At 70.8% G+C, this 41,533-nt stretch carries 43 protein-coding genes, 1 tRNA gene and 1 pseudogene; 21 read left to right on the top strand and 24 right to left on the bottom strand.

The annotated features are described in order from the left end of the window. Positions 1-183: 183 nt before the first annotated feature. Positions 184-531 carry an ATP-binding protein gene (locus tag EAO70_RS26850; protein WP_187284053.1) on the top strand — a complete coding sequence of 116 codons (348 nt, stop codon included), beginning with the start codon at positions 184-186 and terminating at the stop codon, positions 529-531. Here the strand turns inward: EAO70_RS26850 and EAO70_RS26845 are convergent. The 5 genes from EAO70_RS26845 to EAO70_RS26825 all read right to left on the bottom strand — a co-directional run bounded on the left by EAO70_RS26845 (position 525) and on the right by EAO70_RS26825 (position 4,427). Further along, complete coding sequence (locus tag EAO70_RS26845) at positions 525-980, bottom strand: STAS domain-containing protein (protein WP_261993072.1); 456 nt, start codon at positions 978-980, stop codon at positions 525-527. The genes EAO70_RS26850 and EAO70_RS26845 overlap by 7 nt on opposite strands. Before the next feature lie 121 nt (positions 981-1,101). After that, the gene (locus EAO70_RS26840; RefSeq protein WP_148005485.1) at positions 1,102-1,467 is read right to left on the bottom strand and encodes a MazG-like family protein; all 366 of its coding nucleotides are present in this window, start codon (positions 1,465-1,467) and stop codon (positions 1,102-1,104) included. 58 nt (positions 1,468-1,525) lie between these two features. Beyond that, positions 1,526-2,998 (bottom strand): DEAD/DEAH box helicase, encoded by a 1,473-nt coding sequence (locus tag EAO70_RS26835; RefSeq protein WP_148005484.1) that lies wholly within the window; start codon positions 2,996-2,998, stop codon positions 1,526-1,528. 230 nt (positions 2,999-3,228) lie between these two features. Continuing rightward, the gene (locus EAO70_RS26830; protein ID WP_015031667.1) at positions 3,229-3,432 is read right to left on the bottom strand and encodes a cold-shock protein; all 204 of its coding nucleotides are present in this window, start codon (positions 3,430-3,432) and stop codon (positions 3,229-3,231) included. A gap of 212 nt (positions 3,433-3,644) precedes the next feature. Next, positions 3,645-4,427: a DUF817 domain-containing protein gene (locus EAO70_RS26825; protein WP_148005483.1), complete on the bottom strand. Its 783-nt coding sequence runs from the start codon at positions 4,425-4,427 to the stop codon at positions 3,645-3,647. A 298-nt stretch (positions 4,428-4,725) separates the two neighbouring features. Here EAO70_RS26825 and EAO70_RS26820 point away from each other — a divergent pair, with 298 nt between their 5' ends. Continuing rightward, positions 4,726-5,559, top strand: a complete 834-nt coding sequence (locus tag EAO70_RS26820) for an L-threonylcarbamoyladenylate synthase (RefSeq protein ID WP_148005482.1) — start codon at positions 4,726-4,728, stop codon at positions 5,557-5,559. A gap of 158 nt (positions 5,560-5,717) precedes the next feature. On the opposite strand, the gene EAO70_RS26815 is transcribed toward EAO70_RS26820, so the two are convergent. From EAO70_RS26815 to EAO70_RS26765, 11 genes are all read right to left on the bottom strand, one after another. Further along, positions 5,718-5,939 (bottom strand): hypothetical protein, encoded by a 222-nt coding sequence (locus EAO70_RS26815; RefSeq protein WP_148005481.1) that lies wholly within the window; start codon positions 5,937-5,939, stop codon positions 5,718-5,720. 339 nt (positions 5,940-6,278) lie between these two features. Beyond that, positions 6,279-6,620, bottom strand: a complete 342-nt coding sequence (locus EAO70_RS26810) for a MerR family transcriptional regulator (protein ID WP_148005480.1) — start codon at positions 6,618-6,620, stop codon at positions 6,279-6,281. Positions 6,621-7,504: 884 nt separating this feature from the next. Next, positions 7,505-7,708, bottom strand: coding sequence for a cold-shock protein (locus EAO70_RS26805; protein ID WP_033202321.1), 204 nt, complete (start codon positions 7,706-7,708; stop codon positions 7,505-7,507). Between the two features lie 782 nt (positions 7,709-8,490). Continuing rightward, positions 8,491-8,895: a CBS domain-containing protein gene (locus EAO70_RS26800; RefSeq protein ID WP_148005491.1), complete on the bottom strand. Its 405-nt coding sequence runs from the start codon at positions 8,893-8,895 to the stop codon at positions 8,491-8,493. A gap of 46 nt (positions 8,896-8,941) precedes the next feature. Next, entirely contained in the window at positions 8,942-10,462 is a 1,521-nt protein-coding gene (locus EAO70_RS26795; protein WP_148005479.1) for a DEAD/DEAH box helicase, read from the bottom strand. Between the two features lie 309 nt (positions 10,463-10,771). After that, entirely contained in the window at positions 10,772-10,975 is a 204-nt protein-coding gene (locus EAO70_RS26790) for a cold-shock protein (protein ID WP_148005478.1), read from the bottom strand. 600 nt (positions 10,976-11,575) lie between these two features. Continuing rightward, on the bottom strand, positions 11,576-11,848 hold the full coding sequence (locus EAO70_RS26785) for a hypothetical protein (protein ID WP_148005477.1): 273 nt from the start codon (positions 11,846-11,848) through the stop codon (positions 11,576-11,578). A 37-nt stretch (positions 11,849-11,885) separates the two neighbouring features. Then, positions 11,886-12,152, bottom strand: coding sequence for a hypothetical protein (locus tag EAO70_RS26780; protein WP_148005476.1), 267 nt, complete (start codon positions 12,150-12,152; stop codon positions 11,886-11,888). 103 nt (positions 12,153-12,255) lie between these two features. Then, positions 12,256-12,465, bottom strand: a complete 210-nt coding sequence (locus tag EAO70_RS26775) for a hypothetical protein (RefSeq protein ID WP_148005475.1) — start codon at positions 12,463-12,465, stop codon at positions 12,256-12,258. A gap of 4 nt (positions 12,466-12,469) precedes the next feature. Then, the gene (locus tag EAO70_RS26770) at positions 12,470-13,024 is read right to left on the bottom strand and encodes a DUF5994 family protein (protein WP_148005474.1); all 555 of its coding nucleotides are present in this window, start codon (positions 13,022-13,024) and stop codon (positions 12,470-12,472) included. Positions 13,025-13,343: 319 nt separating this feature from the next. Next, positions 13,344-13,414 (bottom strand) — tRNA-Gly (locus EAO70_RS26765). Positions 13,415-13,838: 424 nt separating this feature from the next. On the opposite strand from EAO70_RS26765, the gene dcd reads away from it, so the two are divergent. Both dcd and EAO70_RS26755 read left to right on the top strand, forming a co-directional pair. Continuing rightward, positions 13,839-14,414 carry a dCTP deaminase gene (dcd, locus tag EAO70_RS26760; protein WP_148005473.1) on the top strand — a complete coding sequence of 192 codons (576 nt, stop codon included), beginning with the start codon at positions 13,839-13,841 and terminating at the stop codon, positions 14,412-14,414. 13 nt (positions 14,415-14,427) lie between these two features. Continuing rightward, on the top strand, positions 14,428-14,925 hold the full coding sequence (locus EAO70_RS26755; protein ID WP_015034639.1) for a phosphoribosyltransferase: 498 nt from the start codon (positions 14,428-14,430) through the stop codon (positions 14,923-14,925). 86 nt (positions 14,926-15,011) lie between these two features. Here the strand turns inward: EAO70_RS26755 and EAO70_RS26750 are convergent, their stop codons facing one another. Next, positions 15,012-15,908, bottom strand: coding sequence for a Yip1 family protein (locus tag EAO70_RS26750; protein ID WP_148005472.1), 897 nt, complete (start codon positions 15,906-15,908; stop codon positions 15,012-15,014). A 175-nt stretch (positions 15,909-16,083) separates the two neighbouring features. Between EAO70_RS26750 and EAO70_RS26745 the strand changes: the two genes are divergently transcribed. Further along, a complete protein-coding gene (locus EAO70_RS26745; RefSeq protein WP_148005471.1) occupies positions 16,084-16,788 on the top strand; it encodes a hypothetical protein in 705 nt (234 codons plus the stop codon). 60 nt (positions 16,789-16,848) lie between these two features. Here EAO70_RS26745 and EAO70_RS26740 read toward each other — a convergent pair whose 3' ends face one another. Both EAO70_RS26740 and EAO70_RS26735 read right to left on the bottom strand, forming a co-directional pair. Then, positions 16,849-19,104: a (Fe-S)-binding protein gene (locus tag EAO70_RS26740; protein WP_148005470.1), complete on the bottom strand. Its 2,256-nt coding sequence runs from the start codon at positions 19,102-19,104 to the stop codon at positions 16,849-16,851. A gap of 107 nt (positions 19,105-19,211) precedes the next feature. After that, positions 19,212-19,700 (bottom strand): sugar transferase, encoded by a 489-nt coding sequence (locus tag EAO70_RS26735; RefSeq protein ID WP_148005469.1) that lies wholly within the window; start codon positions 19,698-19,700, stop codon positions 19,212-19,214. A gap of 254 nt (positions 19,701-19,954) precedes the next feature. Here EAO70_RS26735 and dnaK point away from each other — a divergent pair, with 254 nt between their 5' ends. The 4 genes from dnaK to EAO70_RS26715 are packed head-to-tail and all read left to right on the top strand — an operon-like array spanning position 19,955 to position 24,142. Beyond that, positions 19,955-21,799 (top strand): molecular chaperone DnaK, encoded by a 1,845-nt coding sequence (gene dnaK / locus EAO70_RS26730; RefSeq protein WP_148005468.1) that lies wholly within the window; start codon positions 19,955-19,957, stop codon positions 21,797-21,799. Then, entirely contained in the window at positions 21,799-22,452 is a 654-nt protein-coding gene (grpE, locus tag EAO70_RS26725; RefSeq protein ID WP_148005467.1) for a nucleotide exchange factor GrpE, read from the top strand. Before dnaK ends, grpE begins: the two co-directional genes overlap by 1 nt. Positions 22,453-22,509: 57 nt before the next feature. Beyond that, positions 22,510-23,694 carry a molecular chaperone DnaJ gene (dnaJ, locus tag EAO70_RS26720; RefSeq protein WP_148005466.1) on the top strand — a complete coding sequence of 395 codons (1,185 nt, stop codon included), beginning with the start codon at positions 22,510-22,512 and terminating at the stop codon, positions 23,692-23,694. 4 nt (positions 23,695-23,698) lie between these two features. Next, on the top strand, positions 23,699-24,142 hold the full coding sequence (locus tag EAO70_RS26715) for a heat shock protein transcriptional repressor HspR (protein ID WP_015034631.1): 444 nt from the start codon (positions 23,699-23,701) through the stop codon (positions 24,140-24,142). A gap of 86 nt (positions 24,143-24,228) precedes the next feature. Here EAO70_RS26715 and EAO70_RS26710 read toward each other — a convergent pair whose 3' ends face one another. Both EAO70_RS26710 and EAO70_RS26705 read right to left on the bottom strand, forming a co-directional pair. Then, positions 24,229-24,702: a hypothetical protein gene (locus EAO70_RS26710; protein ID WP_148005465.1), complete on the bottom strand. Its 474-nt coding sequence runs from the start codon at positions 24,700-24,702 to the stop codon at positions 24,229-24,231. Positions 24,703-24,730: 28 nt separating this feature from the next. Beyond that, on the bottom strand, positions 24,731-25,750 hold the full coding sequence (locus EAO70_RS26705) for a helix-turn-helix transcriptional regulator (RefSeq protein ID WP_187284052.1): 1,020 nt from the start codon (positions 25,748-25,750) through the stop codon (positions 24,731-24,733). 107 nt (positions 25,751-25,857) lie between these two features. On the opposite strand from EAO70_RS26705, the gene EAO70_RS26700 reads away from it, so the two are divergent. Both EAO70_RS26700 and EAO70_RS26695 read left to right on the top strand, forming a co-directional pair. Then, positions 25,858-26,121: a hypothetical protein gene (locus tag EAO70_RS26700; RefSeq protein WP_148005464.1), complete on the top strand. Its 264-nt coding sequence runs from the start codon at positions 25,858-25,860 to the stop codon at positions 26,119-26,121. Then, positions 26,118-26,438 (top strand): hypothetical protein, encoded by a 321-nt coding sequence (locus EAO70_RS26695; protein WP_030323603.1) that lies wholly within the window; start codon positions 26,118-26,120, stop codon positions 26,436-26,438. Before EAO70_RS26700 ends, EAO70_RS26695 begins: the two co-directional genes overlap by 4 nt. Positions 26,439-26,609: 171 nt before the next feature. On the opposite strand, the gene EAO70_RS26690 is transcribed toward EAO70_RS26695, so the two are convergent. Further along, positions 26,610-27,014 carry a pyridoxamine 5'-phosphate oxidase family protein gene (locus EAO70_RS26690; protein ID WP_148005463.1) on the bottom strand — a complete coding sequence of 135 codons (405 nt, stop codon included), beginning with the start codon at positions 27,012-27,014 and terminating at the stop codon, positions 26,610-26,612. A 121-nt stretch (positions 27,015-27,135) separates the two neighbouring features. On the opposite strand from EAO70_RS26690, the gene clpB reads away from it, so the two are divergent. Beyond that, complete coding sequence (gene clpB / locus EAO70_RS26685) at positions 27,136-29,727, top strand: ATP-dependent chaperone ClpB (protein WP_148005462.1); 2,592 nt, start codon at positions 27,136-27,138, stop codon at positions 29,725-29,727. 197 nt (positions 29,728-29,924) lie between these two features. Further along, positions 29,925-30,458 (top strand): YbjN domain-containing protein, encoded by a 534-nt coding sequence (locus EAO70_RS26680; RefSeq protein WP_187284051.1) that lies wholly within the window; start codon positions 29,925-29,927, stop codon positions 30,456-30,458. 101 nt (positions 30,459-30,559) lie between these two features. Here EAO70_RS26680 and EAO70_RS26675 read toward each other — a convergent pair whose 3' ends face one another. Together EAO70_RS26675 and EAO70_RS26670 are read right to left on the bottom strand one after the other, a co-directional pair. Next, on the bottom strand, positions 30,560-31,999 hold the full coding sequence (locus EAO70_RS26675) for a hypothetical protein (protein ID WP_261993070.1): 1,440 nt from the start codon (positions 31,997-31,999) through the stop codon (positions 30,560-30,562). Positions 32,000-32,335: 336 nt separating this feature from the next. Then, the gene (locus EAO70_RS26670; RefSeq protein ID WP_187284050.1) at positions 32,336-33,508 is read right to left on the bottom strand and encodes a pyridoxal phosphate-dependent aminotransferase; all 1,173 of its coding nucleotides are present in this window, start codon (positions 33,506-33,508) and stop codon (positions 32,336-32,338) included. 100 nt (positions 33,509-33,608) lie between these two features. On the opposite strand from EAO70_RS26670, the gene EAO70_RS26665 reads away from it, so the two are divergent. From EAO70_RS26665 to EAO70_RS26630, 8 genes and pseudogenes are all read left to right on the top strand, one after another. Then, the gene (locus tag EAO70_RS26665) at positions 33,609-33,878 is read left to right on the top strand and encodes a hypothetical protein (RefSeq protein WP_148005458.1); all 270 of its coding nucleotides are present in this window, start codon (positions 33,609-33,611) and stop codon (positions 33,876-33,878) included. A 302-nt stretch (positions 33,879-34,180) separates the two neighbouring features. Further along, positions 34,181-34,699 carry a DUF2617 family protein gene (locus tag EAO70_RS26660; RefSeq protein WP_148005457.1) on the top strand — a complete coding sequence of 173 codons (519 nt, stop codon included), beginning with the start codon at positions 34,181-34,183 and terminating at the stop codon, positions 34,697-34,699. A 75-nt stretch (positions 34,700-34,774) separates the two neighbouring features. Further along, entirely contained in the window at positions 34,775-36,448 is a 1,674-nt protein-coding gene (locus EAO70_RS26655) for a polyamine aminopropyltransferase (protein ID WP_148005456.1), read from the top strand. 130 nt (positions 36,449-36,578) lie between these two features. Further along, a pseudogene (locus EAO70_RS40465) lies at positions 36,579-37,675 on the top strand (SRPBCC family protein). Between the two features lie 24 nt (positions 37,676-37,699). Further along, complete coding sequence (locus EAO70_RS26645) at positions 37,700-38,485, top strand: aldose 1-epimerase (RefSeq protein ID WP_148005489.1); 786 nt, start codon at positions 37,700-37,702, stop codon at positions 38,483-38,485. A gap of 22 nt (positions 38,486-38,507) precedes the next feature. Continuing rightward, positions 38,508-39,047: an orotate phosphoribosyltransferase gene (pyrE, locus tag EAO70_RS26640; protein WP_148005455.1), complete on the top strand. Its 540-nt coding sequence runs from the start codon at positions 38,508-38,510 to the stop codon at positions 39,045-39,047. A gap of 222 nt (positions 39,048-39,269) precedes the next feature. After that, positions 39,270-40,292: a class II fructose-bisphosphate aldolase gene (gene fbaA, locus EAO70_RS26635; protein WP_148005454.1), complete on the top strand. Its 1,023-nt coding sequence runs from the start codon at positions 39,270-39,272 to the stop codon at positions 40,290-40,292. Between the two features lie 78 nt (positions 40,293-40,370). Beyond that, positions 40,371-41,531 carry a MalY/PatB family protein gene (locus tag EAO70_RS26630; RefSeq protein ID WP_148005453.1) on the top strand — a complete coding sequence of 387 codons (1,161 nt, stop codon included), beginning with the start codon at positions 40,371-40,373 and terminating at the stop codon, positions 41,529-41,531. Positions 41,532-41,533 lie beyond the last annotated feature (2 nt).

Raw genomic sequence — 41,533 nt, 5'->3', positions numbered from 1 at the left:
GGATCAGTGAAGCGGCAGCCGCACCTCGATCGTCTTGCCGCCGCCCGGCGGCAGGGACAGCCGTATCCCGCGGGCGAGGACCGAGTGGGAGTGCCAGTGGCCACAGGACGTCGAACGGGACCCTCCACGCCGCACGCGGGACGGCTCGTTCTCCCGCGGGACGCGTCCGAGGCGCGCGCCCGGGTGGCGGAGGCGCTGGCGGGAGCGACGGCCCTGAGAGGCGCGCCGCCGACCGCCACCGCGCTGGGCGACGCGCTGCTCGTGACGTCGGAGCTGTTCACGAACGCCGTGCGGCACGGGGGCGGCCTGACCGGGTTCCGGGTGGCGATCGACCGGGACGCGGTGACGGTCACCGTCGAGGACGCGAGCCACGAGCTGCCGCACGTACGTCGGGGACGGACGGAGCGAGTCTCCGGATCGACCGGGGGAGGCTTCGGATGGCCCCTGATCAGGCTGCTCGCCCGCGGGATACGGCTGTCCCTGCCGCCGGGCGGCGGCAAGACGATCGAGGTGCGGCTGCCGCTTCACTGATCCCGCCCCGCCCGCGGCGGGAGGAAGAGCCCTTCCGTGCCGGTGAGCCGGAGAAGGCGGGCCATCCGCGGGCTGGTGGGTCCGAGAAGGAGCGGCGTTCCCGGTGTGAGGGCCGGGTGCCCGCCGGGGCTCCGGCGCCGCGCGACACGTGCGGCACGGGCGAGCCACGCGGACCGGGCGGTCAGCAGGGCGCGCAGGCCGGCGCAGTCGCAGAAGGTGACGCCGCCGAGATCGAGCCGGACCCCCTCGGGATGCAGGGCCAGAGCGGCGCGGAGGCTCCGGTAGAGGCGCGGGGCCCCGGCGCTGTCGATCTCGCCGCCGACGGCCACGGTGCCGTCCGGGGTGATCTCCACGGTCATCCGCGCGTCCGCGCCGGTCGTGGGCGGCAGGAGGCCGGTCCCGCCGGCGGGCGTTCGCGGATCGGTGGTGCGGTCCGGCAGAGGATGCATGGTCGACTCCCACGAGCCGGCCGAGCCTCGGCCGGAACTCGCTCTTCGCCCCAATCCTCCCCTTTCGCTCCTCACCCGTCAACGATCATGGCCCCCGGCCCCACCTCCCCGGAGGTGGCCCTCATCGCCCAGTGACCACGGGTTCGCTCCCGGGCGGGTCGGGGAGGAACCGGGCGGACTTGCGGGCGAGGACCGAGGCGAAGAACTCCGGTGCGTCGTCGGGGCGCATCCGGGCGAGGGACACCATGCCGGTGATCACGGCGTCGACCACCTCCTCCTGCACCTGCTCCCAGTCGTGGCTGCGGCCCTTGCGCGGGTTCACCGCGCGGACCCCGATGACGGCCTGCGCGGCCTCACCGACCTCCTCCGCGAGCTTGAGGACCTGGAGCGTCCACTGCTCCTCCGCCGAGATGCCCCGCTCGGTGTCGAGTGCGGTGAAGCACGCGGCGAGCGAACGGATCGTGTTCCACGGGTCGTCGTCCCTCACGGGGTCTCCTCTGCTGTGCCGCCGGCGGGCGCGGTCCCGGGCCGGCCCCGGCGGGAGCCTACTTGCCCCGGCGGATGCGCGCGGCCTGCCTCGCCTCCGCCGTCTTGCGGGCCTCGGCGGCCTTGCGGGACTCGTTCTTGGCACGTCCCGGACGGCCCGGGACGGTGCCCATGCCGCGGAAGGCAGCCCCGCCGCGCTTGACGCCCTCCTGGCTGGGCGCGGCTCCGTCGACGGGGATGCCCGAGGGCGTACGGGCGCCGGTGATGCGGCTCAGGGCGGCCTCGCCCGAGCGGACCTGGGTGATCTGGGGGCGGATGCCCGCGTCCGCCATCAGCCGGGCCACCTCGCGCCGCTCCTCGGAGGTCACCAGGGTGACGACCATCCCGGACTCCCCGGCGCGCGCGGTGCGACCGCCGCGGTGCAGGTAGTCCTTGTGGTCGGCGGGCGGATCGACGTTGACGACGAGGTCGAGCGCGTCGACGTGGATGCCGCGGGCGGCCACGTTCGTGGCGACGAGGACCGGGACCTCGCCGGACCGGAAGCGGTCCAGTGTGCGGGTCCGCAGCGGCTGGGACTTCCCGCCGTGCAGGGCGGCGGCGCGCACGCCGCTGCCGAGGAGGTGCCTGGTGAACCGGTCGACCGCCGCCTTCGTCGCCAGGAACATGATGACCCGCCCGTCGCGGGCCGCGATCTCGGTGGCGGTGGCGAACTTGTCCGGGCCGTGGACCTGGAGGACGTGGTGGTCCATGGTGGCGACGGCCGCCGCCGAGGGGTCGACGGAGTGGACGACCGGGTCGGTGAGGTAGCGCTCGACGAGGAGGTCGACGTTACGGTCGAGGGTGGCGGAGAACAGCAGCCGCTGGCCCCGCGGGGGCACCAGGTCGAGGAGCGCGGTGACCTGGTCGGTGAACCCCATGTCGGCCATCTGGTCGGCCTCGTCGAGGACGGTGGCGCCGACCCGCTCGAGCCGGCAGTCCTTCCGCTCGACCAGGTCCATGAGGCGGCCCGGCGTGGCGATCACGACCTCGGCCCCGTCGCGCAGCGCCGTGGCCTGCCGGCCGATCGACATGCCGCCGACGACGGTGGCCAGTCGCAGCCCCAGCGCCTGGGCGAACGGGTCGAGGGCGTCCGTCACCTGCTGGGCCAGTTCACGGGTGGGGACCAGGACGAGCCCGAGCGGCTTGCGGGCCTCGGCGCGCCGTCCGGCCAGGCGGACCAGCAGCGGGATACCGAAGGCGAGGGTCTTGCCGGATCCGGTGCGCGCGCGGCCCAGGACGTCGCGGCCCGCGAGGGCGTCGGGCAGGGTCGCGGACTGGATCGGGAACGGCGTGTCGACGCCGAGCCGGGTGAGGACGTCGTGGACGGCGGCCGGCAGGTCGAGCGCGGCGAAGGTCTCGGCGGGCGGCAGGGCCGGGGTGCCGGCCGGCAGGGCCGCCCAGGGGTCCTCGGCGGGGGCGCCGCGTCCGGCCCGGCCGGTCCGCCGGGCGCTGTCGGTGTCGGGCCTGTCGTACGTGTCGTGCTTGTCGTTCATGGGTCTCCTCGAAACGGTGCGCTTCGAGGAATTCGCGTGGGGTTGCGGGCCCGATGAATTACAGGAACGTACCGAATGCCACGGGCATGCGGTTCCGGCCGTACCGAGGGGTCGAAATCGGCGGCCGGCCGGTGAATGGCCCGGGAAATGTGGGAAAAGTCTGGAAAATGCGACGAGCCGGGGCCCTCACCACAAGGGTGAGGACACCGGCTGCGTCGGACGTGTCAACGTCAGGCGGGGAGGATGTTCTCCGCCTGGGGGCCCTTCTGGCCCTGCGTGACGTCGAAGGTCACCTTCTGGCCTTCCTGGAGCTCACGGAAGCCCGAGGTGGCGATGTTGGAGTAGTGGGCGAACACGTCCGGGCCGCCACCCTCCTGCTCGATGAAGCCGAAGCCCTTTTCCGAGTTGAACCACTTCACGGTGCCGTTGGCCATGTCATTTCTCCTTCGGGGCGTAGCCCAGGGGTCCGCACTGTGCGGAACCCGGAGTCGCCGTGATGATTGCCCCGTTCGGAAAACTGCACCGAAAACAAAGAAAGTGCCTGACGATGTCGAATCGTCGAAGGCACTTGTAAGCTTCTTTGGGAACCACAACTGCAACTGTCGTCGACTGTACCACGGCCCCCGCACCGGTGCACGGAATTGCTTCAATTCTCGTGTCGCGTGTCCTGTCGCACCGCCCGGGACGACATCGCGAGGACGAACGTGACGGTCATCAGCAGCGCCCAGGCGCCGAACTTGGCGAGGGACACCGGCTGCCAGCCGTCCAGTTGGTGCGGGTAGCTCCAGGCGCCGACGTAGGTGGCCGCGTTCTCCGCGACCCAGAGGAAGAAGCCGATCAGGACGAACGACAGCGCCAGCGGCATGCGGTGGTCCCGGTCCCCGACCCGGAACCGCACCCAGGTGCCCGCCGTCGCCACGAGGAGCAGTCCGGCCAGCGCCCAGCGGGCGTCGGGCAGCCAGTGGTGGCTGAAGAAGTTCGCGTACACGGCGGCGGCGAGCGCGGCCGTCACCCGCGGCCGGTAGCCGGTCAGCCGCAGGTCGAACAGGCGCCGGGCCCGGCAGACGTAGCTTCCGAGCGCCGCGTAGAGGAATCCGCCGTACAGCGGCACCCCGCCGATCTTCGTCAGCGCCTCCTCCGGGTAGCTCCACGAACCCATCCGCACCTTGACCAGCTCGAAGAGCAGCCCGGTCGCGTGGCAGGCGGCGATCACCGCGATGTCCCGTCCGGTGTCCCAGCCGACCTTCCAGGCGACGGCGGTGAGGGCGATCCCGTACAGGAGCAGGAGGTCGTACCGGGCGATCGGCAGCTCGGGCAGGACGGAGGACACGGCGATCCCCCCGACGAGCGCCACGGCGAAGGCGCAGCACCGCGCCTCCAGCAGCGCGAACCGCAGCAGCTGGCGTATTCCGGCCGTGAACGTGTCCATGCGGGGAGGGACGCCGGGCGGCGGCGGACGGTTTCGCCCGGCGTCCCTCCCTTGCCTGTGTGGGGGTGGGGGGGCTCCCGGCGAAAGGGAGGCTCGGTGCCGCGGGCGCTTCGCACGGTCCACAAGGGCGCCGGACGCCCCCGACAGTACTTGCAGACGCGTACTAATGCAAGAGCGGCATTAAAGCGCACGCCGCTCAATTCCACCCTCAGGTGTGCACGGGTGGCCGCTCCTCGGGTGACCGGCGGGGGTACGGCTCGTTGCCGGAGCATCGACGAACACTTACGGGAGGTGTGCGGTGGGCGGACAGCGGACGCGTACGGCTCGGGAACTGGTCCTGGGCCGGGCGGAGGACGTACGGAGGGCGGTCGAGGCACTCGGCGAGGGCGCCGCCGTGGCACACGGCTTCGGCAACTTCTACGCCATGACGGCCCGCCCCGAACGGGACGTCGTCGAGCGGATCAACCGGATCAAGGGCCGCCCGGCCGCACAGGTCGGCAGCGTGACGACCGTACGCGCCCGCGTGCGCTCGGTCTTCGACTGGACCCGCCTGCCGGACCAGCTGCCCCGCAGACAGGTCGAGGACCTGATGGAGGAACTGTTCACGCTGGGCCCGTTCGGCTTCCGCGGCGCCGCGGCACCACACGTCCCGCCGCACCTCACCACCGTCCAGGACGGCGTGAACACCGTGCAGCTGATCGGCCCCGGCTACCGCTGCCCCTCCAACGGCTTCCTCGACGAGGCGCTGGAGCGCACCGGCGGCGGCTTCCTCTCCATCACCTCGGTCAACCGCTCCCGCCATCTGACCGGCGCGGAGCACGAACCGGCCCACTGGCGGGCCGAGGGCGTGGCGGAGGACTTCGGTGCGGAACCGGACGTCCGCCTCCTGGCCCACGAGGACGAGGCCGCCGCCCGCCGTCGGCACCCGCACCACGCGTCGACGTCGACCACGGTGCTCTCCTTCCACCGCACGGCCGGCCAGGGCCGCTCGGGCCTCCCCGCCCTGTCCCTGGAACGCCACGGCTCCCTCTCGGCCGACCACACCCGCTCGATCGCCGCGAACCACGGTTTCGCCCTGGTGATCCACCCCCGAGCGGAACACCGCCTCCCGAGCCGCACCTACGGCTGCTGAACCGGGCGGGGACGACCGGAAACGACGAAGCCCCAGGTCGCTGACCTGGGACTTCGTGGCAGAGCGGGACGCGTCAGGGCATGCCGAAGGCAGGCACCCGCGCAGGGACCGACCGACCGAGCTGCCGAGCGACCGACAGACCGGACGCGACGGCGGCCCTACAACTTGCTCATCTTGGCGTAGGGGCTCAGGATCCGCTTCTGCGTCGAGCCGAAATCCACGACCGCCGCGATCCCGCTCTCGATGCCGACGACCCGGCCGAGGCCGTACACGTCGTGCGTGACCTGGTCGCCGACGGCGAACTGCTGGGGCGGCAGCGTGACCGGAGCCTTGAACGGGCTGGTGGGCAGATGACGCTTCGGTGCACTGGACTTTGTCATTGAGGCCAGTATGCGCCCCGCGTACGCCCATCGGCCAAGGCCGTTCGCATCCGCGGAGCGAGGCGGTCGAGGATGGCCTCGCCGACGACAGCGGCTCCAGGCCGCTGACCAGCGGATCTCGGCGTTCCGGTACGGACAGTGATGAGGAGGGCCGTCCGACGCACGGGGTTTGGCCGTACGTCGCCGGGGACGGTCCACGGCACTCCCCGACCACGACGACGGCTCACCGCTGCTTGCCGCCCCACCGCCACGGACGCACGCATGCGCGTGGCGAGGCGCAGGGGCGAGTGAGCGGCTCTCCGCCGGGACCCGGCGGAATCGACGGCGGGCGACCCCGCCTCAGTCCGAGTCCGGTGACGGGGTTGATTCCCCCGCGGCGCGGCGGTACTCGGCGTTGATGCGCTGGGCTTCTTCGAGCTGGTCTTCCAGGATGATGATGCGGCAGGCGGCTTCGATGGGGGTGCCCTGGTCGACGAGTTCCCGGGCACGTGCGGCGATGCGCAACTGGTAGCGGGAGTAGCGGCGGTGGCCACCGCCGGAGCGGAGCGGGGTGATGAGGCGGGCCTCGCCGATGGCGCGGAGGAAACCCTGAGTGGTGCCGAGCATCTCGGCAGCCCTGCCCATGGTGTAGGCGGGGTAGTCGTCGTCGTCGAGCCGCCCGAACGAGTCGTCTGCTGTCATTTGCACCTCTCTGCGAAGCTCTCCGTGAAACGCGTAGAGGGGCCCTGGTGCCGAACGGCACCAGGGCCCCGAAGGAACTACTACACCACCTGCCGGCCCTGATACTGCGCCGGCCTTCTGTGTCCGCCGACCCGACCCAGTAACGGTCGGGTTCGCGGGGATCGCGGTTGCTTGACCGGAGACCACCTCACTATCGATGTCCTGCGGTACCCGGACTCGAGACCTCCGGCCGGGCGATCCTGATGGCGCTGCGTTCCTCCGTTCTTCCTCCGACTACCGAGTACTGCTTACGCGCGGGGCCGCATCAGCCATGCCTACGGTCCCGCGAACGGCGGCCCCTGATCACCGCGGGCCACCCGGTCCAGCCGTCAGTTCCGTCGCCGTCCTGCGAAAGCCCTGGCTTCGAAACTCCACCGCCGCACCGTCCTGCGACTGCTGTCCTGCATGCCGGCAGTTCGTCTCTGCCGGCCTCACTGTCTCTCTGGGCTACGAGAGAAACCATAGCGACGTCACCACCCAATGTCTACTCCGGCCAACATAGATTTTCGCGTGTCCGGTGAGCAGGTAATCGACCTCGGCGAGCGAGGGGGGAGCCGTGAGGCGTGCGGCGCCGGGCCCCCGTCGCATCCGCCGGCGCGGTGATCGGCGAGGGCGCGCCGTCGGCGGGGCGGGGCGCCGGTGACCCTGCGGAGCGCTCCCTCGCCGGAGTGCGGCGGACGGGTCTCGGCACGATGTCGGCGTCCGGCAGGAGTCGGGAGTCGGGTCATCCCGCGACGTGGAGTGAACGCGTGCGAGGTGTTCGGGCGCGGGGATCCCGCGATGAAAAACGGCTGGGGCCCGCATTCCAAGGAATGCGGGCCCCAGCCGTATACGGCGCGTCAGCGTCAGGCGGAAACGATGTTCTCCGCCGTCGGGCCCTTCTGGCCCTGCGCGATGTCGAAGGTGACCTTCTGGCCCTCCTGGAGCTCACGGAAGCCCTGCGAGGCGATGTTCGAGTAGTGGGCGAACACGTCGGGGCCGCCACCGTCCTGCTCGATGAAGCCGAAACCCTTTTCCGCGTTGAACCACTTCACGGTGCCAGCAGCCATGTCATTTCTCCTCTGGGCAAGTACGACGGAATCCGTACCGTACGGACGCCGTGTCGCCGCGATGATGCCCTGCCCGGAAGATGACCGGAAATACAAAGCGCTTACGTGCGGAATTCGGCGACGGAAGCGCTTGGAGTTTTGGGTACCACAACTGCAACTGACTTCGACAGTAGCATGCCGCCGCGGCCTGTGTGCCGCGAACATTTCTCCCTGTGTGTCGCCGACAAAAACTCTGCCTGCGACGGCCGTCAAAATCTCAGGCCGCGAACACAGGTATTCGTTTCCTCCGAATTCCTCAACCGTGCGAGCGGGGACGTGGCCCCGCGGCGGGCGACGGCGGCGCAGGTCGACGGTGATCAGACACGACACCTGGCGGACCACGCCCGTCCGTCGGCCGCATCGGTGAGCGCCGGTCGCCTGCCCGGGGCGACGACGAAGCCCCAGGTCCCTGACCTGAGGCTTCGTTGAAGAACGGATGCGCCTCGTAGTCCGATGCCGAGGCCGTCGTCGAGAGCGGGAGCTAGCCTGCCTCGTGTCGTACCGCACTCGCGCCGGCGGCGAACGCCTGCACGTCCTCGTCGGGCAGGAGGGCTTCGATCTCCCCGAAATCGGGCGCCTGGAAGGGCTGTGTGGTGGGCTGCGGCGATGCTGCGGCGGCGCAGCCGGACGTCTCCGTCGGAGCGGAGAACAGCGAGGTCAGGTCGATGAGAGGGGTCCTCTTCCTTGCGGGTCCGTGAACGGACTTGGTGCGCCGTGACCGGGCACGGCGGTCCTACAGCTGGTCAGCGGGCCAGGGCGAGGACGCCCAGGGCGCCGCCTTGTTCGTCGATGACGGGCAGCACGTCGAGCCGGCGGTGGCGCATCGCGTGTTCGGCTTCGGCCGTCGTGGTCAGGGGCGAGGTGAACAGCCCGCGGCCGCCGGGTACGGCGCGCAGCCGGATCTCGTCGGTGTAGGCGGCGCTGTCGCGGACGGCGGTGAGCTGGTCCCAGGTCACCAGCCCGGTGCACAGGCCGTCCACGTCGGAGACGAGGAGATGCCCGGTGCGCGCACTCGTCATCACGGCCAGGGCCACTTCGACCGTCATGTCGTCACAGACCCGTGGTCCGGCCACCTCCATGACGTCGTCGACCGTCTGGGGTCTGGACCTGGTGCTCGACGAGCTGGGTTCCAACTGGATCAGCGTCACCATATGCCTCCTGCACAGATGGGTGAGTCTCCGGACCATGTGGTTCTCAGGCTGCCGCCGCGGGGGAGGCGGGCCGGCGTGCGTCCGCCCGCCGGGCGGCCGAGGCGGTGCCGCGGCGGCCACGGGACGAGGACGTGCTGCGCTTGGCGCGCTCGGGTGCCGGTGCCGTGATGGTGACCGGGATGCCGGAGGGGGCTTGGGCGCCGGTGATCCGGATCAGCTCGGCCTCGCCGGAGCGGACCTGGTTGGTCTCGGGCACGATGCCCGCGTCCTGCATGAGGCGGTTCATACCGCGGCGCTGCTGGGGCGTGACAAGGGTGACGACGCTGCCGGACTCGCCGGCCCGGGCGGTACGGCCGCCGCGGTGGAGGTAGTCCTTGTGGTCGGTCGGCGGGTCCACGTTGACGACGAGGTCCAGCTGGTCGACGTGGATGCCGCGGGCCGCGACGTTCGTGGCGACCAGCACGGTGACGTGTCCGGCCTTGAACCAGGCCAGGGTGCGGGTGCGCTGCGACTGCGTCTTCCCGCCGTGCAGGGCGGCGGCCCGCACGCCGCTGCGGAGGAGGTCCTCGGTGAGCCTGTCCACGGCGTGCTTGGTGTCCAGGAACATGATCACCCGGCCGTCACGCGCCGCGATCTCGGTGGTCAGCCGGTGCTTGTCGGCGCCCTGCACGTGCAGGACGTGGTGCTCCATCGTGGTGACCGCGCCCTGGGAGGGGTCGACGGAGTGGACGACGGGGTCGGTGAGGTAGCGGCGGACCAAGAGGTCGACGTTGCGGTCCAGGGTCGCGGAGAACAGCATCCGCTGGCCCTCCGGGCGGACCTGGTTCAGCAGCGCGGTGACTTGGGGCATGAATCCCATGTCGGCCATCTGGTCGGCCTCGTCCAGGACGGTGATCCCGACCTGGTTCAGCCGGCAGTCGCCACGGTCGATGAGGTCCTTGAGGCGGCCGGGGGTGGCTACGACGACCTCGGTGCCACCGCGCAGCGCGTTCGCCTGTCGGCCGATCGGCATCCCGCCGACGACCGCGGTCAGGCGCAGTTTCACGGCGCGGGCGTAGGGGGTGAGGGCGTCGGTGACCTGCTGGGCGAGTTCCCGGGTGGGGACCAGGACCAGCGCGAGCGGCTGACGGGGCTCGGCGACCTGTCCTGCGGTGCGGGCCAGCATGGCCAGGCCGAAGGCGAGGGTCTTGCCGGAGCCGGTCCGGCCGCGCCCCAGGACGTCACGCCCCGCCAGGGAGTTCGGCAGCGTCGCGCCCTGGATGGGGAAGGGGACGGAGAGGCCCTGCGTGGAGAGCGCGGCGAGCAGGTGCTTCGGCATGTCGAGATCGGAGAACGCCTCCACGGCGGGCAGCGCCGGAGTGATCGTCTTCGGCAGTGCGAACTCGCCCTGTACCGGGGCGGGCCGCCGACCGTGGCCTCCCGAGCGGCGGGGAGCACCCGAACGGCTCGGGTCGGACGACGCACCGAAGCGACTGCCCCGGGTCGAACCTGAGGAGGAGCCGAAGGCGGGAACGCCGGTGCGGCGGGTGCGGGAAGAGCGGCTGTTCGTACGTGTGGGGTTCATTCAGAACCTTCCTTGATACGGCACGTATCAAGGAGGTCCGCAGCGTGGGAGCAGCATGCGGAATCACAGGTACGGACCGGATGTAATTCGAGAAGAGAAAGCGGACGTGGTGCACGGGAAACCCGCGGCAGCGCAACTGGAAAAGGAATGCGCGCGGATTTGATCCGGTGCATCGAGGGGTACGGCTCCGAAGCGGGAGTCACGTACCTTGAGGCGGCTTTCCGGCGGGGCGAATCACTGCGGAGACGCATGCAGCTGGGGCCCGCACCCCGAGGGATGCGGGCCCCAGCTGCACGATGCGCGTCAGCGTCAGACGGTGACGATGTTCTCGGCCGTCGGGCCCTTCTGGCCCTGCGCTATGTCGAAGGTGACCTTCTGGCCCTCCTGGAGCTCGCGGAAGCCCTGGGCGGCGATGTTCGAGAAGTGGGCGAACACGTCGGGGCCGCTACCGTCCTGCTCGATGAAGCCGAAACCCTTTTCCGCGTTGAACCACTTCACGGTGCCAGTAGCCATGCCGTATCTCCTTGGGGCAGTACAGCGGCACCCGTACCGTACGGACGCCGTGTCGCCGCGATGATGCCCTGCCCGGAGAGTGCCGGAGATATGAAGCGCTTCAGGACGGCGCGTGGCCGACGCAGGCACTCGAAGTTTTTTGGGTACCAGAACTGCAACTAAGATGGACAGTAGCACGCCCTCGTGGTCTTTGCGCGTCGGATATTTCTCTCGGGCGTCGCCGGCAGAAACCCTCTCCGCGGGAGACGTTGAAATCTCAGGCCGCGAGCACAGTTATTCGCACGCTCTGAATACGGTGTTCTGGGAGAAATCAGCGGTCGCGGGTGCGGCGGAGCTGGGTACCGCCGTACCGCCCCGGCTCCGCGCCCCGCAGGACTCTGATCCACTGCCGCCTGACGCCGCCGCTCCTCCGCGCCGTGCGCCAGACGACGGAAGGGGTGGGGGCCTGGCGGTGGTCGTCACAACGGCCCCGGCGCATTCACTCCGTCGGGGCCGCCCTTCCGGATCGTCACACGTGAGCGTGCTCGATCCGTATCCAATGGTACGACTTCTCGGCCGGGCGGGCCGGGAGGCGAGAGCCGGCCGCCGGGGTAGCCCGGCTCAGCCGCGCTCTCGCTCTTCGGCCTCCATGCGGCGGACTCCCTGGTGGGTGAGGGAGACCATCGCGGGCTTGTTGCCCGGTTCCCAGTCGACGGTGATCAGGCCCTCGCCGGTGAGGTAGGCGCAGGCGGCGGCCAGGTCTTCCTCCGGGATGCGCAGGTCGTTGCGGAGCTTCCGTCCCGTGATGCCGAGGAGCGGGTTTCCTTCGGTGGTTTCGTAGAGGGCGGTCAGGGCCCGCTCGCGGTAGAGCTGTCGCTCCTGGAGTGTGGCCATGACCGAGTCCTTTCGGCGTGTGAAGGTCCGATGCCGCTCAGACTTCGTCGACGTGGGTGTCGGTGAGGGGGGACGATCTGCTGGTGGTGAGCCAGGAGCGGGCGGGCTCTGCGGCGGTTTCGGTGTCGACGGTGAGGTGGAGCCGGGTGCCGCCTTCGGGAGCGGGGTAGCTGCGCTCTTCCGTCCCGGCGAACGAGCGGCGGATCACCTCGGCGACTGTACGGGCGGCTTCGGGGGTGGCGGCGACGATGCGGATCTCGGCCTGTCCGGCCGAGGGCAGGGCCGCGGTGTCGGTGCGGTACAAGGGGTGTGTTCCCTTCGCGGGTGAGCGAGAGGCCGGCGGGTGGTCGTCCCGGGTGTCGGGTGCCCCATCCGCGGCCTTCGGTCGGAGGAGTGGTCTCCGGCGGTCAGGGCCAGGTGCCCACGGTCCTGCGGCGGGCAGCTTGCTCTGTCGGCGTGTGGGGGCTGTGACCGGGCGGTCGGACGATGGCCGGGAAGGGGTCGCTGTAGTGGCGGGCGGCGATGCGTGCCTCGTGCTGGGCGTTGAGCCGGTGGACAAGGCACGTGCCGAACGTGATCAGCACAGCGACGGCCGCGAGCGCGATCAGGGTCTCCATGTCGTCACCACCGTGTGTTCTTCGGCAGCGGAATCATCCGCGCGCCGACGACCGGGCGCCGGAGGGGCGGCAGGGCGGCCCCTCCGTCCGTCTCCCAGACGTCCTCGCTGCTGCGGGCGTCGCGCATACGGCGGCCGGTCGCGGCTTCGTCGGACATGAGGACACCAGCTGTGCGGACACTGCCGGGGACCGCGGCGGCGGCCATGAGCCGGGTGCCTGCGGCGGGTTCCGTCTCGGGCGGTATCACCAGCAGATCGACGCGGCCGACGGTGTAGGAGAGCAGGATCATCTTGTCGGGATCCTGTTCGGTGAACCAGCCGACGTGCACGGTGTGCCCGGCGACAGGGACCTTGTGCGGGACGACGGGCCAGCGGGTGGGATTCACCGCAACGCGTGTGATGCGTCCGAAGTGCTCTTCCAACGCGTCGACCAGGGGCGGAAGCTCAGCTGCGAGGTCACGCGAGCGAGGCCACCAGGCGCCGTCCAGGAGACCGGCGAGCGTGGTCTCCGGCGTCAGCGAAAGGCGCGCCGAACGCGAGGGTGCGAAGGTGATGGTCATGATCGCGGACCCGTCTCCGGGCCGTCCTGCGGGGCGGCCCAGCGTCTTGATCGCCGGAAACGACGTCCGCGTGGGGGCGGGTGCTCGAGTTACTCCCGGTATCTTCAGCCTACTCCGCGCCGGGGGTGGACGGGTGGTCCCCGTCTCCCTCCACCTTCAGCATCCAGCACGCCGGCCGGGGCGGCCCCGGCCTCCACGGCCACCCCGCCGCCGCTGGAAGGAACTGACCGACCGAGGCGGCCTTCTGCTCCGGGCCGCATAGGGCGAGCCGGGCGACAACGACGAAGCCCCAGGTCTCTGACCTGGGGCTTCGTTGAAGAGCGGATGACGGGAATCGAACCCGCGCTATAAGCTTGGGAAGCTCATGTTCTACCATTAAACTACATCCGCACAGCGGGCCGGTGGACGGTGCCGCATCGTTGCACACTGTACCCCATCGGCCACCCGCCACGGAGCTTCGGGCTTTTGGGGGCGGACTGCCGCGGGGCGGAGTGCCGCGTGGAGGGTGTCCCGTTCATCCCCTAATGTGGCTTCCCGTCCACCGCATGTGTAGGGGAAGGGACTTGATGGGTCCGATGGAGCGCACCGTCGTCCGTTGTGCCGAAGGGCATGTGTTCACTACCGCCTCGTTCCCGCTGCAGCAGCTCGGGGCCGGGCGGATCGGGCCGGGGCGGCTCATCCGGTGTCCGCGGTGTGCGCGGTTGCGGCACGCCGTGCCCGTGGAGCTGGAGCGGAGCTGAGCTGAGCCGCAGGGTCATGGGCGCGGACCCCTGCCGATTGGGGCAGGTCCGCGCCCTCTGCGTATCGTGGGGGCGTGCTTCTCTCAGACAAGGACATCCGGGCCGAGATCGACGCCGGCCGGGTGCGCATCGATCCGTACGACGAATCCATGGTGCAGCCCTCGAGCATCGACGTGCGGCTTGACCGCTTCTTCCGGGTGTTCGAGAACCACCGCCACCCCCACATCGACCCCGCCGTCGAGCAGCTCGACCTGACCCGTCAGGTCGAGCCCGAGGGTGACGAGGCCTTCATCCTCCACCCCGGCGAGTTCGTGCTCGCCTCGACCTACGAGGTCATCACCCTCCCGGACGACATCGCGTCGCGCCTGGAGGGGAAGAGCTCCCTCGGACGGCTCGGGCTCGTGACGCACTCGACCGCCGGGTTCATCGACCCGGGCTTCTCCGGGCACGTGACCCTGGAGCTGTCGAACCTCGCCACCCTGCCGATCAAGCTCTGGCCCGGTATGAAGATCGGGCAGCTGTGCATGTTCCGGCTGAGCTCGCCCGCCGAGTTCCCGTACGGGAGCGAGCGGTACGGCTCCCGGTACCAGGGCCAGCGGGGGCCGACGGCGTCCCGCTCGTTCATGAACTTCCATCGGACCCAGGTGTGAGGCGGTCGCAGGCATGAGTGAAGTACGCGAGAACCTGACGTACGAGGGATTCGGGCGGGCCGTCCGCGAGCTGGCGCAGACCATCGCCGACGACGGCTACGAGCCCGACATCGTGCTCTCCATCGCCCGCGGCGGCGTCTTCGTCGCCGGCGGTCTGGCCTACGCCCTGGACTGCAAGAACATCCACCTCGTGAACGTGGAGTTCTACACCGGCGTCGGCACCACCCTGGAGATGCCGGTCATGCTGGCGCCCGTGCCCGACGCGATCGACTTCAGCGACAAGAAGGTGCTGATCACCGACGACGTCGCCGACACCGGCAAGACCCTCAAGCTCGTCCACGACTTCTGCGTGGACCACGTCGCCGAGGTCCGCTCCGCCGTCGTCTACGAGAAGTCCCACTCCCTCGTGAAGTGCGAGTACGTGTGGAAGAAGACCGACGAGTGGATCAACTTCCCCTGGTCGGTCGAGCCGCCCGTCGTCAAGCGCGAGGGTCAGGTTCTCGACGCCTGACCCCTCCCGTTCGGATGTGAGGAAGGCCCCCGTCGTTCTGGCGGGGGCCTTCCTCGTGTTCGTTCGTCGCGCTTCGGTCCTCGTGCCTACAGCGTGCCCAGTTTGATCAGGCTCAGCAGCGCCACCAGCTGGATCGCCGACGCGCCCAGGGCCTTCGGCCACGGCAGGTCGTGCGAGCGGCTCACCATCATCGTGAAGAGCGCGCCGGCCGCCAGCCAGGTCACCCAGCCGATCACCTGCACCAGGCCGTTCTCACCGCCCAGGAAGAGCGCGAAGACCAGCCGCGGCGCGTCCGTGATCGACATGATCAGCATGGACAGGCCCACCGTCGGCTGCCACGCGCCGTCGCCGCCCAGCTGGCGCGCCAGCGTGTGCGTCACCGAGCCCAGGATCAGCCCGCCGACGACGAAGCCGAGGGCCGTCATCAGGACGTACGGGATCGCCGTCGACAGGGTCGCGTTGATCGCCTCGTCGCGCGCCTTGTCGAAGCCGAAGATCGCGAGGAGCCCGTAGAGGAAGGTGACGATCAGCGCGGGGCCCCACACGGCGTGGTCGCGCATCCGCAGGAACGTGTCCGCCGGGCGCAGCACGATGCCGCTCAGGAGTGCCTTCCAGGGCAGCCGGGGGCCCGTGGGGACGGGCGCGGCACCGGCGTGGTGGGTCGCGGCGTCGCCGTACGGGTCGTCGACGCTGAACATCTGGGTGTGGCCGGGGTTGTTCGCCGTCGCCGCGTGCGGGTGCTGCTGCTGGCCGTACGGGTCGCCGAAGTACTCGGGCTCGCCGTAGGGCTGCTGCCCCTGGTGCCCGTGCTGCCCCTGGTGCCCGTGGGGTCCCTGACGCCCGTGCTGACCCTGCGGTGGCTGCTGTTGCCACTGCTGCTGCGGGTGCGGCGGCGGGGCCGCGTTGTACCCGTACGGCGCCTGCTGCGGTTGATTGTGCGGGGGGCGGTTGTCCCGGCCGCGTCCGTTCCTGAATCCAGCCACGTCCTTGAACGTACCCGCTTCCGCCGTACAGGCGCTCCTCGGGCCGCCGCTTGCCACTGAGCTGTGACATCCCCTAGGGGGACATGTCGGATGCTCGTTACAAATCCGACGTATCACCTCAATGTCGTACTCGTAGCGTCGGGGATGTCAGCGAGTCGAGCAAGGAGCCCTTCCGATGCGTGTCACCCGTCGTTCCGCCCGTACCGCCGCCGTCGCCACCGGGGCCGTCGCCGTGCTCCTGCTGCCGGCCGCCGGAGCCTTCGCCGCCGACGGGCCGGGGCAGGCGCCGGGGGCGGACGCCACCGGTTCCCCATCCGTCTTCTGGAGGAACGTCGATCTGCCCGGCGGCGGCCTCGCCAAGGTCTACCAGGACGGTCCCGGCCGCTTCTCCGCCGAGATCTACACCGGCGGATCCCTGGTCGACACCCTGGTCAGCACCGACGGGCAGCCCGCCCGGGGGCAGTACGAGGCCCTCCGCGTGGTCCTGCGGCCGGACGGCACGGTCTCCTCCTGGCAGGAGACCGCCCCGGCCCCCCAGCCGAAGCCGAAGCCCGACCCGAAGCCCGCTGCCAAGCCCAAGCCCGCGCCCCGGCAGGCCGACGCCCGGGTCACGCTGCCCGACGGGAACACCGCGCGGTTCTACAAGAGCGCCTCCTGGCCCCGCGTCGAGATCAGTCGGCCGAACGGGCACGCCGTCGCCTCCCTCGACCTCAAGCACCCGGCCGCCGCCCACCACGGCTGGACGTACCGGCTCGTCGACACCGGAAAGCACCGGTACGAGCTGGCCGCCGTCGACACCCCGAAGCAGGGCGCCCGCAGCTCCGTCTACGACTTCTGGGGGCGGCTGATCGACACGTACACCGCCCGGAAGGCCTCCTGACCCGGGAACGGGAGAGGGCCGCCCCGCGATCACTCGCGGGGCGGCCCTCCGGGGTCGGGATCAGACAGCCGGCTCCGGCTCCTCGGCGGGCTCCGGCTCCGGGTCCACCGGGGTCTTCACCGACTCCAGGAGCAGCTGGGCCACGTCGACCACCGTGATCGACTCCTTGGCCTTGCCGTCGTTCTTCTTGCCGTTGACCGAGTCGGTCAGCATGACGAGGCAGAAGGGGCAGGCGGTGGAGACGATGTCCGGGTTGAGGGACAGGGCCTCCTCGACGCGCTCGTTGTTGATGCGCTTGCCGATGCGCTCCTCCATCCACATCCGGGCACCGCCGGCGCCGCAGCAGAAGCCGCGCTCCTTGTGGCGGTGCATCTCCTGCTGGCGCAGGCCGGGGACGGCGGACATGATCTCGCGCGGCGGCGTGTAGACCTTGTTGTGACGGCCCAGGTAGCAGGGGTCGTGGTAGGTGATGAGGCCCTCGACCGGGGTCACCGGGACCAGCTTGCCCTCGTCGATGAGGTGCTGGAGCAGCTGGGTGTGGTGGATGACCTCGTACTCGCCGCCGAGCTGCGGGTACTCGTTGGCGATGGTGTTGAAGCAGTGCGGGCAGGTGGAGACGATCCGCTTGGCCGACTTCGGCTTCTTCGTCGACTCGTCCTCGTCGTCCTCGCCGAACGCCATGTTCAGCATGGCGACGTTCTCCTGGGCGAGCTGCTGGAAGAGCGGCTCGTTGCCCAGGCGGCGGGGGGAGTCACCGGTGCACTTCTCGTCGCCGCCCATGATCGCGAACTTGACGCCCGCCATGTGCAGGAGCTCCGCGAAGGCCTTGGTGGTCTTCTTGGCACGGTCCTCCAGGGCGCCGGCGCAGCCGACCCAGTAGAGGTAGTCGAACTCGGAGAGGTCCTCGACGTCCTTGCCCACGATCGGGACCTCGAAGTCGACCTCCTTGGTCCACTCGACGCGCTGCTTCTTCGCCAGGCCCCAGGGGTTGCCCTTCTTCTCCAGGTTCTTGAGCATCGTGCCCGCCTCGGACGGGAACGCGGACTCGATCATCACCTGGTAGCGGCGCATGTCGACGATGTGGTCGATGTGCTCGATGTCGACCGGGCACTGCTCGACGCAGGCGCCGCAGGTGGTGCAGGACCAGAGGACGTCGGGGTCGATGACGCCGTTCTCTTCGGCGGTGCCGATGAGGGGGCGCTCGGCCTCGGCGATCGCCGAGGCGGGGACGTCCTTGAGCTGCTCCTCGGTCGCCTTCTCGTTGCCCTCCATGTCCTTGCCGCCGCCCGCGAGCAGGTACGGCGCCTTGGCGTGCGCGTGGTCGCGCAGCGACATGATGAGGAGCTTGGGGGAGAGGGGCTTGCCGGTGTTCCAGGCGGGGCACTGCGACTGGCAGCGGCCGCACTCGGTGCAGGTGGAGAAGTCGAGGATGCCCTTCCAGGAGAACTGCTCGACCTGGGAGACACCGAAGACGGCGTCCTCGGCCGGGTCCTCCCAGTCGATCTCCTTGCCGGCCGTCGTCATCGGCTGGAGCGCGCCGAGGGCGGTGGAGCCGTCGGCGTTCCGCTTGAACCAGATGTTCGGGAAGCCGAGGAAGCGGTGCCAGGCGACGCCCATGTTGGTGTTGAGCGAGACCGTGATCATCCAGGTGAAGGACGTGACGATCTTGAGGCACGCGAAGAAGTAGGTGAGGTACTGGATCGTGCTCAGGTCCAGGCCGTCGAGGAGTGCGATCAGCGGGTACGAGGCGAAGAAGCCGGGCTCCCAGCTCGTCACGTGGTGCTGGACGCCTTCGAGGGCGCGCAGCGTCATGATGCAGACGCCGACGATCAGGATGACGGCCTCGACGAAGTACGCCTGGCCGGTCTTGGAGCCGGCGAAGCGGGACTTGCGGCCCGCCCGGGTCGGCTTGCTGAGCTGGCGGATCACGATGAGGGTCACGATGCCGAGGACCGTCATCAGGCCGAGGAACTCGGTGAAGATCTCGTACGGCAGCCAGTCGCCGATGACCGGGATCAGCCAGTCGGCCTGGAAGAGCTGGCCGAAGGCGTTGACGATCGTCAGGAGCAGCGAGAAGAAGCCCACCGCCACGAACCAGTGCGCGAAGCCGACGATGCCCCAGCGGTTCATCCTCGTGTGGCCGAGGAACTCCTTGACCAGCGTGATGGTGCGCTGTGTGGGGTCACCGGTGCGCGTGCCGGCGGGGACCGGCTGACCGAGCCGCACGAAGCGGTAGATCTGCACGGTGGCGCGGCCGAACAGCGCGACGGCCACCACCGTGATGGCGATCGACACGATGATCGCGGCGAGTTGCATGACGGGCTCCTCGGGCGGGCCTACTAAGCGGTAACTTATGGAGTTCCCGCTGAGATTACCCGGTCGCGGCCCCGCGATGTAGCGGCGCTCGCGGTGATATGTGTCGCTCAGGCAAACCTTGCCGCGCGACGTCGGCGGACTGCTGGAAGCGTACGCGCCAGGATCGACAGATCCATTCCCAGCCAGTGGTGGTCCACGTAGTGGAGGTCGAGCAGCTCCCTCTCCTCCCACGGTAGGTCCGAGCGGCCGCTGATCTGCCAGGGGCCGGTGAGTCCCGGGCGTACGGAGAGCCGGCGGCGCCCCTCGCCCGCGCACTCGCGGTGGCCGGGGGCCAGTGGACACGGTCCGACCAGCGACATCCTGCCCCCGACCACGTGGAGCAGCAGGGGCAGCGCGGCCAGCGGGCTCCGGGTCCGGAAGGTCAGCATGGTGAAGGGCTCCCCCGCCAGGCCGGCCACCGTGCGGCGGCGCAGTACGCCCCGGCCGGGGGTCGCCGAGCCGAGGGCGACCGAGACGGCGACGGCGGCGAGCAGCGGGGACAGGGCGACGAGGAGGGCGAGTCCGCCCACGAGGTCGAACGTGCGCTTGGCCGTCATTCCCACACCCTTCCGAGGGACCGTGTGAGCATCATGGGATATTCGTGGGATATGCCTGCTTTGCCCGACAAGGGGCATCCGGACTCTCTCACGGGCTCCCCGCCCCGGTCCGGGATCGACGCGCCTCCACCTCCGTATGAGTGAGATAAAGGGCGAAGAGTTGAGTCTCCTCCACTCAGGTCTGTTGACGCGATCGGCGTCGTCGTGCATCCTTGAGTCAGATCCACTCAAGTACGTCAGCTGGAGGAATCGAAATGGCACGTGCGGTCGGCATCGACCTGGGCACGACTAACTCCGTCGTCAGCGTTCTGGAAGGCGGCGAGCCCACCGTCATCACCAACGCCGAGGGCGCCAGGACCACGCCGTCCGTCGTCGCCTTCGCGAAGAACGGCGAGGTGCTCGTCGGCGAGGTGGCCAAGCGTCAGGCCGTCACCAACGTCGACAGGACCATCCGGTCGGTCAAGCGCCACATGGGCACCGACTGGAAGATCGAGATCGACGGCAAGAACTTCAACCCGCAGCAGATGAGCGCCTTCATCCTGCAGAAGCTGAAGCGCGACGCCGAGGCCTACCTGGGCGAGAAGGTCGTCGACGCGGTCATCACCGTTCCGGCCTACTTCAACGACTCGGAGCGCCAGGCCACCAAGGAGGCCGGTGAGATCGCGGGCCTCAACGTCCTGCGCATCGTCAACGAGCCGACCGCGGCCGCCCTCGCGTACGGCCTCGACAAGGACGACCAGACGATCCTCGTCTTCGACCTCGGTGGCGGCACCTTCGACGTGTCCCTCCTGGAGATCGGCGACGGCGTCGTCGAGGTGAAGGCCACCAACGGTGACAACCACCTCGGTGGCGACGACTGGGACCAGCGCGTCGTCGACTACCTGGTGACGCAGTTCCAGAACGGCCACGGCGTGGACCTCGCCAAGGACAAGATGGCTCTCCAGCGTCTCCGCGAGGCCGCGGAGAAGGCGAAGATCGAGCTCTCGTCCTCGACCGAGACCTCCATCAACCTGCCGTACATCACGGCCTCCGCCGAGGGCCCGCTGCACCTGGACGAGAAGCTCACGCGCGCCCAGTTCCAGCAGCTCACCTCGGACCTGCTCGACCGCTGCAAGGTGCCGTTCCACAACGTCATCAAGGACGCGGGCATCAACCTCTCCGAGATCGACCACGTCGTTCTCGTCGGTGGTTCGACCCGTATGCCGGCCGTCGCCGAGCTCGTCAAGGAGCTGACCGGCGGTCAGGACGCCAACAAGGGCGTCAACCCGGACGAGGTCGTCGCCATCGGCGCCGCGCTCCAGGCCGGTGTCCTCAAGGGTGAGGTCAAGGACGTCCTGCTCCTCGACGTGACCCCGCTGTCCCTCGGCATCGAGACCAAGGGCGGCATCATGACCAAGCTCATCGAGCGCAACACCACGATCCCGACCAAGCGGTCCGAGATCTTCACGACGGCCGAGGACAACCAGCCGTCCGTGCAGATCCAGGTCTACCAGGGCGAGCGCGAGATCGCGGCGTACAACAAGAAGCTCGGGATGTTCGAGCTGACCGGTCTGCCGCCGGCGCCCCGCGGCGTCCCGCAGATCGAGGTCGCCTTCGACATCGACGCCAACGGCATCATGCACGTGACCGCGAAGGACCTCGGCACGGGCAAGGAGCAGAAGATGACCGTCACCGGCGGCTCCTCGCTGCCGAAGGACGAGGTCGACCGCATGCGCCAGGAGGCCGAGCAGTACGCGGACGAGGACCACCGCCGCCGCGAGGCCGCCGAGTCCCGCAACCAGGGCGAGCAGCTCGTCTACCAGACGGAGAAGTTCCTCAAGGACAACGAGGACAAGGTCCCCGGCGACGTCAAGGCCGAGGTCGAGGCCGCGCTCGGCGAGCTGAAGGAGAAGCTCAAGGGCGAGGACACCGCCGAGATCCGCACCGCCACCGAGAAGGTCGCGGCGGTCTCGCAGAAGCTCGGCCAGGCGCTCTACGCCGACGCCCAGGGCGCGCAGGCCGCCGGCGGCGACGCCGGTGCCCAGCAGGCCCAGGCCGACGACGACGTCGTCGACGCCGAGATCGTGGACGAGGACAAGCCGAAGGGCGGCGCTGCCTGATGTCGGAGGAGACCCCGGGCTTCGAGGAGAAGCCCGAAGTCCCCGCCGACGGCCCGCCCGAGGAGCCCGAGACCGCCGCTGCCGCCGCCTCCGCCGACAAGGCGGAGAAGGCGGCCCCGGCCGGGGACGCTACGGACGTAGCCCTGCTGGCGCAGCTGGACCAGACCCGTACGGCGCTCGACGAGCGCACCGCGGACCTCCAGCGGCTCCAGGCCGAGTACCAGAACTACCGCCGCCGCGTGGAGCGGGACCGGGTCACGGTCAAGGAGATCGCCGTCGCCGGCCTTCTCTCCGACCTGCTTCCGGTGCTCGACGACGTCGGCCGGGCCCGGGACCACGGCGAGCTCGTGGGCGGGTTCAAGTCGGTGGCCGAATCGCTGGAGACCGTCGTCGCCAAGATGGGTCTGCAGCAGTTCGGCAAGGAGGGCGAGCCCTTCGACCCGACGATCCACGAGGCCCTGATGCACTCGTACGCGCCGGACGTCACCGAGACGACGTGCGTGGCGATCCTGCAGCCGGGGTACCGGATCGGCGAGCGGACCATCCGGCCCGCGCGCGTGGCCGTCGCCGAGCCCCAGCCGGGCGCGGCACCGGCCAAGGACGACGCGAAGTCGTCCGCCGACGAGGAGAGCGGTGCCCCCGAGGAGGGGTAGCGCGGCCGGCCGCACAGCGGTGACAGAACCCGGAGCAGTCCGGAAGGAGGGACGTCGATGAGCACGAAGGACTTCGTCGAGAAGGACTACTACAAGGTCCTCGGCGTCCCCAAGGACGCCACCGAGGCCGAGATCAAGAAGGCGTACCGGAAGCTCGCCCGCGAGAACCACCCGGACGCCAACAAGAACGACACCAAGGCCGAGGAGCGCTTCAAGGAGATCTCCGAGGCGAACGACATCCTCGGCGACCCCAAGAAGCGCAAGGAGTACGACGAGGCCCGCGCCCTCTTCGGGAACGGCGGCTTCAGGGCCGGCGCTCCCGGGGCGGGCGGCTCGTTCAACTTCGACCTGGGCGACCTCTTCGGAGGCGCCCAGGGCGCCGGCGGCGGCTTCGGCGGCGGCGGTGGCGGCGGTGGCATCGGGGACGTCTTCGGCGGCCTGTTCAACCGCGGCGGCGGCCCGGGTGCCCGCACTCAGCCGCGGCGCGGCCAGGACATCGAGTCCGAGGTGACGCTCAGCTTCACCGAGGCCATCGAGGGCGCGACCGTACCGCTGCGGATGTCCAGCCAGCAGCCGTGCACGGCGTGTTCGGGCACCGGCGACAAGAACGGCACCCCTCGGGTGTGCCCGACCTGCGTCGGCACCGGACAGGTCTCGCGCGGCAGCGGTGGCGGCTTCTCGCTCACCGACCCCTGCGTGGACTGCAAGGGCCGCGGCCTGATCGCCGAGAACCCCTGCGAGGTCTGCAAGGGCAGCGGCCGGGCCAAGTCCTCCCGCACCATGCAGGTCCGGATCCCGGCGGGTGTCTCCGACAACCAGAAGATCCGGCTGCGCGGCAAGGGAGCGCCGGGGGAGCGCGGCGGGCAGAACGGCGACCTGTACGTCGTGGTGCACGTCGACTCCCACCCGGTGTTCGGCCGCAAGGACGACAACCTCACCGTCACGGTGCCGGTCTCCTTCACGGAGGCCGCGCTCGGCGGCGAGATCAAGGTGCCGACCCTCGGCGGCCCCGCGGTCACCCTCAAGCTGCCCGCGGGCACGCCGAACGGCCGGACCATGCGCGCCCGCGGCAAGGGCGCGGTCCGCAAGGACGGCACCCGCGGCGACCTCCTCGTCACGGTCGAGGTCGCGGTGCCCAAGGAGCTGGACGACAAGGCGCGTGACGCCCTGCAGACCTATCGCGAGGCGACCGCCTCCGACGATCCGCGGGCGGAGCTGTTCCAGGCTGCGAAGGGAGCGTGACCCGGTGGACGGGCGCCGACGCAATCCGTACGAGCTGACCGACGAGTCGCCGGTGTACGTCATCTCGGTGGCGGCCCAGCTCTCCGGTCTGCACCCGCAGACCCTCCGGCAGTACGACCGCCTCGGTCTGGTCTCCCCGGACCGCACGGCGGGCCGCGGCCGGCGCTACTCGGCCCGTGACATCGAGCTGCTCCGGCAGGTGCAGCAGCTGTCGCAGGACGAGGGCATCAACCTGGCCGGGATCAAGCGCATCATCGAGCTGGAGAACCAGGTCGCCGCCCTGCAGAGCCGGATCGCGGAGCTGTCGGCGGCCGTCGACGGCGCGGCGGCGGCGATGCGGCAGCGCGAGGCCCAGGTGCACGCCTCGTACCGGCGCGACCTGGTGCCGTACCAGGACGTGCAGCAGGCGAGCGCCCTGGTGGTCTGGCGCCCGAAGCGCGGCGAGTAGCCCCCAGCACCGCGTGAGGCCCCCTCCACAGCCGTGGAGGGGGCCTCACGCGTTCTCGGGGCCTCGTACGAGGTCGGTTGCCGCGGTTACGGGATGAGCTCCGCCACGATGTCGCCGACGGTCTCCCACCAGGGCGCCGCGCCCGTGCCGAACGCGGCGGCGAGCGCGGTGCCGACGGCGTGGTCGAGCGGGGTGGGCGTGGCGGCCGGATCCCAGTCGGGGTACACCCTGCCGTCCCCCTTGGACTCCAGCGTGCCCAGCGCCTTCCCGTTCCGGGTGAACCGGCTGTCCACGTACGAACTGGGGACGAGCCGGTAGCGGACGCCGTCCACGCGGACGTCCACCCGGTAGGAGCGGCGCAGCAGCCGCGCGCGGGCCGGCCTGATGACGGCGGGTTCCCCGGCCACCGTCAGGGCGAGCAGGGCGGGCTTGCGGGTGCCGATCGGCGTATGGGTGTCGGGGCTGGTCCCGGGGGCCCGTACGAGCTCCACGGTGGGCAGGTCGTGCCCGGAGACGCGGAGGGTCCCGGCGGGCCCGTCGAGGTCGATCTGTACGTACACGGTGGCGAGTTGTCCCGTTCGACGCTGGTCAGGTGTCCGATGGACGGTTGTCTCCGTCGAGGATGCCCGACTGCGCGATCAGGTAGCCGAGCTGGGCCCGGCTGCCGCTGCCGAGGGTGGCGGCGAGTTTGGCGATGTGGGCGCGGCAGGTACGCACGTTCATGCCGAGGCGGCGGGCGATGGCCTCGTCCACATGGCCCTCGACGAGGAGTTTGGCGATGGAACGCTGGACGCCGCCGATGCCGTCCACGGACGGGCTGTACGGGATCTCGTCCTCCCACGGCACCCCGTGCAGCCAGAACTGGTCGAAGACGCCGACGAGGTACTGCACGAGGCCCTCGTGGCGGAGTTCGAGGGCGACCTGGCGGTCGCTGCGCGCCGGCACGAAGGCGACCTTGCGGTCGACGATGATCAGCCGGTCGACGATCTCCTCCAGGGTGCGGAGTTCGAGCCCGTACGGCGCGACGCGTTCGACGTAGGCGAGGGTGGCGGGATGGTGCCGCGCGGTGTGCTGGTACAGCGTCCGCATCCGGACGCCGCGGTCGAGCAGCGGCTCCATGCGGCGGAGGGCCGCTTCGAGGGTCTCGGGGCGGCGGCCGCTGCCGGGCTGGATGGTGAGGAGTTCCTCGGTGCACTCGTTGATGGCGCGGTCGAGTGCGGCGTTGATGACGCTGAGGCCTTCGAGGACCGTGATGGCCTGGGTGCCGGTGGGGTCCTGGGTGTGGATCGCCATGAACGGCTCGAAAGCGTCCGCGAGGGCCAGCGCGTGCTGGCGCCGGACCTGTATCTCCTGCTCGATGGGGTGCACGAGCTGGTTCAGGGCGATGGAGGGCGGCACGGGGCGCAGGCACTCGCTGTCGTCCGGGTCCGGGTGCAGGAGGGAGAGTTCCCTCAGGCAGGGGGCGGCTTCGGCGTCCGCGCGGGCTATGCGGCCGGTGCGGAGAGCACTCGCATAGAGCTCCTTGCCCGCGTCGCATAGTTCACCGTGACTGTGCTTATGAACGGACTCGTCGCATTCTCGCCTCATTTGCACCCCCCTCAGGGTCATGAATTACAGGAACATGATGCCCGGGTTGGCTGGTGGAAAGGGTCGGGAGTGAGCCATCGTCTTACTCGCGGGGGGGAGGTAGTGATCAAAAGAGGTGGAGATCGGCCATGACCAGGATGGTTCGTGCACTTAGCGCCATAGCCGTTGCGGCGGCTGCTCTCGGCGCACTCGCCGTCGGCGAGCCCTCGTGGGAGAGCACCCCGGCGCACTCCGTGGCAGGGCCGGACGAGCCCTCGTGGGAGAGCACCCCGGCGCACGAGGTGGTCGCGGGACCCGGCGAACCCTCGTGGGAGAGCTCTCCCCGGGACGTCGTGCTCGCTGCTCCCTACGAGCCGTCCTGGGAGATCGCTTCCAGGGGCGCGGGGGCGTGACCGTGCCGCCGGACGACCCCAGGTTCCGCCGGGAGATGGCTTCGGCCTACCGGTCCGGGTGGCACTTCGTCGACCTCGCCACGGCAATCCCCCACCGTGGCGACGCGCTGAAGATCACCCTCTTCGGAGAGCCCATCGTGGTGGCACGGGAGCAGGACGAGGACGTCCGCGCCTACCGCTGCCTCCGCCGTCCCCGCGGCGCCCCACAGCCCATCCGCTGTGCCATCCGGTACGGCATGATCTTCGTCAACCTCGACCAGCGGGACCACCAGCTGATCGAACCCGAGACCATCACCGCCACCCCCCGCAGTGCCTGAGCGATTCCCCCGTCGTTGTAGATCGCTCCGGCACTTCCCCCACACAGCGGCGCCATCGCGGACCTGAAACGCGATGGCGCCGCTGTGCTGCCCGGACGTTCCCCCGCGTGGGGGCGGCCCGGGCTTTCCCGTGTGCGCCGAGCGCTTCTCGCGTGCGCCGCGCGCCGGCCCTCAGGCGCGCCCCATCGCCCGGGTCAGGGTGATCTCGACGACCACCCGGTCCGGGTTCTCCGCCGGCGTGCGCCCGTAGCGCTCGGCGTAGCGGCCCACCGCGTCCGCGACGACCTCCGGCTCCGTACGGATGCGGGCGACGCCCTCCAGGGTGGCCCAGCGGCCCTTGTCGACCTGGCAGACCGCGACCCGCGCGCCGGCGGCGCCCGCCGCCAGGACGTTGGCCACCTTCCGGCTGTGCCGGTTGGTGATGACCCGCGCGAAACCGCCCTCGGGGTCGTAGGTGACGCCCACCGCCACGACGTGCGGGGTGCCGTCCGGGCGCGGGGTGGTCAGGGTGCACATGTGGTACTCGCGCCAGAAGCTGAGGTACGAGTCGGAGGGGTTCCTCGGGTCGGTCGCCATGCACGGAACGTACCGGGCCGAAGCTCCCTCCGATACCTTGAGCGCAATCGACTCAACTTTGTGTACGCTGGAAGAGTCATAAAGGGAGAGGACCCCGAACGATCCAGGAGGAGCACCGCACGTGGACGCCGAACTGACCAACCGGAGCCGGGACGCGATCAACGCGGCCAGCAGCCGCGCCGTGTCCGAGGGGCACGCCGACCTGACCCCCGCGCACCTGCTGCTCGCGCTGCTCACCGGTCAGGACAACGAGAACATCACCGACCTGCTCGCCGCCGTCGAGGCCGACCAGGCGGTCGCGCGGGCCGGCGCGGAGCGGCTGCTCGCCGCCCTGCCCAGCGTCACCGGGTCCACGGTCGCGCCCCCGCAGCCCAGCCGCGAGTTCCTCGCCGTCATCGCCGACGCCGACCGGCAGGCCAAGGAGCTCGGCGACGACTACCTGTCCACCGAGCACCTCCTCGTCGCGATCGCGGCCAAGGGCGGCCAGGCCGGTGAGATCCTCGACGGGCAGGGCGCGAGCGCTTCCAGGCTGCTCGACGCGTTCGAGAAGAGCAGGGGAGGACGCCGGGTGACCACACCCGACCCGGAAGGGCAGTACAAGGCGCTGGAGAAGTTCGGCACGGACTTCACCGCCGCCGCGCGCGAGGGCAAGCTGGACCCGGTCATCGGCCGCGACCACGAGATCCGCCGCGTCGTGCAGGTGCTGTCCCGCCGCACCAAGAACAACCCGGTCCTCATCGGCGAGCCCGGCGTCGGCAAGACCGCCGTCGTCGAGGGCCTCGCCCAGCGGATCGTGAAGGGCGACGTGCCCGAGTCCCTCAAGAACAAGCGGCTGGTCTCGCTCGACCTCGGCGCCATGGTCGCCGGAGCGAAGTACCGCGGCGAGTTCGAGGAGCGGCTGAAGACCGTCCTCTCCGAGATCAAGGCGAGCGACGGCCAGATCATCACCTTCATCGACGAGCTGCACACGGTCGTCGGCGCGGGCGCCGGCGGCGACTCCGCCATGGACGCGGGCAACATGCTCAAGCCCATGCTGGCCCGCGGCGAGCTCCGCATGGTCGGCGCGACCACCCTCGACGAGTACCGCGAGCGGATCGAGAAGGACCCCGCCCTGGAGCGCCGCTTCCAGCAGGTGCTGGTCGCCGAGCCCACCGTCGAGGACACCATCGCGATCCTCCGCGGCCTCAAGGGCCGGTACGAGGCCCACCACAAGGTGCAGATCAACGACTCCGCGCTGGTGGCCGCCGCGACCCTCTCCGACCGGTACATCACCTCCCGCTTCCTCCCCGACAAGGCGATCGACCTCGTCGACGAGGCCGCGAGCCGGCTCCGCATGGAGATCGACTCCTCCCCCGTCGAGATCGACGAGCTCCAGCGCTCCGTCGACCGGCTCCGCATGGAGGAGCTGGCCCTCAAGAACGAGACAGACGCGGGCAGCCGGCAGCGCCTGGAGAAGCTGCGGCGCGACCTCGCCGACCGCGAGGAGGAGCTCCGCGGCCTCACCGCCCGCTGGGAGAAGGAGAAGCAGTCCCTCAACCGGGTCGGCGAGCTCAAGGAGCGCCTGGACGAGACCCGCGGCCGCGCCGAGCGCGCCCAGCGGGACGGCGACTTCGACACCGCCTCCAAGCTGCTCTACGGGGAGATCCCGGCCCTGGAGCGGGAGCTGGCGGAGGCGAGCGAGGCCGAGGCACAGCAGGAGTCGTCCAAAGACACCATGGTGAAGGAGGAGGTAGGCCCCGACGACATCGCGGACGTGGTCGGCGCCTGGACCGGCATCCCGGCGGGCCGCCTCCTGGAGGGCGAGACGCAGAAGCTGCTGCGCATGGAGGACGAGCTCGGCCGGCGCCTGATCGGCCAGTCCGAGGCCGTCCAGGCCGTCTCCGACGCCGTCCGCCGTACCCGCGCGGGCATCGCCGACCCCGACCGCCCCACCGGCTCCTTCCTCTTCCTCGGCCCCACGGGCGTCGGCAAGACGGAGCTGGCGAAGGCGCTCGCGGACTTCCTCTTCGACGACGAGCGGGCCATGATCCGCATCGACATGTCGGAGTACGGCGAGAAGCACAGCGTCGCCCGACTGGTCGGCGCGCCCCCCGGCTACGTCGGGTACGAGGAGGGCGGCCAGCTCACGGAGGCGGTCCGCCGCCGCCCGTACAGCGTGGTCCTGCTCGACGAGGTGGAGAAGGCGCACCCGGAGGTCTTCGACGTCCTGCTCCAGGTCCTGGACGACGGGCGGCTCACCGACGGGCAGGGCCGGACGGTGGACTTCCGCAACACCATCCTGATCCTGACCTCGAACCTGGGCAGCCAGTACCTGGTCGACCCGGCGACCCCGGCGGACGTGAAGAAGCAGCAGGTCCTGGACGTGGTCCGGGCGAGCTTCAAGCCGGAGTTCCTCAACCGCCTCGACGACCTCGTCGTCTTCTCGGCCCTCGACCGGGCGGAGCTGGGCCGGATCGCCCGGCTCCAGATCGACCGCCTGGCCCGGCGGCTCGCCGACCGGCGGCTCACCCTGGAGGTCAGCCCGGAGGCCCTGGAGTGGCTCGCCGAGGAGGGCAACGACCCGGCGTACGGCGCCCGGCCGCTGCGCCGCCTCATCCAGACGGCGATCGGCGACCGGCTCGCCCGGGAGATCCTGGCGGGCGAGGTCCGGGACGGCGACACCGTGCGGGTGGACCGCGCCGAGGACGGCCTGATCGTCGGGGCGACGCGCTAGCCCGGGCGCGCACGGGGGCGGGGCGGTGTGAGATCTTCCCCGTCCCCGTCCCCGTACGCGGCCCGCGAGTGCCCGTTCTCCCTCCCCCGAGTGGACCAGATCTTGTCAGCCCGCAGCGGATCGCGGGAGGCGGGACTTGCCACGTACCGCCCGGCATGGGGGAGGATGGCGAGCATCCGTACGAAGGGAAATACACGGTGAGCATCGACCCGTCCTCGATTCCGAATTTCGGGGGCCAGCCCCAGCCTCAGGCCGCAGGACCGGCGGGCCCCGTCGTCCCCGACCAGGACCTCGTCAAGCAGCTCCTCGAGCAGATGGAACTGAAGTACGTCATCGACGACGAGGGTGACCTCGCGGCGCCGTGGGAGGAATTCCGCACGTACTTCATGTTCCGCGGCGAGGACGAGCAGCAGGTCTTCTCGGTGCGGACGTTCTACGACCGTCCGCACTCGGCCGACGACCGCGCCAAGATCCTCGACGCGATCGACGACTGGAACCGCCGCACCCTGTGGCCGAAGGTCTACACCCACCTGCACGAGGAGGAGGACGGCTCCGCCACCCTCCGCCTCATCGGTGAGGCGCAGATGCTGATCGGCACCGGCGTCGCCCTGGAGCACTTCGTGTCCTCCACGGTGAGCTGGGTCCGCGCCTCCATCGAGTTCGACAAGTGGATCGTCGAGCAGTTCGGCCTGGAGTCCCCCGATGACAAGCCCGGCGACGAAGAGGCCTGATCCTCCTCACAGCACCACCGAAGCCCGGTCCCTTCACGGGGGCCGGGCTTTCGCCGTGCTGGGGTGCGCGCGCCGCTATCAGGCCAGGCGCTTCGGGCGGGTCAGCCCGAGGCCAGCTGTTCCGCTATCTCCGCGATCCAACCGGACGTCTTCGCCGGGTCGTTGAGGGTCCCGGCCCACGCGTCCGGCTCCAGTCCGTGCTTGTCGGGGCCGGATTTGAGGGCGATGAGCAGGGACCTGGCGGACTCCCGCATCTCGGCCGTGGTGTTCCGGGAGATGGCGGGGCCCGCCGCCAGGGCGTGGATCTCCCGCGCCATGGCCTGGCGTTCCCCCTTCGACACCTTCTTCCAGAACTTCAGCGCGTGCTGCAACGACTCCGTGCGGGAAGCGGCCTCCGCCGGGGTCTCGCCCTCCGGGGCCCAGCGCTCGGGGTGGTGGACCTCTTCGTAGCGCTTGGTGGCGGCGCGGAGCGCCTTGTACAGGGTGACGCCGAGGACGAGACCGGCCCCGGCCCCGGCGAGGCCCCAGCCGACCGGGTTGCTCGCCAGCCCGGCTGTTCCCGCCGCGACCGCCGTCACGACGCCGGCCGCGGCCTTGACGGACTCACCCCCGCCGCCGGCCGCCTCCTTGCCGATCTTGGTGAGCTGCTTCTTCTTCGCGTACTCCTGCACCTTGCTCAGCTTCTCCACGTCGTTCTCGGCGTGCTGGAGTCTCTCGCCGGCGTCACGGGCTTCGGTCATCGCCTCCCAGGCCGCGTCGATGGCCTCGGAGACGAGCTCCAGCCGTCCAGGGCCCTCGTGGTTCCAGTAGCTGTCCAGCGCGACGTAGGCCTCCGCTGCGGCCCAGTCGGCCTGCTCGCGCGCCTCGTTCAGCCGTGCCAGTGCCCCCGCCTGGACGAGGTGGGGATCTCCCAGCTTTTTGATCTGCTTGTACTTGCCGGCTGCTCTCCCGATGCGGAAGGCGGACCGCACGCCCTTGATCGTGCCGATGGCCGCGCTGGCGACACCGCTCGCCTCTGATGCCACTGCCGCGTCCGCCGCCTTCTGGATCTTGGTCACCTCCTTGGCGATGGCGGCGCTGTAGCTTCCCGAACCGGCGGCGCCGATGACCGTGTCGGCCCCCTTGGTCATGGCCTTCTTCTTCGCCTTGTGGTGGTCGGCCCCGGTCTCGTGCTTCTTGGCGTCCTTCATGTTCTTGTACGCGTCCATGCCGTTGACCACGGTGCCGGCGGCTTCCGTGAGCAGGTTGCCCGAGGCCGCGGAGGTCCCCGAGGCGGCGGCGGAGTGCTTGAGGCTCTCATTGGCCGCGACGGCGGCCTGTTGGGTGAAGGCCGCGTTGGTGGGGGTCTGGAAGCCCTTGACGAAGGTGTCGATGGGTTCGAGATTCTTCTTGAACCTGTCGAGGAGCGCGGCGATCCGGTCGCGGTAGTTCTTCTTCGCTTGGGGGGACGCGCCGCCGTTCGCCGCCGCATCGCCTCTCTCGGTGTCCCGGACGCGCTGCACCATCGCGGTCGTGGCCCGGTTGCCGACGCGGGACTGCATGTCCCGTAAGGAGTGCTCCGGCGGGCGTGCGGACGTATTCCCGGTCCGGCTCCCACCCTCACGGTGCCGGGCCGACATCGGGACCGCCGCGGGCTGCCGTGTCGAGGTGCGGTGGATCGGCGTGCTCATGGATGTACCTCTCCTGTACCGGTCCGGGGCGAAGGTAGCCAGACCTGGCCAACAGGAGGGGTACGGCGGAGGAATTCCCCACGGACGCCACGGGACGGACGCCGTGGCGCGGGCACGGTGGGACGGACCGGACGCCGGCGGCGCGGCAGGCCGTCGCGGGCCTGACGCACCGTCGCGTCACGTGCATGACCGTGCAGGGGAGCGAGTTCAGGAAGCCAGGCGCCGCAAGCGGCTCCCGGCCTCGATGAGGACGTCGTCCTTCTTGCAGAAGGCGAAGCGGACCTGGCTGCGGCCGGCGTCGGGGTCGTCGTAGAAGACGGAGTTGGGGATGGCGACGACGCCGCAGCGTTCGGGGAGGGCGCGGCAGAAGGCGTGGGCGTCCTTCTCGCCGAGGGGGGTGATGTCGGTGGTGATGAAGTACGTGCCCCGGGGACGGTACACCTCGAACCCGGCCGCGCGGAGGCCGTCGCCGAGCAGGTCGCGCTTGCGTTGCAGGTCGGCGCGGAGCGTGTCGAAGTACGCGGTCGGGAGGCGGAGCGCCTCGGCGATCGCGTACTGGAAGGGGCCGGAGGAGACGTACGTGAGGAACTGCTTGGCCGAGCGGACGGCGGCGGTCAGCTCGGGGCTCGCGGTGATCCAGCCGACCTTCCAGCCGGTGAAGGAGAACGTCTTGCCGGCCGACCCGATGGTGACCGTGCGCTCCCGCATGCCCGGCAGGCTCGCGATCGGCACGTGCTCGGCGCCGTCGAAGACCAGGTGCTCGTACACCTCGTCGGTGACGACGAGCAGGTCCCGCTCGACGGCCAGTTCGGCGACGGCGGTCAGTTCGGCCCGGGTGAGGACGGTGCCGGTGGGGTTGTGCGGGGTGTTGAGCAGGATGAGGCGGGTCCGGTCGGTGACGGCGGCCCGCAGTTCGTCGAGGTCCAGGACGTACGCGCCCGCGTGCGGGCGGAGGGTGACCGGGACCCGGGTGCCGCCTGCCATCGCGACGCAGGCGGCGTACGAGTCGTAGTACGGCTCCAGGGCGATCACCTCGTCGCCCGGTTCGACCAGGGCCAGGAGCGAGGCCGCGATCGCCTCGGTGGCGCCCGCCGTGACGAGGACCTCCGCGTCGGGGTCGTACGCCAGGCCGTACCGTTCCCGCTGGTGGTCGGCGATCGCCGTCCGCAGTTCGGGGACGCCGGGGCCGGGCGGGTACTGGTTGCCGCGGCCGTCCCGCAGCGCGCGGACCGCTGCCTCCCGGATCTCGTCGGGGCCGTCGGTGTCGGGGAAGCCCTGGCCGAGGTTGATCGCCCCGGTGCCGGCGGCGAGCGCGGACATCTCGGCGAAGATCGTCGTCCCGAACTCGGCGAGGCGGCGGTTGAGCGGCGGTCGTTTCATGTCGGCCATCCTGCGGGGAAGCTCTGGAGTTCCTCAAGTGCGCTTTGACGGGACATCGGGACGGGCATCCCCCTCGCACAACCGAACGGGGGTAGTACACATGGAATTCTTCATCGTCATGGGGGTCCTGGTCGCCGCGGTGGTCGTCACGGCCGTGCGGGGCGGTCTCGGCGGCGGGAACCGGCGGTCGCGGTCGCGCGGACGGCGGTCCGGGGCGAGCGGCAGCAGCGGCGGCACCTGGGCGGACGGCGGCTCCGGCGGGCACGGCTGCGGCGGGGGTTCCAGCTCCTGCGGCGGCTCGTCCAGCTGCGGAGGCGGCGGCAGCTCGTCCAGCTGCGGGGGTGGGGGCGGTTGCGGCGGCAGCAGCTGAGCGGCCGCGCCCGCAGCTGAGCGGCGGCGGCCGGCCGTGCGGCACGTGACGTGGGGGGGGGCGGCCGGCACCCGTCGAGCGGTTCTGTTTGAACAAGTGAACTGTGGGCTCCCCGAAGGGGTTGGAAAACACAGCAAGTTGGGTAAAAACGCTGCGAGTCGTCCGGGTCCGTGGTTCTCTCGCTCCTGACAGAGACAGCCTTCGGACCGTGTGTGGACCCGAGCCTGCGATTCCCCTTCCGTGGAACCCTCCTCCGGGGCGCCCCCGGCCCACCCGTCAAACCGTGTTTGCGGAGCCGACCCATGCTCACCACCCTGAACACCTCCTACACCGATACCCGCGCGGCCGACCTCGCCTGGGCCCTCGGGCGCGAGCCGCTTCCCGCCCTGGCCGTGCTCGACCTCGAACTCTCGGGCGCCACACTTCAGTTGAGGCTGCTCGGTGCCTCTCATCAGGTCCTCCTGGAAGAGGAGGGCGGCAGCTGCTCGGAGACGGTGGCCTGCATGCCCGGCAGCAGCACCCCGCTGCCGCTCGGCGTCTCCAAGCGCATCGGCGGCTGGGAGTACGAGTTCGCCGCCCGCGTCGAGACGCTCTCGCACGGCTCCTTCGCGGGCCGCGCCCAGGAGTTGCTGGCGCTCGTCGCCGACCATCCCCAGGGGCTCGCGGGGACATTTCCCGGCTCCCCGCACGCCTTCACGGCGATGCTGGCGCAGCGCCACGAGGGCCAGGTGCGCTGGCGGACCTGGCACGCCTACCCGCAGGAGGGGCAGTTGGTGGTGACCAGGACGCGTATCGGCGTACGTATGCCCGCAACGCTCTGATACGCCCCTTCGGCACCCCAGATCCACTCGTGTGGGTGACAGGGGGCGTCCGGGTCGTGACGTAGCGTTACGGTCATGATCGAGCCGACCGTGACCATGCCACCCAAGGGGGTACGGCGGGCGCCCGCGCGGCGGCCCGATCCACCGCGCGGGACGGTGCGGTTCCCGGTGCTCGCGGTGGTCTTCGTCTGCGCCGCCTGCGGTCTGGTCTACGAGCTCGAACTGGTCGCCCTCGCCTCCTACCTGATCGGCGACTCGGTCACCCAGGCCTCCGTGGTGCTCTCCGTCATGGTCTTCGCCATGGGGGTGGGATCGCTCCTCGCCAAGGCGCTGCGCTGCCGCGCCGCCGTGGGCTTCGGCCTGGTCGAGGCCGGTCTCGCGCTGGTCGGCGGCACCTCGGCGATGGTGCTGTACGCGGCCTTCGCCTGGTTCGGCGAGTCGCGGTACGTCCTGGTGGCGTTCTCCCTCGCCATCGGGGTGCTCGTCGGTGCGGAGATCCCGCTCCTCATGTCGCTCATACAGCGGGGCGACCGCTCCGGCCGGTCCGGACGGAAGGCCTCGCTCGGCGAGCAGGACGACGCCGCCGGGACGGTCGCCGACCTCTTCGCCGCCGACTACGTGGGGGCGCTCGTCGGCGGCCTCGCCTTCCCGTTCCTCCTGCTGCCCTGGCTGGGCCAGCTCACCGGGGCCCTGGTCACCGGCGCGGTCAACGCGGTGGCGGGCGGCGGCCTCGTCCTCTGGGTGTTCCGCCGTGATCTCACCGGCCGCTCCAGGGCGCTGCTCGTCGCGGTGAACGTGGCGGTGCTCGCGGTCCTCGCCACCGCGACCGTGCTCGTCGACGACTTCGAGCAGGCCGCGCGCCGCGCGGTGTACGGGGAGCGGGTGCGGGTCGCCGTCCACACCGAGCTCCAGGAGATCGTCGTGACGGGGAGCCCCGAGGGCCCGCCCGACCTGTTCCTCGACGGGCGCCTGCGGGTCGCCGGCCGCGACGAGTACCGCTACCACGAGGCCCTGGTCCACCCCGCGATGAACGGCGACCACACCCGCGTGCTGCTCGTCGGAGGCGGGGACGGCATGGCCGCCCGCGAGGTCCTGCGCTACCCCGGGGTCCGCTCCGTGACCGTCGTCGAACTCGACCCCGGCGTCGTCCGCCTCGCCCGGACGGACCCGGCGCTCGCCCGGCTCAACGCGCAGGCGTTCAGCGACCCGCGCGTCCACGTGGTCCACGCGGACGCCTTCCACTGGCTCCGGGGCGCCACCGGCCGTCCGCGGGAACGGTACGACGTGGTGATCTCCGATCTCCCCGACCCCGGGATCACCCCCAGCGCCAAGCTGTACGCGCAGGAGTTCTACGGGCTCGTCGCCCAGGCCCTCACGCCCGCCGGGCGGTTCGCCGTGCACGCGGGATCCGTCGCCGACCGGCCCCGCACCTACTGGACCGTGGACGCCACCCTGCGCGCCGCGGGCTTCGCGACCCGCCCCTACAGCGCGAGCGGCCGCATCCCCGGCTTCGCCGCCGGACCCGACCGCGCCGACCGGACCGGCGGGGCGGGGCGGGGGCCCGGCGACTGGGGCTTCCTCCTGGCCGCGCCCGGCGGCCGGCCGCCCGCGCTCGGCCTCGCCCCCGACGCGCCGCGGCTGCGTTCGCTCGGCGAGGACACCCTGGCGGCCGCGGCCCGCCGCGCCGAGCGCGCGCGGGGGACCGCCCTGCCCCCGTCGACGCTGGTCCACCCCCGGTACGGAGGCTGAAGGTTTCGGCAGGAGGCCGCCACGGGGGCGGTACGAGCGTCCTGCCGCGGGGCGGCGCGGACCGGGATCCGCGGCGAACGGGCGACGCCGCCGTCCCGTCTGAGTAGGCTCGGCTTCCATGGAGCATGAGGTGTTCGTCCCGGTCCCGGCCGAGGTTCTGCGTACGACGCTCAGGGACCCGGCCCGGGTGGTGCGCTGCGTTCCCGGCCTCCAGCGGGACGCCGGCGCGGCGGAGGTCCCGGCGGAGGGCGCGCTCACCGGCCGGTTCAAGGTACGGGTCGGCGGCCACACCATCACCTACCGGGGCGACCTGCGGATCGTCGAGCGGGACGACGCCCTCACGTACGAGGGGCGGGGGACCGAGGCCCGCGGCAAGGGCACGGCGGAGCTGTCGCTCACCGTCGTCCTCACTCCGGTGGCCGAGGGGACCCGTATGACCTTCACCGGCGCTCTGACGGCGGCCGGGCGGCTCACCGAGGTGACGGACGAGGACCGCGCCGCGGCGGGCGCCAAGCTGCTGGGCCGGTTCGTGGCGGGGCTCGAGGGGCTGGGCGACGAGCCCGTAGAACTCCTGCGCGTACAGCTTGGCGCTGGGGGTGATCCCGGGGTCGGGGAGATCGGAGATCACCACGTCGTACCGTTCCCGCGGACGGCCGGTGGCGCCCCGGAGCCAGTGGAAGGGCCGTCGTCGTCGGAGTCGAGCTCGGCGAGGGCGGAGGGGTCGGCGGCGGAGTCGGCACCGGAGTCGGTACCGGCGCGCGCGCCGACGGTGACGCCGCCGCTGATGCCGACGCCCATGCCGGTGCCGACGCCCGCGCCGGTACCGACTCCGGTGCCGACTCCGCCGCCGACCCCTCCGCCCTCGGCGAGCTCGACTCCGACGACGACGGCGTCGACGACGGGGTCGAGGAGGCCCGCCGGGGGTCCGTGTTCGACGCGCCCGTGCCGCCGTCCTCCCTCGATCCGCTGCTCGGCGAGGACTTCGGTGACACGCCCATCGAGTTCCCCGCTCCGCAGCCCGCCGCCGAGGCCGCCCACGCCCGGCGGACCATGATCGGACGGAGCGCCGAGGAGGTCGACCACGCGCCGCCGCGCGGCCGGTACGCCCCCGTGCCCGCGCCCCAGGCGTCGAGCGCCGGCGCCACCCTGCGCTGGGTCGCCCCGGCCGCGGCCCTCGCCCTCGCCTCCGCCGTGGTCGTCGGCCGCGCCCTGCGCCGACGCCGCTGACACGATTAGGGTCGGGGCGTGAGCATGCAGACGCGACTGACGGCGGGCGACGCCGAGTTGACCATCACCCCCGAGAACGGCTGCCGGATCGAGAGCCTGCGCATCGGCGGCATCGAGCTGCTGCGCCAGGGCGAGCGGTTCGGGGCCTTCCCGATGGTGCCCTGGTGCGGACGGACCGAGAACGGCCGCTTCCGCAACGGGGCCACCAGCCACCAGCTACCGGTCAACGCACCCCCGCACGCGATCCACGGCACCGTCCGCGACCTCGCCTGGAAGACCGCGCGGGTCTCCGGGACCGAGGCGGTCTTCACCTGCGACCTCGGTGACCCGTGGCCGTACCGGGGCAAGGTCACCCAGGTCTTCGAGCTGACCGAGGACGCCCTCACCCTGCGCTTCGGCGTCGAGACCTACGACGACTCCTTCCCGGCCCAGGCGGGCTGGCACCCCTGGTTCCTGCGCAACCTCGGCCGGGGCGGTCAGGACGCGGTGCTCGACTTCGCGCCGGCCTGGCAGGAGGAGCGCGGGGACGACCACCTCCCGACCGGCCGCCGGATCGACCCGGTGCCCGGCCCCTGGGACGACTGCTTCGGCATGCCCGGGGGTGTCGACGTCACCCTCACCTGGCCGGAGGAGCTGGAGCTGAAGGTCACCAGCCGCGCCGAGTGGGTCGTGATCTACGACGAGCAGGACGAGGCCGTCTGCGTCGAGCCGCAGTCCGGCCCGCCCAACGGGCTCAACACCCTTCCCCGCCTGGTCACCCCGATCGACCCCCTGGAGGTCGAGAGCACCTGGCGCTGGCGCCGCCTCTGAGCGGCGGCCTTAAGCTCGGGGCATGACTGACGTACGCGCTGAGCTGCTCCAGCAGATCAAGGACAAGGCCGTGGTACACGGCAAGGTGACCCTCTCCTCGGGTCTGGAAGCCGACTACTACATCGACCTGCGCCGGATCACGCTGGACGGCGAGGCCGCGCCGCTGGTGGGTCAGGTCATGCTCGACCTGACGGCCGACCTGGACTTCGACTGCGTGGGCGGGCTGACCCTGGGCGCCGACCCGGTCGCCACCTCGATGCTGCACGCCTCGGCCGCCCGCGGACAGCGCCTCGACGCCTTCGTCGTACGGAAGGCGCAGAAGGCGCACGGCATGCAGCGCCGCATCGAGGGCACGGACGTCAAGGGCCGTCGCTGCCTGGTGGTCGAGGACACCTCGACCACCGGCGGTTCGCCGCTGACCGCCGTGGAGGCCGTCCGCGAGGCCGGCGGCGAGGTCGTCGCCGTCGCGACGATCGTCGACCGGGGCGCCGCCGAGGCCATCTCCGGGGCGGGACTGGAGTACCTCACGGGCTACCAGCTGACCGATCTCGACCTGGCGTAACCGCCGCGAAGTCGTGACTTAGGTCCCGGACAGTGATGATTCCTGTCCTGACCTGCGCTTTTACCTAGGGGCGGGGTGTTTCACGTGAAACACCCCGCCCCAGGGTGTGCCGGGCCCGTGGGAGCCCGGGGGAGAGTCTGGAAGGATGGGCGTCGACGATGACGTCGCCCCCAGGTCAGGGACAGCAACGCACACACCCCGCACATCACAAGGAGCGGACGAATGCCCATCGCAACCCCCGAGGTCTACAACGAGATGCTCGACCGGGCGAAGGCAGGCAAGTTCGCCTACCCGGCCATCAACGTGACTTCGTCCCAGACCCTGCACGCTGCCCTGCGCGGCTTCGCTGAGGCCGAGAGCGACGGCATCATCCAGATCTCGACCGGCGGAGCCGAGTTCCTGGGCGGCCAGTACAACAAGGACATGGTCACGGGCGCCGTTGCCCTGGCCGAGTTCGCGCACATCGTCGCCGCGAAGTACGACATCACGGTCGCGCTGCACACCGACCACTGCCCGAAGGACAAGCTGGACGGCTACGTCCGTCCGCTGCTCGACGTCTCCGCCGAGCGCGTCGCCCGCGGCGAGAACCCGCTGTTCCAGTCGCACATGTGGGACGGCTCCGCCGAGACCCTCGCCGACAACCTGGCCATCGGCCAGGAGCTGCTCGCGAAGGCCGCCGCCGCCAAGATCATCCTTGAGGTCGAGATCACCCCGACCGGTGGCGAGGAGGACGGCGTCAGCCACGAGATCAACGACGAGCTGTACACCACCGTCGACGACGCGCTCCGCACCGCCGAGGCCCTCGGCCTGGGCGAGAAGGGCCGCTACCTGCTCGCCGCCTCCTTCGGCAACGTGCACGGTGTCTACAAGCCGGGCAACGTCGTCCTCCGCCCGGAGCTCCTCAAGGACCTCCAGGCCGGTGTCGCCGAGAAGTACGGCAAGGCGTCCCCGTTCGACTTCGTCTTCCACGGCGGCTCGGGCTCCACGGCCGAGGAGATCGCGACCGCCCTGGAGAACGGCGTCGTGAAGATGAACCTCGACACCGACACCCAGTACGCCTTCACGCGTCCGGTGGCGAACCACATGTTCAAGAACTACGACGGTGTCCTGAAGGTCGACGGCGAGGTCGGCGTCAAGTCCACCTACGACCCCCGCACCTGGGGCAAGCTGGCCGAGGCCGGCATGGCCGTCCGTGTGACCGAGGCGTGCGCGGCGCTGCGCTCGACCGGCACCAAGCTGAAGTAACGCAGTGACCGTGTGAGCGAAGGGCCCGGTACCTCCCCAGGTGCCGGGCCCTTCGTGTGTCGTCGACGAGAGGGCCCGATGTACGACTTCGACCGCGAGACGGACCGGCGCGGCACCTGGTCGGTCCAGTGGGACGGGATCGCGGACCGCTTCGGCGTGCCCGAGCTGCTCCCCTTCACCATCTCCGACATGGACTTCGCCTCCCCGCCCGAGGTGCTGGAGGCCCTGCGCGAGCGGGTCGACCACGGCGTCTTCGGCTACACCGACTGGCGGCTCGGGGAGTTCCGCGAGGCGATACGCCACTGGTACGCGACCCGGTACGACGCCGAGATCGACCCGGACTCCCTGGTGTACGCGCCGTCCGTGCTCAACCAGCTCTCCCAGCTGCTGCGGATGTGGACCGAGCCCGGCGACGGCGTGGTCGTGCACACCCCCACGTACGACGGCTTCCGCAAGGCGGTGACCGGTCTCGGGCGCGAGCTGCGCGGTGTCCCGGTCGGCGACACCGAGGCGCTGGAACGGGAGCTGGCCCGGCCGGACAGCACGATGCTGCTGCTCTGCTCCCCGCACAACCCGACCGGCCGGGTGTGGACGGAGGACGAGCTCCGGGAGTTCGCCGCGCTCGCCGAGCGCCACGGCGCGGCCGTCGTCAGCGACGAGATCCACGCCGACCTGACCGTCGAGGGACTCCGGCACGTCCCCTGGACCCGGATCGCCGAGCGGGGCCGGGGCCGCCGCTGGGCGCTGATCACCTCGGGCACCAAGGCCTTCAACTTCCCCGCGCTCTCCGGCTCGTACGGGATCATCGGCGACCCCGACGAGCGCACCGCCTTCGTCCGGCGCATGGAGACCGGGGAGGGGCTCGCCTCCCCGGCGGTGCTCTCGCTGACCGCGCACATCGCCGCGTACCGGCGGGGCGCGGCCTGGCTGGACGAACTGCGGGCGTATGTGGCGGACACGATGAGCATGGTCGAGAAGCGCCTCGCCGAGGGGCTTTCCGGGGTGGACTGGCGGCCGCCGCAGGCGGGCTACCTCGCCTGGATCGACCTGCGGCCGCTCGGCATCGAGGAGACCCGGCTCCAGGAGGAGCTGATCACCGTCGAGAAGGTCGCGATCATGCCGGGCGGGGTCTACGGCACGCCCGGCTTCGTCCGGCTGAACGTGGGCTGCCCACGGGCGAAGGCGGAGCGGGGCGTGACCGCGCTGATCCGCGCGGCGCAACGGCTGCGTACCGCCTGAGG

This window comes from Streptomyces sp. adm13(2018), assembly GCF_008042145.1.
In the GTDB taxonomy this organism is placed as follows: Bacteria; Actinomycetota; Actinomycetes; order Streptomycetales; family Streptomycetaceae; genus Streptomyces.
This window is presented reverse-complemented; position numbering and strand designations above follow the sequence as displayed.

Bases quoted from the DNA above. Each gene is read 5' to 3' on its own strand.
- pyrE (WP_148005455.1), top strand. From the start codon at position 38,508: ATGACTGACGTACGCGCTGAGCTGCTCCAGCAGATCAAGGACAAGGCC.
- fbaA (WP_148005454.1), top strand. From the start codon at position 39,270: ATGCCCATCGCAACCCCCGAGGTCTACAACGAGATGCTCGACCGGGCG.
- EAO70_RS26735 (WP_148005469.1), bottom strand. From the start codon at position 19,700: ATGACGGCCAAGCGCACGTTCGACCTCGTGGGCGGACTCGCCCTCCTC.
- EAO70_RS26775 (WP_148005475.1), bottom strand. From the start codon at position 12,465: ATGGAGACCCTGATCGCGCTCGCGGCCGTCGCTGTGCTGATCACGTTC.
- EAO70_RS26655 (WP_148005456.1), top strand. From the start codon at position 34,775: ATGATCGAGCCGACCGTGACCATGCCACCCAAGGGGGTACGGCGGGCG.
- EAO70_RS26645 (WP_148005489.1), top strand. From the start codon at position 37,700: ATGCAGACGCGACTGACGGCGGGCGACGCCGAGTTGACCATCACCCCC.
- EAO70_RS26815 (WP_148005481.1), bottom strand. From the start codon at position 5,939: ATGACAAAGTCCAGTGCACCGAAGCGTCATCTGCCCACCAGCCCGTTC.
- EAO70_RS26785 (WP_148005477.1), bottom strand. From the start codon at position 11,848: ATGGCCACACTCCAGGAGCGACAGCTCTACCGCGAGCGGGCCCTGACC.
- EAO70_RS26740 (WP_148005470.1), bottom strand. From the start codon at position 19,104: ATGCAACTCGCCGCGATCATCGTGTCGATCGCCATCACGGTGGTGGCC.
- EAO70_RS26700 (WP_148005464.1), top strand. From the start codon at position 25,858: ATGACCAGGATGGTTCGTGCACTTAGCGCCATAGCCGTTGCGGCGGCT.
- EAO70_RS26770 (WP_148005474.1), bottom strand. From the start codon at position 13,024: ATGACCATCACCTTCGCACCCTCGCGTTCGGCGCGCCTTTCGCTGACG.
- EAO70_RS26675 (WP_261993070.1), bottom strand. From the start codon at position 31,999: ATGCAGTCCCGCGTCGGCAACCGGGCCACGACCGCGATGGTGCAGCGC.
- EAO70_RS26830 (WP_015031667.1), bottom strand. From the start codon at position 3,432: ATGGCCAACGGCACCGTGAAGTGGTTCAACTCGGAAAAGGGCTTCGGC.
- EAO70_RS26665 (WP_148005458.1), top strand. From the start codon at position 33,609: ATGGAATTCTTCATCGTCATGGGGGTCCTGGTCGCCGCGGTGGTCGTC.
- EAO70_RS26705 (WP_187284052.1), bottom strand. From the start codon at position 25,750: ATGACCCTGAGGGGGGTGCAAATGAGGCGAGAATGCGACGAGTCCGTT.
- EAO70_RS26825 (WP_148005483.1), bottom strand. From the start codon at position 4,427: ATGGACACGTTCACGGCCGGAATACGCCAGCTGCTGCGGTTCGCGCTG.
- dnaK (WP_148005468.1), top strand. From the start codon at position 19,955: ATGGCACGTGCGGTCGGCATCGACCTGGGCACGACTAACTCCGTCGTC.
- dnaJ (WP_148005466.1), top strand. From the start codon at position 22,510: ATGAGCACGAAGGACTTCGTCGAGAAGGACTACTACAAGGTCCTCGGC.
- EAO70_RS26805 (WP_033202321.1), bottom strand. From the start codon at position 7,708: ATGGCTGCTGGCACCGTGAAGTGGTTCAACGCGGAAAAGGGTTTCGGC.
- EAO70_RS26835 (WP_148005484.1), bottom strand. From the start codon at position 2,998: ATGAACGACAAGCACGACACGTACGACAGGCCCGACACCGACAGCGCC.
- EAO70_RS26810 (WP_148005480.1), bottom strand. From the start codon at position 6,620: ATGACAGCAGACGACTCGTTCGGGCGGCTCGACGACGACGACTACCCC.
- EAO70_RS26795 (WP_148005479.1), bottom strand. From the start codon at position 10,462: ATGAACCCCACACGTACGAACAGCCGCTCTTCCCGCACCCGCCGCACC.
- EAO70_RS26630 (WP_148005453.1), top strand. From the start codon at position 40,371: ATGTACGACTTCGACCGCGAGACGGACCGGCGCGGCACCTGGTCGGTC.
- EAO70_RS26670 (WP_187284050.1), bottom strand. From the start codon at position 33,508: ATGAAACGACCGCCGCTCAACCGCCGCCTCGCCGAGTTCGGGACGACG.
- EAO70_RS26745 (WP_148005471.1), top strand. From the start codon at position 16,084: ATGCGTGTCACCCGTCGTTCCGCCCGTACCGCCGCCGTCGCCACCGGG.
- EAO70_RS26755 (WP_015034639.1), top strand. From the start codon at position 14,428: ATGAGTGAAGTACGCGAGAACCTGACGTACGAGGGATTCGGGCGGGCC.
- EAO70_RS26845 (WP_261993072.1), bottom strand. From the start codon at position 980: ATGCATCCTCTGCCGGACCGCACCACCGATCCGCGAACGCCCGCCGGC.
- EAO70_RS26690 (WP_148005463.1), bottom strand. From the start codon at position 27,014: ATGGCGACCGACCCGAGGAACCCCTCCGACTCGTACCTCAGCTTCTGG.
- EAO70_RS26790 (WP_148005478.1), bottom strand. From the start codon at position 10,975: ATGGCTACTGGCACCGTGAAGTGGTTCAACGCGGAAAAGGGTTTCGGC.
- EAO70_RS26660 (WP_148005457.1), top strand. From the start codon at position 34,181: ATGCTCACCACCCTGAACACCTCCTACACCGATACCCGCGCGGCCGAC.
- grpE (WP_148005467.1), top strand. From the start codon at position 21,799: ATGTCGGAGGAGACCCCGGGCTTCGAGGAGAAGCCCGAAGTCCCCGCC.